The organism is Streptococcus canis (assembly GCF_900636575.1).
Classification (GTDB): Bacteria; Bacillota; Bacilli; order Lactobacillales; family Streptococcaceae; genus Streptococcus; species Streptococcus canis.
This window is the reverse complement of sequence record NZ_LR134293.1, coordinates 2,040,243-2,084,744: the sequence shown is the minus strand read 5'-3', so window position 1 is coordinate 2,084,744 and position 44,502 is coordinate 2,040,243. Positions and strand designations below refer to the sequence as shown.

Below are 44,502 nucleotides of genomic sequence, written 5' to 3'. Positions count from 1 at the left end.
AAAATGGGGCTTTTGTGGCCTTTTATGGCACAGATGCTAGTGGAAAAGCAATTACATTGTTGCAAGATGCTCGAAGATTAGAGTCACAACCGCATAATAACGAATTTAAAAATGTGATTGTTGATTATAATGGACAATCAAAGGCTATGACAGTGACATATGATGGACAAATATTCACAAAAAATATTCAAACCTATTTAGATAAAAGTAGACTAACTACTAACCAGGCTAAGGGAAGAGAAGAGTTGGGCTTTGCGATTTTTGCTTCTACTGGGTCAGGAACAAATTTACAACAATTTGATTTAACTAGGTTTGAGTATTCTTCAGGTGGTAGCTATATAAAATTATTGTATGTTGATGATTCAACTGGAAATGTTATTAAAGAAAAGCTATACTCAGGTTGACTTATCAATCTCTAGATTTGTCGGATAAATTGATGTTACCTAATTATACATTTAAGAGGACTAATGCTCCTACTGCAGTAGGATATCAGGACAGTAACACAATTAATTTCAATTCAGGTATTCAAACTATTACCTATACTTATAAAAAGGTTGAGAAGAAGAATTACAACGACTTTTAGATAATGATTCTAATTTGAAGTTAACTGATATATATGTTAATGCAGATAAAACAAAACAAACGGCTTACGATGATTCTATCAAAAAAGGTCAAGTAGTAGTAAACGATAGTTTTACAAGCCAAGATAAAGTAGATGATGCAGTTAAGATTATAACTGATAGTATAGTTGCTCTAAGAGTTTCCGCAGCTGAAGCAGCCGTGAAAGCAGCCGAAGATGCCGCCCAAGCAGGCAAAGATAAGAAAGCTGAAGTTGAAGCAGATGGTGTTGTTAATCCAGATGAGAAATCAGCCGTAGATGGCTTGAACGATGTCACAACTGAGAAGAAAGGTACAGCAACTCCGTTAGTCGATAGCTTACCAGAAGGCCCAGTCAAAGAAGCGTTGAAAGCACGTCTTGATCAAGTAACGACATCAGAAGTAACCGTCAACGATGCGGATAGCAACGGCAAACCAGATTCCCAAGATGCCGCAGAAGCCGCAGCTGAAGCAGCCGTGAAAGCAGCCGAAGATGCCGCCCAAGCAGGCAAAGATAAGAAAGCTGAAGTTGAAGCAGATGGTGTTGTTAATCCAGATGAGAAATCAGCCGTAGATGGCTTGAACGATGTCACAACTGAGAAGAAAGGTACAGCAACTCCGTTAGTCGATAGCTTACCAGAAGGCCCAGTCAAAGAAGCGTTGAAAGCACGTCTTGATCAAGTAACGACATCAGAAGTAACCGTCAACGATGCGGATAGCAACGGCAAACCAGATTCCCAAGATGCCGCAGAAGCCGCAGCTGAAGCAGCCGTGAAAGCAGCCGAAGATGCCGCCCAAGCAGGCAAAGATAAGAAAGCTGAAGTTGAAGCAGATGGTGTTGTTAATCCAGATGAGAAATCAGCCGTAGATGGCTTGAACGATGTCACAACTGAGAAGAAGGTACAGCAACTCCGTTAGTCGATAGCTTACCAGAAGGCCCAGTCAAAGAAGCGTTGAAAGCACGTCTTGATCAAGTAACGACATCAGAAGTAACCGTCAACGATGCGGATAGCAACGGCAAACCAGATTCCCAAGATGCCGCAGAAGCCGCAGCTGAAGCAGCCGTGAAAGCAGCCGAAGATGCCGCCCAAGCAGGCAAAGATAAGAAAGCTGAAGTTGAAGCAGATGGTGTTGTTAATCCAGATGAGAAATCAGCCGTAGATGGCTTGAACGATGTCACAACTGAGAAGAAAGGTACAGCAACTCCGTTAGTCGATAGCTTACCAGAAGGCCCAGTCAAAGAAGCGTTGAAAGCACGTCTTGATCAAGTAACGACATCAGAAGTAACCGTCAACGATGCGGATAGCAACGGCAAACCAGATTCCCAAGATGCCGCAGAAGCCGCAGCTGAAGCAGCCGTGAAAGCAGCCGAAGATGCCGCCCAAGCAGGCAAAGATAAGAAAGCTGAAGTTGAAGCAGATGGTGTTGTTAATCCAGATGAGAAATCAGCCGTAGATGGCTTGAACGATGTCACAACTGAGAAGAAAGGTACAGCAACTCCGTTAGTCGATAGCTTACCAGAAGGCCCAGTCAAAGAAGCGTTGAAAGCACGTCTTGATCAAGTAACGACATCAGAAGTAACCGTCAACGATGCGGATAGCAACGGCAAACCAGATTCCCAAGATGCCGCAGAAGCCGCAGCTGAAGCAGCCGTGAAAGCAGCCGAAGATGCCGCCCAAGCAGGCAAAGATAAGAAAGCTGAAGTTGAAGCAGATGGTGTTGTTAATCCAGATGAGAAATCAGCCGTAGATGGCTTGAACGATGTCACAACTGAGAAGAAAGGTACAGCAACTCCGTTAGTCGATAGCTTACCAGAAGGCCCAGTCAAAGAAGCGTTGAAAGCACGTCTTGATCAAGTAACGACATCAGAAGTAACCGTCAACGATGCGGATAGCAACGGCAAACCAGATTCCCAAGATGCCGCAGAAGCCGCAGCTGAAGCAGCCGTGAAAGCAGCCGAAGATGCCGCCCAAGCAGGCAAAGATAAGAAAGCTGAAGTTGAAGCAGATGGTGTTGTTAATCCAGATGAGAAATCAGCCGTAGATGGCTTGAACGATGTCACAACTGAGAAGAAAGGTACAGCAACTCCGTTAGTCGATAGCTTACCAGAAGGCCCAGTCAAAGAAGCGTTGAAAGCACGTCTTGATCAAGTAACGACATCAGAAGTAACCGTCAACGATGCGGATAGCAACGGCAAACCAGATTCCCAAGATGCCGCAGAAGCCGCAGCTGAAGCAGCCGTGAAAGCAGCCGAAGATGCCGCCCAAGCAGGCAAAGATAAGAAAGCTGAAGTTGAAGCAGATGGTGTTGTTAATCCAGATGAGAAATCAGCCGTAGATGGCTTGAACGATGTCACAACTGAGAAGAAAGGTACAGCAACTCCGTTAGTCGATAGCTTACCAGAAGGCCCAGTCAAAGAAGCGTTGAAAGCACGTCTTGATCAAGTAACGACATCAGAAGTAACCGTCAACGATGCGGATAGCAACGGCAAACCAGATTCCCAAGATGCCGCAGAAGCCGCAGCTGAAGCAGCCGTGAAAGCAGCCGAAGATGCCGCCCAAGCAGGCAAAGATAAGAAAGCTGAAGTTGAAGCAGATGGTGTTGTTAATCCAGATGAGAAATCAGCCGTAGATGGCTTGAACGATGTCACAACTGAGAAGAAAGGTACAGCAACTCCGTTAGTCGATAGCTTACCAGAAGGCCCAGTCAAAGAAGCGTTGAAAGCACGTCTTGATCAAGTAACGACATCAGAAGTAACCGTCAACGATGCGGATAGCAACGGCAAACCAGATTCCCAAGATGCCGCAGAAGCCGCAGCTGAAGCAGCCGTGAAAGCAGCCGAAGATGCCGCCCAAGCAGGCAAAGATAAGAAAGCTGAAGTTGAAGCAGATGGTGTTGTTAATCCAGATGAGAAATCAGCCGTAGATGGCTTGAACGATGTCACAACTGAGAAGAAAGGTACAGCAACTCCGTTAGTCGATAGCTTACCAGAAGGCCCAGTCAAAGAAGCGTTGAAAGCACGTCTTGATCAAGTAACGACATCAGAAGTAACCGTCAACGATGCGGATAGCAACGGCAAACCAGATTCCCAAGATGCCGCAGAAGCCGCAGCTGAAGCAGCCGTGAAAGCAGCCGAAGATGCCGCCCAAGCAGGCAAAGATAAGAAAGCTGAAGTTGAAGCAGATGGTGTTGTTAATCCAGATGAGAAATCAGCCGTAGATGGCTTGAACGATGTCACAACTGAGAAGAAAGGTACAGCAACTCCGTTAGTCGATAGCTTACCAGAAGGCCCAGTCAAAGAAGCGTTGAAAGCACGTCTTGATCAAGTAACGACATCAGAAGTAACCGTCAACGATGCGGATAGCAACGGCAAACCAGATTCCCAAGATGCCGCAGAAGCCGCAGCTGAAGCAGCCGTGAAAGCAGCCGAAGATGCCGCCCAAGCAGGCAAAGATAAGAAAGCTGAAGTTGAAGCAGATGGTGTTGTTAATCCAGATGAGAAATCAGCCGTAGATGGCTTGAACGATGTCACAACTGAGAAGAAAGGTACAGCAACTCCGTTAGTCGATAGCTTACCAGAAGGCCCAGTCAAAGAAGCGTTGAAAGCACGTCTTGATCAAGTAACGACATCAGAAGTAACCGTCAACGATGCGGATAGCAACGGCAAACCAGATTCCCAAGATGCCGCAGAAGCCGCAGCTGAAGCAGCCGTGAAAGCAGCCGAAGATGCCGCCCAAGCAGGCAAAGATAAGAAAGCTGAAGTTGAAGCAGATGGTGTTGTTAATCCAGATGAGAAATCAGCCGTAGATGGCTTGAACGATGTCACAACTGAGAAGAAAGGTACAGCAACTCCGTTAGTCGATAGCTTACCAGAAGGCCCAGTCAAAGAAGCGTTGAAAGCACGTCTTGATCAAGTAACGACATCAGAAGTAACCGTCAACGATGCGGATAGCAACGGCAAACCAGATTCCCAAGATGCCGCAGAAGCCGCAGCTGAAGCAGCCGTGAAAGCAGCCGAAGATGCCGCCCAAGCAGGCAAAGATAAGAAAGCTGAAGTTGAAGCAGATGGTGTTGTTAATCCAGATGAGAAATCAGCCGTAGATGGCTTGAACGATGTCACAACTGAGAAGAAAGGTACAGCAACTCCGTTAGTCGATAGCTTACCAGAAGGCCCAGTCAAAGAAGCGTTGAAAGCACGTCTTGATCAAGTAACGACATCAGAAGTAACCGTCAACGATGCGGATAGCAACGGCAAACCAGATTCCCAAGATGCCGCAGAAGCCGCAGCTGAAGCAGCCGTGAAAGCAGCCGAAGATGCCGCCCAAGCAGGCAAAGATAAGAAAGCTGAAGTTGAAGCAGATGGTGTTGTTAATCCAGATGAGAAATCAGCCGTAGATGGCTTGAACGATGTCACAACTGAGAAGAAAGGTACAGCAACTCCGTTAGTCGATAGCTTACCAGAAGGCCCAGTCAAAGAAGCGTTGAAAGCACGTCTTGATCAAGTAACGACATCAGAAGTAACCGTCAACGATGCGGATAGCAACGGCAAACCAGATTCCCAAGATGCCGCAGAAGCCGCAGCTGAAGCAGCCGTGAAAGCAGCCGAAGATGCCGCCCAAGCAGGCAAAGATAAGAAAGCTGAAGTTGAAGCAGATGGTGTTGTTAATCCAGATGAGAAATCAGCCGTAGATGGCTTGAACGATGTCACAACTGAGAAGAAAGGTACAGCAACTCCGTTAGTCGATAGCTTACCAGAAGGCCCAGTCAAAGAAGCGTTGAAAGCACGTCTTGATCAAGTAACGACATCAGAAGTAACCGTCAACGATGCGGATAGCAACGGCAAACCAGATTCCCAAGATGCCGCAGAAGCCGCAGCTGAAGCAGCCGTGAAAGCAGCCGAAGATGCCGCCCAAGCAGGCAAAGATAAGAAAGCTGAAGTTGAAGCAGATGGTGTTGTTAATCCAGATGAGAAATCAGCCGTAGATGGCTTGAACGATGTCACAACTGAGAAGAAAGGTACAGCAACTCCGTTAGTCGATAGCTTACCAGAAGGCCCAGTCAAAGAAGCGTTGAAAGCACGTCTTGATCAAGTAACGACATCAGAAGTAACCGTCAACGATGCGGATAGCAACGGCAAACCAGATTCCCAAGATGCCGCAGAAGCCGCAGCTGAAGCAGCCGTGAAAGCAGCCGAAGATGCCGCCCAAGCAGGCAAAGATAAGAAAGCTGAAGTTGAAGCAGATGGTGTTGTTAATCCAGATGAGAAATCAGCCGTAGATGGCTTGAACGATGTCACAACTGAGAAGAAAGGTACAGCAACTCCGTTAGTCGATAGCTTACCAGAAGGCCCAGTCAAAGAAGCGTTGAAAGCACGTCTTGATCAAGTAACGACATCAGAAGTAACCGTCAACGATGCGGATAGCAACGGCAAACCAGATTCCCAAGATGCCGCAGAAGCCGCAGCTGAAGCAGCCGTGAAAGCAGCCGAAGATGCCGCCCAAGCAGGCAAAGATAAGAAAGCTGAAGTTGAAGCAGATGGTGTTGTTAATCCAGATGAGAAATCAGCCGTAGATGGCTTGAACGATGTCACAACTGAGAAGAAAGGTACAGCAACTCCGTTAGTCGATAGCTTACCAGAAGGCCCAGTCAAAGAAGCGTTGAAAGCACGTCTTGATCAAGTAACGACATCAGAAGTAACCGTCAACGATGCGGATAGCAACGGCAAACCAGATTCCCAAGATGCCGCAGAAGCCGCAGCTGAAGCAGCCGTGAAAGCAGCCGAAGATGCCGCCCAAGCAGGCAAAGATAAGAAAGCTGAAGTTGAAGCAGATGGTGTTGTTAATCCAGATGAGAAATCAGCCGTAGATGGCTTGAACGATGTCACAACTGAGAAGAAAGGTACAGCAACTCCGTTAGTCGATAGCTTACCAGAAGGCCCAGTCAAAGAAGCGTTGAAAGCACGTCTTGATCAAGTAACGACATCAGAAGTAACCGTCAACGATGCGGATAGCAACGGCAAACCAGATTCCCAAGATGCCGCAGAAGCCGCAGCTGAAGCAGCCGTGAAAGCAGCCGAAGATGCCGCCCAAGCAGGCAAAGATAAGAAAGCTGAAGTTGAAGCAGATGGTGTTGTTAATCCAGATGAGAAATCAGCCGTAGATGGCTTGAACGATGTCACAACTGAGAAGAAAGGTACAGCAACTCCGTTAGTCGATAGCTTACCAGAAGGCCCAGTCAAAGAAGCGTTGAAAGCACGTCTTGATCAAGTAACGACATCAGAAGTAACCGTCAACGATGCGGATAGCAACGGCAAACCAGATTCCCAAGATGCCGCAGAAGCCGCAGCTGAAGCAGCCGTGAAAGCAGCCGAAGATGCCGCCCAAGCAGGCAAAGATAAGAAAGCTGAAGTTGAAGCAGATGGTGTTGTTAATCCAGATGAGAAATCAGCCGTAGATGGCTTGAACGATGTCACAACTGAGAAGAAAGGTACAGCAACTCCGTTAGTCGATAGCTTACCAGAAGGCCCAGTCAAAGAAGCGTTGAAAGCACGTCTTGATCAAGTAACGACATCAGAAGTAACCGTCAACGATGCGGATAGCAACGGCAAACCAGATTCCCAAGATGCCGCAGAAGCCGCAGCTGAAGCAGCCGTGAAAGCAGCCGAAGATGCCGCCCAAGCAGGCAAAGATAAGAAAGCTGAAGTTGAAGCAGATGGTGTTGTTAATCCAGATGAGAAATCAGCCGTAGATGGCTTGAACGATGTCACAACTGAGAAGAAAGGTACAGCAACTCCGTTAGTCGATAGCTTACCAGAAGGCCCAGTCAAAGAAGCGTTGAAAGCACGTCTTGATCAAGTAACGACATCAGAAGTAACCGTCAACGATGCGGATAGCAACGGCAAACCAGATTCCCAAGATGCCGCAGAAGCCGCAGCTGAAGCAGCCGTGAAAGCAGCCGAAGATGCCGCCCAAGCAGGCAAAGATAAGAAAGCTGAAGTTGAAGCAGATGGTGTTGTTAATCCAGATGAGAAATCAGCCGTAGATGGCTTGAACGATGTCACAACTGAGAAGAAAGGTACAGCAACTCCGTTAGTCGATAGCTTACCAGAAGGCCCAGTCAAAGAAGCGTTGAAAGCACGTCTTGATCAAGTAACGACATCAGAAGTAACCGTCAACGATGCGGATAGCAACGGCAAACCAGATTCCCAAGATGCCGCAGAAGCCGCAGCTGAAGCAGCCGTGAAAGCAGCCGAAGATGCCGCCCAAGCAGGCAAAGATAAGAAAGCTGAAGTTGAAGCAGATGGTGTTGTTGAACTTCCTTCTACTGGCGAGATCAATACTCATCTATCGTTGTTTGGAATAATTGTTTTGTTAATAAGCACTCTTATGTATGGTTCTAAGAAAAAAGAGGATTAAATCTTTTGACCTATGACCTGAAATGTCATTAAACTTTTCTCCGTTTTACGGTGTGAATGCTCTATGTTTAATTATCTCTCTCCAACCTAAATAGAGTATTCAATATGTTCAAGCATCATGCTTGGAAAGTCTATCTAGATGTATAATCTAGATAGACTTTTGATTTTGTAAGAGCATTTCGTTTTTGGAGTTCTTGAATTTGTTTAGCAGTCATAACGTAAGCGCCCAATAACAAGGTATATTAAAATCTTCCAAAGTTCACTGACTCTGGAAGATTTTGTTATCTACAATTTTGTTGTACCTTCTCTGCCCATGGCAAATAAGCCTCTAGAACTTCCTTTTTGGCGAATATCTCCTCATTCGGAAGATTCTCTAGTAGGTAACCTATATATTTTTCGCTATCCAAGTGATGTCGTTTAGCTGTTGCCAATAGAGACATAATGATAGCACTTGATTTAGCACCCTCAAAGCTTTGTGAAAAGAGCCAATTTTTACGTCTCATAACCAAAGACTTGATCGCACGTTCCGCCATATTATTGGATAAGACGAGACTACCATCTTTAAGTACAGTTCTAAACGTTTCTTCATACTTAAGGCTATAGTCAATGGCACGTCCCAACTTAGAGCCTGGAAGAACAGCCTGCCTGCGACACCAGTCAAAGAACTCTGCCATCAAAGGTTCTAACTCATCTTGGCGTTTCATCAGGCGATCTTGTAAAGATAAATCAGCCCATGACTCCTCTAAGGCAAACATCTTATCACAATAGCACAGCCCTTTGAACACCAGAGAACTCTTATCTGCCTTGGCAGTCTCCAATTGACGATAAGCCCCATGCATATCGCAATGAACATAACCAGCGTAATCACCTAGAAATTCTTGGGCAACTAGCCCACTACGACGCTTATCGTGATGATAAAGAGTGATTACTTCTTTCTCATCCTTACCAGATAAGAAGGTCCAATAGTAAGTTAGCTGGCTATCGCTTTCTAAAACGCGATAGCTGGTTTCATCCGCATGAAGGACGGGCTGTTCTAGTAATTTCTGGTGTAAAAGCTCATAAAGTGGTTCAAAATAATACTGACTTGCCTTAATATGCCAGTTAGCGATTTCTTTGCGTGTTATAGGCAAACCAAGTTTAGTCCAATCTTCTTCCTGACGATAATTCGGTACTTTAAGATGAAACTTCTGATGAATCGTATGAGCAATGATTGAAGCAGACCCTAGACTATGTGCTAGTGGTGCTTTAGGTACGGGAGCTTTGATAATTTTATCACTGAGAGTCTTCTCACTACAAGCCAGACATTTGTAGGCATGCTGGATATGGTCAACTCTCTTCAGCTGTGCTGGAATAAAGACCAGTTCTTGACGCTGAACGGTTGCACCAATTTCTTTGAGAGCCCCATGACAATCTGGACAAGCACATTCTGTTAGGTGATAATGTCTTTCTTCGGCTTTAAATTGGTTCAGAATGGTTTGACGTTTTCCTTTAGCCTTCTTACGCTGATAGGTAATGGTTTCAAGTTCACCTGGGTAAGTCCGCTTTTTCTTCAGTTAATTGTTCTTCTTCAAAAAGACTGAGTTGCCCATTAATTTGAATCGTTTTCTCAGATGATTTGCCATAAATTTTTTGTGTCAGATAAACGACTTGTTCACGAAGGAGAGCAATCTCATTAGACTGCTGTTTAATGATTTTAAGTAATTCTTCCATAAATGATCTCCTCCTAATGTTTTCTATATTATACCTAAAGAAAAGCCATGATTTCAATAGAAATCACGACTTTTTGTACAGTTTATGTTAGGAGTGATGAAAAATCCTTTCATTAGCCAGTTTAATTGTTCAGAAGTCAGAGCCTTAACGTCATACTCATTGTTTGGCCAAGTGAGTTTTCCTTTTTCAAAACGCTTGTAGAGGAGCCAGAATCCTTGACCATCCCAATAAAGAGCTTTAAAGCGATCCTTCCGCCCCCCACAAAAGAGGAATACCTGACCTGAGAAGGGATCTAGGTCAAATTGACTTTTAACAAGATAAGCGAGCGAATCAATGCCCTGTCTCATATCTGTTTTTCCACAAACCAGATAGACCTGGCCTAAATCACTTAAGTTAATGGTCATAGGACAATACCTTATCCAAGATAGCGATAGCTTGTTCAGATGAGATAGGGGAGTAAAAAGAGAGATCAAGCTCTCTCACTTTACAACGAAAGATAAGAGCATTCTTCGCTTTTTCTCAAATTTTCGAGAAATGGGTAGTTGTTCCAAAGGAACAATAGGTTGTTTGGTCATTCAGATATCCCCCAGTATTCTTATTTTCTACAGTATAGCAGAATTACTGGAAGAGAGGATAGGTACCTTGTTATTGGGCGCTTACAATTAATCATCATTATCTATAATTTCTACTATATCTTCAATCTTACAATCAAGTGTAATACAAATTTTCAATAAAATATCAGTAGTGATATTTTCCCCTTTTCCTAATTTTGCGATCGTGGAAGAACTAATCCCAGCTTCTTGTCTAAGCTTTGTTTTTGTCCAATCTTTATCAATGAGAAGTTTCCATAATTTATTGTAGCTAAACTTCATCTGAGTTTTCTCCTTTATTCCATGAAATACCGTAGAGTTCATTTCCGTTACTAGAGAGTCGCAATACAGTATTTTCTAATAAGAGTTGATTAGCTTCTGGAGAGTATGAGCTTGCTTTATCGAAAGCTAAAAACACCTGCTTATTTAGTGATTTTGATTGGTCATATAGCTTCAACAGAGCTTCGGTTGCTTGGTAGCTAATATTACTCAAGAGTAATGAGTCGTGTGCCAGTGCTGGCAGGTTAGTGAGATAGAGCATGGTTAGGTCAAATAAAATCATCCCTTTGAACTTAGTTCCTGTACCATCATCATCTGGGGTGTAGAAGGAGTAGCTGTTATGAGCTTTGAGATTGATTTGAGGGGCTTTGCGAATATCTGGATACAGAATATTATTGAACTCTCGCATTTTAGCATTGATTTTTCCTTCTAACTCTATTAGTATATCTTCGGTGCTACGCTTCAAGTCAGAGTCTGCTTCTGACTTTTCTTTTGATAAAGCAGACTCTTTCAGATAGGCTTCGTTTTGCTCTTTGAGTGCATTGATCGTTGCTGTTAGTTTAGAGTAGTTTTCTAAGAACTCAGTTGAAAGATTTGGGATGCTTCCTAGTTCTTGAAGTTCTTGGTTTAGAGTTACTAATTGACTCTCTAATTCGTCAATCTCACCTACTAGGGATTCACGTTCGGTTGAGAATTCGGAATCTAAAATAGTTGCCAATTTTTTGTGGTAGGTCTCAACTTCATATAATTTCTTGAGATTAGTATCAGGGAAGTATTGCTGAAGCTCTGTTAAGTCAGATTCAGTAGGATATAAACCAAATTCGATACTGATATCTAATAGCTTAAGACGTCTTTGTTTATCACGGAGAATACTTTCTAGCTCCAACTTAGTATTTCTAAGCTGGAGTTTTTGCTGATGTTTCTCAATGTCATCCGAACAAATGTTGTCTTGATAAGTATCTTGAAGGTGTGATAAGCCATATTCCAATCTTTTAATTTCTGAGACGTTGAGCTCGAATTGCTTTTTACCACCAACTAAGTTGGAGATAAATTCATATTTTCGAGCATTGCGAAACGTTGTTAACTGGTCACTCTTATCCTTAAGTCTTTCTTTGTATCGTGCAATGTTATCATACAAATTAAATAGTTGGATAAGGGTTGTAATGGATTCGGAAGATTTTTGGCTTGCATAAACTTGTAACGGGAAATCGGTATTTTGATTATTTTTCCCTGCAATTCTAAAGAAACCACTCATAGCTAATCGGAATGATAAATCGGAGGATTCCAAATGATATCGTTTCTTAAGTTTGTTAAGAAACGTTCCAAGGTCCATTATTTCACCAGTTGGAGAGTAGTTCTTGTCACACACTATAATGATATCAGGATTGGCTGTATCTCTTGAAAAATAAAACTTTTTCTCAAATTGAAAGCAGAAGTAGATAGGATGATCACCTAATTTCTTAACCGCAATTGATTTTAGATAGCTATTACCTCCGAATATGAAGTCAATTGCTAATAAAGAAGAGGATTTGCCGATAGAATTATTAGCTAAGTCCATACCCATGATAACGTTTAATCCAGGGTGAAATTGAATCGGTTCCCGAGTTTGTCCATCCTTTTTAAAGACTGGCGACCACATTTCTATAAGCATAATGTTACCTCTCCTTCATTGGTCATTTCAATGGCGTTTAATGTATATAAGCAATCCATGATGGATAAGAAATCTGTCGGATCCTCCAACTCTTCTGAGATAGTATGAAAGATATCTTTCACATTTGAGTTCCCCATTTTAATTTCATGTAGCACTCTAGGTAAATAGGCTAGGGTGCTTTTTTGATAGGAATAAAGTTTATTTGGTAATTGCATTATTCAAGTACCTCGCATTTTTGGATAAAGTAAGAGACAATCATCTGGCAGAAGTAGATGTCCTGTAGTGTAGCTTTATGGAGTTTTTCCGAAATAGTATTGAAAATCTCAAGATTACCATGCTTGGCAGCCTTTAACTTTTTGTACATCGATCGCATTTGATATTGGATATCCTCGTAATCGATTCTTCCTTGTTTATCTAAATTTATAATGATTTTTTGAATGGTTAAGTAGTTATCAATAACTTGGTTCTTAACCAATTGATAAAGCGTACGATTGTTCTCAGGTGATATCTTATCAGTCAATTGCTTCGGGTCATAGGAGATATCATATTCATCAAATTTTAGTTTATTGAGACTAGTCAAAACTGAGACAATTCCACTATCTAACTTCATATCAGAAATCGATTGTTGGCTGTTATGTGCAGAGACTAGAATCTTTTTAACATTTTTTAGAGCTGTTACAATTTTTTTGCGACTTTCTGCTTGATAGGTTAAAAAACAATCTGGGCAGAGGGCTATCAGATTCAGTGGTTCAGCGTCCTTATCTTTTTCAATGGTTGAAACCTCATAGTTTTCCGATGCTAAACCACCTCTTGTTAAAATGAGTGGTCTATCACAGCCTGGGAATGCACAACAGTTATTTGCTTCCGTCAGTAAGAATTGTCCATATTGTTTTTTGAGTTGATTCGACTGGTTAATAAATGTAGCTTTTTGAGCTGTGGTTGATATTCCCATCCCAGCTTTCTCTCTAATGAAGTCAACGAAAATTTCTGGAATTCTTTGCGAGGCATTTTCAGCAGTAATATCAGGATAATAAGTATTAAATTCATTAGCTAGTAACTGAATAGTTTCATCTGGCCTACTTTCAATAGACTCCGTCATATTAGCTGAATTGACCCGGTAGAGCAATTGATTTGCCATCTTCTTGGTGAAGCCTCTTTTGGGCTTTGTATAAGAGATAAGCGTACTATCTGCTTTGTCAGATGTAATACCAGAAGCACTAATGATATCTTCGGCGTCATCATCAGTAATCATTTCAATGAGTTCTCGAAAAAACTCTGGGATAGTCGCGCCATCTCCAAGATATTTTTTCAGTATTCTAAAATAAGTGGGAAAATCCAAGTGATTATCTCCTTTTCATTTTTGTACCAAGCTGTACCGTATTGTACTAATCTGTCCCCGAATTCAAAATCTCATTTAATACAATAGAGTCGAACAAAGTAATCGTTAATGATTAAGTTTATTATATCATGACAGGATTGCGATGTTCAAAAATATATTTGCGAACGCATAAAAAGTTTTGCGAATGTAAAATTCTTCAATTGCCGAATAGCGCTAGTAGGTAATTTGAGATGGTTGGTGCCTAATGATGATACTTTGTAAATTAGTAAATCTAATTTACCGTGACTTTAAGAGTACAAATTAGGTGTGCAGTTCAGCTTGTAAAGTCAGTTGACCATGAATTAGCAGAGGAATTGCTGATGTGGTCAGAAAATTTTGTTAAGAGTTCTTTGTATTGTCACGTTTCTCTGCTTACGACAGAAAGTGGAAAACATGACAAACAAGGACAATATTTATAACGAATGTCAAAAGCAGGAATGCTCGCTAGAAGTGGGACTTTTAGAGGGGCAGGTGCTAGCTCCTATGTTGGTTGAGAACCAACAAGTTATTGAGGATATGCGTCTCAAAAGAGATACCCTTCGGTCTTGGAGACCAGCTAAACGGTTAAATGTTTATGTATTGGTTGCTTTTATCCCAGTATATTCTGAAGAATATAATCAAACAGAGCGTATCTACAAAGATGCTGTTGAGAACTTTTTGAATGAGTTTCGTACACGTAAGTCCAAAAATATTGAAGAGATTATTTCATACGAAGAATGGATTGATACGAATGAATCTACTCTTCACAGCTCTACTGAAGAACTAGAAGAATTCATGTTCGCAGAAATGCTGCAAGATTTACTTGAGAAAGTAAAACAGGCCGATAAGGATTTGTATGATATCACTTTGGGCTTACTCGCCAAAGAGTTTGATGAGAGCATTGAGGATGTGTTTATTAAGATTGGGGTCAAACGTTCTACAGGATTTTATCGCTTGCCAAAAGCTCGTGCTCTGGTGGCGGCCTTATTGAAGGAATTAAATCCGAAATAGTGTTTATATTTGACACTAGCGATGTTTTTGGTATAATTTAAGTAGAAGTAGTCGGAGAGTAATACCGACTCTAAAAAGAAAATACTCTAAAGTTGATGTAGTCGTAAGGGTCGCGACTCTAAAAAGAAAGGCCCTTTTTTCGTATGATAGAGGTTTAGTTTATGTCAAAAATCAATAAGAATAGTCTGTATTTTCATCTATTAACTCAAGACTATTTCGATACTTACCAATATTTAGATGAGTTTCAAGAAGATAATGCGCGTGGCCATGGTGTTATGGTTCTTGATATCAATAATCAACTGATTGCAATTCCGCTTCGCTCCGGTATTCCTGAGCATCTTAGGAATGCAAGTCATTTATTTCCTTACACAACCTATAGACGTCACGATGGAAGAATGTGTCTGAAGACTTTAGATTTCAGTAAGTTGACGATTATTGAGGAAAAATATATTGACAATTCAAGAATATATCACTTTAAAAATCCAAATGAGAAGATTTTTTATCTAAGAAATTCAAATCGTATTTTCTCACGAGTTAAGAATTACGTAAATAAGTATATTGAGATTTGTTCAAAGATTGAAAAGGGAGAAACTGTCACTTTTAGAACATTGACCCCATACCGATTTAGCACTCTACGCAACTTTCATGATGAATTGGGAATAGCAATTTCCAAGGAAGATTTCATCAATCAATTAAGGAAATAGTTTTTATCACATATAAAACGGTTCACTACCTGAATTAGTAGTGAACCGTTTTTTGTGTCTAGTCTTTCTGATAGAATGAGCATTCATACCCATCAGCTCTGAGGTTAATATCAGACATCCAGTTAGGTGCTATACCCATTAGACTTGCTATATCTTCAAGGCTTTGGTCTTTCTCACACTCAATGATGACTTCATCATGAACATGACCAACAATCTTGAACTCACTAAGTTGTCTCATCGAGTAGGCAAGAATATCACGGCTGATGGCCTGGACGATATTTTCGACAAACTTTGGACCATAACTTTCAAGTCGTTCCCAGCGTTTAGCAGTTCCTGTACCTTCGTAGGTGACAGATTCTCCACTAAATTGGTTCTCGCTTATTTTAGGTTTAACGTAGGATAGTTTGCGTCCAGATGGGAGAGTTATGAATAACATCCCTTTGGTAACTTCGAATTGAATACCATGCGTCTCGGTTTGGACTTGCTCTTTGACTGCAGTTTTCACAGCCCTATCCACGTCCCACCAAAAGAGAACTATGTTGGGGTTAGCCTGTCGCCATGAATCTACAAGTGGTTGCAGCTCCTGTTCCTCAAGTCCCATATCAATAGCTCCCATTGCTTTAAGAGCACCAACTGCTCCGCCATATCCACAAGCCAACTCCGCAATTTTCCCTTTTTGACGAAGGTCTGCGTTTTGCCCATGTTTCTCGACTGGAACTCCAAACATCTGTGAAGCAGATATGCAGTAGATGTCTTTCCCTTGCTCAAAGACCTTGCTCCGCCATGCCTCTCCTGCAAGATGAGACAAAACACGCGCCTCAATAGCAGAGAAGTCACACACAATGAACTTCTTACCCTTACTTGGAACAAAAGCAGTTCGAATAAGTTGTGATAGGGTATCCTGCGTGTCGTAAAGTAGATCAGTAGCTCCTAAGTCCCCAGTTTTGAAAAGTTTTCTAGCTTCCTCAAGGTCAGGAAGATGGTTCTGAGGTAGGTTCTGGAGTTGCACTAAGCGTCCAGCCCAACGACCTGTTCGATTGGCTCCATAGAACTGGAACATGCCTCTAGCCCTGCCATCCTTACAGACGCAGTTCATCATAGCTTGGTATTTAGAGACGCTGGATTTAGCTGCCTGTTGTCTTAACTTAAGGACTTTGGCTGTCTTTTCATCGACGGTTTTGAGAAGTTCTTTAACAGCTTTTTTATCCAGTGAATCGGTGGTCACTCCGTGTTCTCGTAACCAAGCAATCATCTGAAGAACGGAGTTGGGATTTTCAAGTCCAGTAAGCTCTTTTAGTTCTTCTTGGATTTTAGTCTTACTTTCCCCGTCAATGGCAATAGCTGCTTTGACAAAGTCCACATCAATACCAATTCCACGGTCATTGATGCTCTGGTCTTGATGGTATTCGTCCCAAACAAAGTCAGGAACAGGGTGGTTACGGAGTTTGTCTTTGATGGCCAATTCCACCTCAACATCACGCTGGTTGTAATCGATAAAAGCAGACCATTTATCAGGTGAGTGACTGGGAAAGTTTCGTGTTCGTCCACCATTGACCTTGGTCGGTTTACAGGGGAGACAGAAGTAGCGGATTAAGTCTCCACCTTCTTTAAGTTTCTGTTCTTTTAGCTTGAGGACAGTTCCGACTCCTTCAAGTGAGAGTGGTAGGCCAAGATATGCTGACCAAACCATACTGCATCGCCATGAGTTTGGAGATAGGAACTCCTCAGTCAAGAAATCAGGGTGATGTTTTTTCATCCAGTTAGACAGACAAATACGCTCAAAGGAAGCATTAAAAGCCCACTTAATAATAGTGTCATCAACGAGAGCCTGAATAATCTCTTTGGGAAGTTCTTCCATGGTTAAGTCATAAACCCTCACTGGTCCATTGTCGATTGATACGGCAAGAAGAAGGATTTCAAAGGAAGGATCTTCTGCATAGCGGTAGACACCAGATTTTCGTAAATCAACTTCTGAATATGTTTCGATATCAATACTCAATTCTTTCATTTTCCATTCTTGTCCTTTCATAAAAGGTGGCAGGAGTGCTGCCACCAGAAGTATTATCTGATACGATCATCCTAGTTCAAGAAATCATCGTCATCATCGGTCGCAAAGTCGTCTTCTGCACGAGTACGTCCACCAAGTGGTTCTCCGTCACGGAGTTTTTGCAGGTTGTTAAGTCCACAAGCAATTCCCTTGTTACCGTTAGAGTTAAAGGCATAGAAGGAGATAGACGCACGACCATAGATGCCTGAGTAAAGCTCAGAAGTATCGATAATCTCTTGGCGATTACCGTCAACGATCCCAGGCTTATGTGGCGAGTTGGCATTGACGAAGTAAGCATTGCGATAAGCCTCGTCATCAGGGCGTTCTAAGTCTCCGTCACGAAGCGGTGTTTTAAGGATAGAAAGTGCTGGGACAGATTTTCCATTACCTTTGAGCTTAGATTCGCCTTCCTTGTAGGCAAGTTCAATTGCTGCTTTGATTTTATCGATGGTCTCAATATCATCCTTTGGAATGATGAGGGAGACACTGTACTTTGGTGTACTTCCATTGATGGATTTTGGTTCATTGGCATTCAAGTAGCTGAAGCGTGTGTTTTTACCAGTGATCACTTTTGTTGTTTTTGCTTTCATTGTCATAAGATTAGTCCTCTTTAAATTCATTTGTTGCTAGGTTCATCTCTTGACGACTATCATCAAGAGGAACGAGTGTCGGTTTACCGCTTGGTTTTACAATCAGACCACCAAGTAGGTCATTAAAGGTTTTCTTGCCAAGGAGTTTAGTCATGGCAGTGATAGTTAGGAGTTTCTTTTCGTAAGGGTCAAAGCCAGCTTCAATCACAGCTTGACTGACGGCAACTTCGTCTGAAAACTTACGAACGGAACGTCCTTCTACCAGTTTGTAGCCTGGAATATTGTATCCTTCAGTTGCTTCTTTCAAAGCATAGGCTTTGACATCATTTGCCCACGAAACCAGCAAGTCCAGTTTAGGTAAAATCTCTGCAATATCCTCATAGTCTAGAGTAGCAGGGTTCGCAAATTCCATCTTGGCGAGTGCCAAGTTATCCTCTGCACGTTTGCGACAGACATTCTTGAGCTTACAGAACTGACAGTGTTTACCGGAGGTCATCTCCCCTTCCCCTTTGAAGGCAAGTTCAGCTTTGGGTGAGAGTTCGTTTTCCGCCCAATCAAGCAGTTCAACCTTATCTATCTCAAAGGTGGAGATGTGGTTCTTCCGTGGTTGAAAGATGGTCATAGTGACTTTGTCAAAATCATAGAGCCCAACAAACATCTCCAGAGCTCCAAGAGCGTAGCACATCATCTGTGGGTTGTGGTCTGCATCAACTAAAACGCCAAGTCCGTGTTTGTAGTCGATAACTTGAAGCAGTCCGTCTGCTACAATCAGACAGTCGCCTGTTCCAAAGCCTTCAGGTACCCATTTAGAGAAGTCCAGTCGTTGCTCAACCAGAACTGTTGGGTCACGAGAGTAGCCTTTAGCTTTCTCAACTTGCTCCATGACGTAGTTGCGATATTCCTCGGCACAGTTTTGCATTTCTTCATTGTAGAAGGATAAGTCCTTAGTTGGATCACGCACCTTCCTACCCAATGCCTTCTCAATAAGATAAGCACATAGCTCGTGAGCGTCTGATCCTTCAAGAGCAAACTCTAAGGTCACATCTGGCATGTCTTCCGTCAATCGAACGGACGGTGGACAGTTGAGCCAACGGTGTGAGGCAGAAGCAGACAGGATGGCATGGTTAGTCATGACCAATTCCTCCAGCTTCTTCAAGAACAGCTGCGTAGTGCTCAGTGGCTAAAGCAGATAATGATTCAGCTCCATATTTATTGAGAAGAGCACGAACCTCATTCTTGTAGCCATCTTTGGCCTTAGTCGCAAGAACGGCTCGAACATCTTCCAATTTAAGTACCTTTTGTGGCTCTGGTTTTGGTTCTTCAGAAGTTGTTTCAGTTTCTTCCTCGCTAGAGAGGAGTTTCTTGAACTCATCTACCAAGCGTAGGTAGTATTTAGCTGTGCCTTCCATCTCTGTAATTAGTTCAAGTAGTTGTTTATGTTGACTCATTTAGTTTCCTCCTTTTGTAACTTACGAGCTAAGAGCCTAGCGATAACGCTGATGGCGATGAGTGTGTCTGTCAAGTCTTCTTGTTCTTGATGGTTTATGGTGTTTTCCATAGAAAGTCCTCCTTTAGGTTTGTTTGGGTTATTCTTTCCCTTACACCTACTAGGGGGACTTTTTTGCGTTTTAGTCTAAACAGATTCAAAAAAATATAAAAAATTGAGCGATGGGAAGTCGCTCAATAGTTATTTATAGAAGAAAAAATTTTTTGAAACTTTTTGGACTAAATGCCTTCATTCTTCCCCTAATAGGTAGGAAGGGAAACCTTCACAGATTATTTTTCCCAAATGGAGGCTATGATTTATGCAATTTACCTTATCTCATTCAGGACAGACGGGTATTCAAACGACAACGGTCTATCCTCATCAAGTAATGATTTCAGACAAAACAACTCTCCAAAAGGTAGCACTCTTTGACCATGTGGCTGGCTTGTTTACAAACAACACTCGCTCCAATGCCAACTTCATCACCTCAGATGTACTGGTCATGGACATTGATAATGACCATACGGACAACTCTGATGAGTGGGTAACTGAGGAATTGCTTAAAGAACTCTTTGCGGATTACAACTTTGCTTTAGTGACCAGTCGAAACCATATGGTTCAAAAAGGAGATAAGGCTGCGAGACCAAAATTCCATATCTACTTCCAAATCAATGAAGTCACGGATAAAGACACCTATGCCTTACTAAAAGAAGAACTTGTTAATCACTATGGTTTCTTTGATACCAATGCCAAGGATGCGGCCCGTTTCTTTTTTGGAAATCCCAACGCACAAGTCCTATGGCACGACTCTTGGTTGACCATTGATGAGGATTTATTCGATGCTACGACGACTTCAGATGATGAAGAGGACTTTGATGCAGATTTCTATCAGCCACCAACAGGGCCAATCACTGAAGGTAGCCGTAACTCAACCATGTCAGTTTTTGCGGCGAAGATTCTTAAGCGATTAGGTGTTACAAAGGAAGCACGAGACGGCTTTGATGAACAAGCTCTCAAATGTGTTCCCCCTCTTGAGAAGGCGGAGCTTGCCACCATTTGGGGAAGTGCTGTTCGGTTTTATAACAAAACCATCAAAAACTCCAAAGATTATAAGTCACCAGAAGAGTTTCAAAGGGAATCACTAAAACCTGATGACTATTCAGATGTTGGTGAAGCTGGGGTTCTTGCTAGAGAGTATGCCAATAAACTAGCCTACACCAATGCGACAGACTATCTTTTCTACGATGGAACACACTGGCGTGAGAATAAGCAGCTAGCATTAGGGGCGGTTGTACACTTTACCGATGCTCAACTTGCGGAAGCAAATACCTTTTTAGAAGCAACAGAGAAACAACTTCAATCTTCAGGTATTGATGACATGACCATCAAGGCAGGAGGGAAACGTCTAGAAAATGCTGTTGAGACACCTCTACAGTTGAAATATCTCAAAGCCTATCTTGTGGCTAAAGAGTTCCACAAATTTGTCATGAAACACCGTGACTATAAGAATTTAATGGCTGTTTACAATACAGCCAAGCCTATGCTTACGGTTGAATTATCAGAGTTGGATAGTGATGACATGTTGCTTAACACTCCTAAAGCTACCTATGATTTGCGAAAAGGAACAAAAGGGCAACAAGCTCACAATCCAGATGACTACATTACTAAAATGACAGCAGTCTCTCCTAGTGACAAAGGTCACGATTTGTGGCAGGAAACCTTGGCTACCTTTTTCTGTAACGACCAAGAATTGATTGACTATGTTCAAGAAATCATTGGAATGGCCGCAATCGGTAAGGTTTATCAGGAACATATGATTATTGCCTATGGTGGTGGCGCAAACGGCAAGTCTACCTTTTGGAATACCATCGCTCGTGTGCTAGGAAGCTACTCTGGGAAATTATCGGCTGATGCCTTAACCATGTCTAACAAGCGAAACGTGAGTCCTGAGCTTGCGGAGCTTAAAGGGAAGCGTCTCGTAATTGCTTCTGAGATGGCAGAAGGGATGCGACTTAATACGGCTGTTGTGAAGCAGATTACCTCAACGGATGAAATCCAAGCTGAGAAGAAGTACAAGGATCCTTTCCACTTTGTGCCATCACATACGCTAGTTCTTTACACCAATCATTTGCCTAAAGTGGGAGCGAACGATGATGGTACTTGGCGACGTTTGGTGGTTATTCCTTTTAACGCCAAAATCACTGGTCGCTCTGATATCAAGAACTTTGCGGATTATTTGTACGACCATGCAGCACCAGCTATTATGTCTTGGATTATTGAAGGGGCAGAAAAAGCCATCCAGGCAAACTTCAAGACAAGGATTCCAGCTGCCGTCTCGAATTCCGTTAAGGCCTACCGAGAAGCCAATGATTGGTTAGGGCACTTCCTTAGTGACTGTTGCGAAGTTGGTAACCAGTTGACAGAAAAATCTGGAGAACTCTACAGTCAGTACCGTGCCTACTGTGCCAAAAATATGGAGTACACGCGCAGCACGACAGATTTTTATTCTGCCCTGGATCAGACAGGATTTAGACGTAAACGTACCAGTAAAGGCAACCTCATTCTAGGTTTGAAATTGGTTGATGATGACTATGATTTCCTAGACTAGTGACCATCATTTTCCATGTCCTACCTCCACAAGGGAGATGGGGAGGGATTTTAGGTGTGCTAGTCATTGACCTGATGACAAGAATTTATGAGCTCTAATCATTAGAACAGATTAGTCAAAAGGACTAGCACGACTAACATCATTTGATTTTGTGTAGGTCTATTATGGTCTTTTCTAAAACTATCCTATAAGCAAAAATTACTATAAAAAAGCCTGTAAGAGGAGTTTTAGAAATGACTGTACTATACCTCCACACTTCAATTTGACGAAAGGATTGTTATGCGAGAAAAAGTTGTTGAGAGAAAGTTAGTGAGTGAAGTGAAAAAGCGTGGTGGAATTTGTCCCAAATGGGTGTCGCCTTCGTTTGCCGGAGTTCCAGATAGGTTGGTGTTTTTACCCAAGGGTAGTTTTGGCATGGTGGAAGTAAAAGCCCCTAGCGGAAAGCCACGCTTGTTACAAATGACAAGGCACAGGATGTTTGACCGATTGGGCTTCAAGGTTCATGTGCTTGACAGTATTGAGAAGATTGGAGAAGTGCTAGATGAAATTGAATTTACATGAGTATCAAGAAATCACCAAGGACTTCATCATAAGGACACCTTATGCGGCAGTCATCCTAGACATGGGGATGGGAAAGACTGCCACAACCTTATCAGCCATCAACGAGCTGATGTTTGACCGTTATGAGGTCTCAAAGGTCTTGGTGATTGCGCCCCTTCGTGTCGCAAACACGGTGTGGAGTGATGAGATTGAGCAGTGGAAGGAACTAAGACACCTCCGCTATGCCAAGATTGTGGGAACACCAAAACAAAGGCGAGCTGCTCTTGAAAAAGATGCGGACATCTACATTGTCAACCGTGAGAACCTCCCCTGGCTGGTGGAACAATGTAGCCCCTACTTCAAGTGGGATATGGTGGTTATTGATGAACTCTCGTCGTTCAAATCTTGGCAGTCCAAACGCTTTAAGGCCTTCATGGCCATGCGTCCTTACATGAAACGTATCGTTGGGTTGACTGGTACACCGAGTTCAAATGGACTTATGGATTTGTTCGCAGAGTTCAAGGTTATTGATGGTGGGGAACGTTTGGGACGGTTCATCGGAGAATACCGTAGTCGATACTTTGACGAGGGTCGTAGGAACGGCAATATTGTCTACGAGTATATCCCAATGGATTATGCGGAGTGTCAAATCTATGACAAGATTGACGACATCACCATTTCCATGAAAGCTATGGATTATCTGGACATGCCTGAATTGATATCGACCAAGAGGCTAGTTTATCTTACTGACAAAGAAAAATCTGATTACAAGCAGTTCAAGAAAGATTACGTACTTGCAGACCTTGCAGACGGTGAAGTGACAGCTGCCAATGCGGCAAGCCTTTCAAATAAGCTGGTGCAGATGGCAAATGGTGCCGTCTACTCAGATGACCATCAAGTGGTGAGCCTACATGACCAGAAAATCGATGCTCTGGAAGATATCATTGAAGCTGCCAACGGTGAGCCAGTTCTTGTTGTTTATTGGTTCAAACATGACCTTCAGCGTATCGAGGAACGTTTGGCAAAACTCAAGGTTAATGGTACAGTCCTTAAAACTGAGGAGGATATCTGTGAGTGGAATAAGGGGAAAATTTCTGTCGGCTTATTACATCCAGCTAGTAGCGGACATGGTCTAAACCTTCAAAAGGGCGGTCATCACTTGGTTTGGTTCGGTTTGACTTGGTCTTTGGAACTCTACCAACAAACCAACGCTCGTCTGTGGCGACAAGGGCAACAAGCAGAAACAGTGGTCATTCAACATATTGTAGCGGAAGGCACTATTGACGAGGAAATCCTCAAAGCACTGGAAAACAAAGATGCTCAACAGTCACGGCTGATTGAATCCGTCAAAGCACAAGTAGGAGGAACGGATGGATAAAGCGGAATATATCCTAACGCATTATAATGAACTCAAGGGGGACTTGGAAATGTTGAAGTATCGCTTGGAGAATTTTAAGCCTGTGACTGAGAATGAAGTGATTGGGTCACTTGTCTTCGAACGGTCGGATGAACCTAAAGTCACCTCTACTCCGACAAATCAACGTTCAGAGGTGATAGCCCTAAGTTTTCGTGACAAGATGATTCAGGAAAATGAAGAGCTCTTAGCAGATTTGATTCAACGATATATACGACTGGCAAATGACCTTGATAATTTTGAGATGGCTATTCGATTTCTTAAGGATGACCTGGCTGAGTTTGCACAAGAAATGTTAAAGCCAGAGTGTAATTGGGATAGTTTGATGAGGGAATTTCACATTAGCCGTGGAACGGTTCATAATTGGCGTAGAAAGTTATTGGAACATATTCGCCAAATCTTCGTCAAGATGGGTTGTCCCTTGTCAGTTGAACTATATATGAACTTAACTTGAACTGATGCTGAACTCATGTTGAACTAACATTGAACTATGTCTGAACTCCCTTTGTAAAAATTTGTGGTAGAATTGTAAGTGTCAAAAAAGATAAAAAATGTCCCAGTAATAACTGGATAACCTTCCGCTTGTACGGTAATATACACCTACAAAAACAAGAGGAGGTCATCAACATGACAAAACGCCAACAAGAAAAACTGGATGTGATTTTTACAAGGATTGCTCAAGAGTAACTACAAGTTGAAACCTTGGAACAACGCTGGAGCGATAACCTCGATTTCTACGATGTTTCGGTTTGGGGAATTAAAAGGGCACTCGAGCGAGCCTAGGAAGCAGGCCAACAATCAGTAAAATAAACTAAAGCCTAGCCCACAAGGGTTGGGCTTTTTGCGTGGAGGAAAACATGATTTTTACCAGTGAACAAGTATCAAGTGGACACCCAGACAAGCTCTGTGACCAAATCTCAGATGCTATTGTGACGGAATGTCTCAAGCACGATAAGAACAGCCGTGTGGCGGTTGAAACCTTAATCAAAGATAACCAAGTGGTTGTTGCAGGAGAAGTCTCAACAAAGTACTACTTTAACCTCGAAGGGATTGTCAAAAAAGTCCTGGAACCTTATGGCATGAGAGATGTCATGGTGACGAATTTGCTTGGAGTTCAAAGCCCAGACATCGCTCAAGGTGTGGATAAGGGTAGTGCAGGTGACCAAGGGATTATGTTTGGTTATGCGACCGATGAAACCCCTGAGTTCTTACCACTTCCTTATGTGCTTGCGACTCGAGTGCTTGAAAAGTTAACCAACCTTGGTCACCCTGCCTTGGGGAAAGATCCAAGCAAGGTCGACCGTTCAGCCGCCTACATGGCACGGAAGATTGCCAAGGACTTTGTCCGTGAAGGTTATGCTAAACGTTGTGAAGTACAACTGGCTTACGCCATTGGTGTGGCAGAACCAGTTGGTGTTTATGTGAACACCTTTGGGACAAGTGATTATCCTCTTGAACAACTAGTAGGAGTGGTTCGTGAACGCTACGACCTAACCCCACAAGGGATTATCAAGGAGCTGAACCTCTTGGACGTGGACTACACCAAGACCACTTGCCTTGGGCATTTCACCAAGCCTTATCTTCCTTGGGAGCAGTAAGATGCCACGTCGACCAAGCACCCCTTGTAAGCAGAACGGTTGCCCGAATCTTGTGTCCTATGGAAACAAATACTGTGATGACCACAAAAGTAACTACGTACTGGATGTCAAATCAACCAAAGCCAAGGGTTATAACGCTCGCTGGAATAAGGCACGGCTTCGTTACCTCAAGGTGCATCCACTTTGTGTCTATTGTCAAGCTAAAGGAAGGTTAACCAAGGCAATGGTGGTTGACCACATCATTCCTCACCGAGGAGACCAAGATCTTTTTTGGAATCAATCCAACTGGCAAGCTCTCTGTAAATCTTGTCACGATAGAAAGACCAAGACGACTGACCGATATCAAGTTTATAGATATTGAACCATAAGAAAAAAGCCACTCGCATAAAGTGACTTTGATGAGTTAGAATAAGTCGGAGTGAGAACCAGTTCTTGATGCTGTCAGAATAAGTTGTCCCTTATCTATGGCATAAACTAAAAGCCAGTCAGGTTCAATGTGGCACTCTCTAAATCCCATATAATTTCCAACAAGGGCATGGTCTCTGTGTTTTTCATCGAGAGTTTCTTCCTTCTGTAATGGGTCCAACACGGCTTCTAATTTCTTGAGGTTGAGTCCACGCTTTTTTGCACGCTTGACATCTTTACGGAATTGATTGGTCGTAACGAGTTGTAACATAACTTAGTCCTCATTTAGATCAGCCATTAGGTCTGATACAGAAGCATAGGATTTAGTAGTTACTTTTCCTTCCATGATTTGGCGTGCTTCTTCCATGGCAAGTTCAGTCTCTCGGTTGTAACGAGGTTGTTTAATCTGAAAAGGGAACCCGCCCTCCATGATAGAAGTATTGAGAAAAATGTTGATAGCGTCAGTAACAGAAATACCAAAGCTACCAAAGAGAGATTCAGCTTGAGCTTTTGTACTGGGTTCAATGCGTAGATTAATGTTAGCTGTTTTAGCCATTTTAGTATCCTCCTACAGTTTCTTTAATTGTATCACTAATGTTTAACATTTGCAACCAAAAAGAAGGGGGATAGAAGAGGGGTAGGGAGGATGAAATCTCTAAACTCTTGGGAAACTAAGACCGACGCCCCCTCAAACGTGCATTTTCGCAAAATTCGTTAGGGGCATACTGAAAATAGATAAAAAGTGCATTGAACCATTATGGTGTCAATCTTTCTAGCAGGGTAAGTATCGTTTGCTAGTGTCAGTTTTAGCCTGTTTTTGAAGGGGTAAATACATGAAAAATAGAGAAATCAATCATTTTTAGTTCTTGGAGGAAAAAAAATGAACGATAATCAGCGTCGAGACATTTGGAAACTTAGGCGAGATGGATTTGGCTATGGTACCATTGCTCAAATGTTAAATCTGTCTCTTGGTTCGGTCAAGCAATATTGTCGTAGACACCCAGAGTTAAAAGGAATGGGGCAGTTCGTCAAGTATCAGCTTGATGAAGGAGAACATATTTATTGTAAGACCTGCCTGAAAAAGTTACACCATGCTGTCCAAGGCAGACCTAAAAAGTTCTGCTCAAATAGCTGCCGAGCGATTTGGTGGAGAGACAATCAAAGCCAACACGATAAAACTAAAACTGCGTACGATGAATTGACTTGTCACAACTGTAACAGGTCTTTTTTATCCTATGCCAATCCAACAAGGAAGTTCTGTGGACACCCTTGTTACATTGATTATCGATTTAGAAAAGGAGTAAGGAATGATAACGCAACCCAACATGGAGATTAAGGAACTTCCCCTAAGTGACTTAAAACCTGCTTCTTATAACCCTCGAAAGAAATTGAAGAAGGGTGATAAGGAGTACGAAAAGATTAAACAAAGCCTACTCAAGTTTGGCTATGTAGACCCCATCATTGTCAACGAAGATTTGACGGTCATTGGTGGACATCAACGTTTGACGGTTCTTAAAGACCTCAAGTATGAAACGGCTAAGTGTGTCATTGTCTCTCTGTCCAAGGAAGATGAAAAGGCACTGAATATTGCCCTCAATAAAATTACTGGTCAATGGGATGACCAGCTTCTAGCAGACTTGCTTTTGGACTTGCAAGAGTCAGACTTCAACCTTGACCTGACGGGCTTTGAACCACCAGAGATTGATGATATTCTCTCCAATGTCCATGACAAGGACTTGTCTGAAGATGACTTTGATGTGGAGGAGGAGCTGAAGAAACCAACGGTCGCAAGACGTGGGGACATCTGGCAACTCGGAAAACACCGAGTCATTTGTGGTGATTCCACTAAGGTAGAAACCTACGACCAACTACTAGGTGATAAGAAAGTCAATCTTGTTGTGACAGACCCGCCGTATAATTGCGATGTTGAAAAGACGGCAGGTAAAATTCAAAATGACAATATGTCGGACGGTGATTTCTACCAGTTCCTCTATGACATGTTCACGCAAGTGGAAAGTCACATGGAAGCTGATGCTTCAATCTATGTTTTCCATGCGGATACGGAAGGGCTGAATTTCCGTAAGGCCTTTAAGGACGCTGGTTTCTATCTGAGCGGTTGTTGCATTTGGAAAAAGAACTCACTGGTTCTAGGACGCAGTCCCTACCAATGGCAACATGAACCCTGCCTCTTTGGTTGGCGACAAAAGGGAAGACACCAATGGTTCAGTGACCGTAAGCAGACAACTATCTGGGAATATGACCGTCCCAAGTCTAGTAAAGACCACCCAACCATGAAGCCGATTCAGCTTATGGCATATCCTATCCAAAACTCATCCATGCGAGGGACACTTGTCCTTGATCCCTTTCTTGGTTCAGGGTCAACCCTCATGGCAGCAGATCAGACTGGTCGAGTCTGTTATGGCATTGAGCTTGATGAAAAGTTTGTGGATGTCATTGTCAAACGCTACATGGAGTCGACTGGTGAAGCTAACGTAACTGTAATTCGAGAGGGAGAAACGATTAGTTTTGATGAAGCATTGTTACAGAAGGGGGCATCCTGATGTCTAATGTTCAATATTCATTTATAGGCTCTGTTGGTACAGGAACTTTAAAAGATGGAACACAGTTTATTTTTGATAAGGAAAACTTTTCAAAGATTGCAGATGTAAACTTTTATCGAAATAAAAATAACGATGAAGATTCTAAATCGTACATTATTTGTACAAGAGGCAATTATCTTCATCGTTATTTATTTGGACATAGGGAAGGTTTAGAAGTAGACCATATCAACCTTGATACATTGGATAATCGCTCTGAAAATATTAGGTTTTGTACTCATCAGCAAAATCAAATTAATCAAGGACTGCAAGTAAATAACACGTCTGGAGTTACGGGGGTTAGCTTTTATCGACCGAGAAATAAATATCGTGCAAGAATAAAAATATCTCAGCAGGAGGTCCATCTTGGTTATTACGATACATTTTTAGAGGCTACACAAGCTAGAAATGTCGGTATGGAACTACTCTTTGGTGAATATGGTCGATATAATGATGTCCCTCAAGCACCAATGTGGCTTCGACATAAAGTTGAATCAATTTGCGTGAAGTATCAAGCGTATTCTTTAGTGAATAAAAGTGAGGTGATTGCATGACCTTAACCTTTCTTGATTTCTTTTCAGGAGTGGGTGGCTTTCGTCGTGGGTTGGAGTTGGCAGGTATGACCTGCCTTGGTTACTGTGAAAAGGATAAGTTTGCACGGAAATCCTATGAAGCAATGTACGATACAGAAGGAGAATGGTTTCATGACGACATCACAAGCATTGACCCCACACAACTTCCAAAAGCAGATTTATGGACTGCGGGAAGCCCTTGTCAAAATGTGTCTATCGCAGGAAAGCGAGCCGGCCTATACGGTGATCGAAGTGGACTCTTTTTTACATTTGTTGAGCTCATCAAAAGCCAAAAAGAAGAAGATAAACCCGAATGGGTTCTCCTTGAAAATGTTAAGGGACTTCTATCAAGTGGCGGGGGACGAGATTATCTCGATTATCTCTCTATCTTGGATGAAGCAGGGTACGACCTTGAATGGCAAGTGTTCAACTCAAAAGACTACGGTGTTCCCCAAAACCGAGAACGCATCTACACTCTCGGACATCTTAGAAGTCGAGGTCGACGACAAGTATTACCTCTCAGTGGAGAAGGCGGTAGCTATCTTAAGCAACTTGTAGGTGGTATGCAAAGCTACCGTGTCTACGACCCTAGTGGCATTGCCACAACCCTTGTTGGTGAGGGTGGGGGACTAGGAGCTAAGACAGGTCTTTATCTGATTGACCAGTCACTAACAGAGCCTAAGTTAACTGATGAAGCAAGGTACATCACGGCACGCTATACATCAGGAGCTACAAAACGGACTGCAATGAACTCAGGTGTCCTTGAGGTTCAACCAATTTTGACACCAGATAGAGTCATCAAACGTCAAAATGGACGACGACTCAAGGAACAGGATGAGCCAATGTTTACTCTGACTTCTCAAGACCGCCATGGTGTTCTTGAAGGTATCAAGGTCAGAAATGGGACAAAGCAGGGCTACCAAGTCGCAGAGGTTGGTGACTCCGTTGACCTGTCCTACCCAGCATCACCTACTAGGCGAGCAAGGGTAGGAAAAGGCATCGCTCATAACCTTTCCTGTGGTGGACAGATGGGAGCGGTTGTCTGGAACGGTCGAGTGGTTAAAATCAGAAGGCTCACCCCACGAGAATGTTTCAGGCTCCAAGGCTTTTCAGATGACTTGTTTGAAAAAGCTGAAGCAGTTAACTCAGATGCCTAGCTCTACAAACAAGCTGGAAATGGGGTGACCGTTACTGTTGTTTATGCCATTGGCAGAGCTATTTTAGAAGCCCAAAAAGTTCCGAAATAATTTGTAAAAATAAGCAGAATTAACTGGATATCAGTCTCCTTTAGAGGTAATATGTAACCAACAAAAGAAGAGGAGAACAAAACCATGACAACCGCAACACTTGAAAGACTTCACGGCTACTACCAAGCAACCGCAAGTATCATTCCTTACAAGGATTGGGTGATTGTTGCCTACACAGGTTACAAAGGCGTTAGTGTAGATATTTACGAAACAACAGACAGCCTTGACCACTTCAGCCATTTTGAAAGAAAATTTGACCGCATTTACCAAGAAGAAGGAAACTTCCAAGACCAAGGTAACGCAGTCAAATGGGCATTTGAAACAATAGGAGCATAAAATGAACGACAAACTTTTGAAACGAATCAAATTGTCCTATCCAAATGGAACAAGGGTAAGACTTGTTCATATGGACGACCCTCGCCCAGTTCCAGTAGGGACGCTTGGCACGGTACTTGATGTGGATGATATTGGTTCACTCATTGTCTCTTGGGACAATGGGCAGAGCTTGAATGTTTTATATGGGATTGATTATGTAGTCAAGGTTGAGATTGACCGTGAAGGCTTTATTCAAGGCCTCTACAACTATCTGAGACAGGGGTACAATGGGTACGTTTTTGATAGTGATGAGAAAGCCGTCCCCTTATCACACGATGAGGTTTTGAGCTTAATGACTAGTCCTACTGCAAAAACGGACATTGATATTTTTGAAGATGAACGTCATTACCATAACTTAGAACCTAGTGTTAAGTTATCTCGTGAAGAGATTGAAAGTGTTGTTAAGAACTAAAAGGTTTCTGTTGAAGCCTTTTTCTTGTGAAAAAAGGAGGTGAGACCGTGGCAGTTAGAGGGCGAAAACCAAAGCCTACCAATTTGAAAATACTTGAAGGAAATCCTGGAAAGCGGCCTCTACCATCAAATGAGGTTAAACCCAAACAGAAAGCCCCACGTTGCCCACAGTGGCTCGAAGACGATGCCAAGAAGGAATGGAAACGGATGGGTAAAATTCTAGAACAGATGGGTCTATTAACGGAGATGGACATGACGGCCTTTGCCGGGTATTGCCAAGCCTATGCTCGTTGGAAGGAAGCAGAAGAATTTTTATCCAAGCATGGTTCGATTATCAAAACTCCCAATGGTTACCTCCAACAAGTTCCACAAGTATCCATTAGTCAAACGAACCTAAAAATTATGTTAAAGTTCTGTGAACAGTTCGGTCTGACCCCCTCAGCCCGTAACCGTTTGGCGACTATGGATGCAGAGGTTGGTAATGGTGATGAGATGGAAGTTTTGCTAGGAGGTATTCTCTGACCTATCATTATGAACCAAGTCCTATTATGCTTCCGACTTCTCATTACGACAAGTCAAAGGCAGATAGGGCAGTGACTTTTATCAATAACCTTGCCCACACCAAGGGCAAGTGGGCAGGTAAGAAGTTTGATTTGTTGCCGTGGCAAGAGCAGATTGTTCGTGACCTCTTTGGGATAGTGAAGGAAGATGGTAACCGTCAGTTTCTAACAGCCTATATCGAGATACCAAAGAAAAATGGCAAGTCTGAACTCGCCGCGGCAATTGCTCTTTATCTACTTTACGCTGATAATGAGGCCAGTGCGGAAGTTTATGGTGCTGCTTGTGACCGCAACCAAGCCTCTATTGTATTTGACGTTGCTAAACAGATGGTTCTCATGAGCCGACCACTTGAAAAACGCTCCAAGATTATGGGAGCAACCAAGCGGATAGTCAACTATTCAAACGCTGGTTTCTATCAAGTCCTCTCAGCTGAGACAGGAACCAAACACGGACTCAACGTGTCTGGACTAGTCTTTGACGAAATCCATGCCCAACCCAATCGCCATCTCTATGATGTCTTGACCAAAGGTTCAGGTGACGCTAGGGAACAACCCCTCTTTTTCATCATCACAACAGCTGGAACAGATAAAAACTCCATCTGTTATGAACTCCATACCAAGGCACTTGACATTCTTAAAGGTCGAAAGAAGGACACGTCCTTTTATCCAGTCGTGTATGGATTATCTGATGAAGATGATTGGAATGACGAAGCCAACTGGCTGAAAGCTAACCCCTCACTTGGTCACACGATTGGGATTGACCGTGTTCGTGAAGCCTACCAACAGGCACTTGATAACCCAGCAGAGGAGAACGTCTTTAAGCAGCTCCGTCTCAATATGTGGACGAGTTCCAGTGTGGCTTGGATACCTGAACATGTCTATGCAAAAGGTAACGTCCCAATAGATTATGAGGCTCTTAGGGGGCGAGATTGCTACGCAGGGCTTGACTTATCGAGCACATCTGACATTACAGCCTTTGTCTTGGTTTTCCCACCACGACATAGTGAGGAGAACTATATTATATTGCCCTTCTTTTGGTTGCCAGAGGATACTTTGGAGTTGAGATGTCGCCGTGACCACGTCTTATATGATGTTTGGGAAAAGCAGGGCTACATCAAGACAACCGAAGGAAACGTTGTTCACTATGGTTTCATCGAAGCCTTTATTGAACACCTCTCTGAAACCTACCACATCAAGGAGATTGCCTATGACCGCTGGAATGCGACCCAGATGGTTCAGAATCTTGAGGGAATGGGCTTAACCATGGTGCCTTTTGGACAAGGCTATAAGGATATGAGTCCACCATCCAAGGAACTTTACAAGCTCATGATGGAAGGGAAAATCCAACACGGAGGTCATCCAGTTCTCAAATGGATGGGACAAAACGTGGTTATGCGACAAGACCCTGCTGGCAATATCAAGCCAGACAAGGAAAAATCCGTTGAGAAGATTGACGGTATTGTGGCTCTTATCATGGGGCTTGACCGTTGTATTCGCCACCAAGGTGATGAAGGTAGTGTCTATGATGAGAGAGGCATCCTAAGTTTTTAGTTGACGTATAAAGAGAAGTTTGATAAAGTGTAAATACAAATCATCTTTACAAAAGAGGTCTTTATTATGGCAAATACTCAACCAGTCAATTTTAGAGCAGATTCTGCCTTTTACCAACAAACCAAAGCAATTCTAGCAGATGAAAAGCTAACTCTTTCTGATGTTTTCAATGCGGCTCTCCGCAAAATTGCGACAGGGGCAGTTGATGCAAAAGAATTCGTTTCTAGTGATCTAACAGAATCTCAGTATCAAATCGCCTTTGAAGATTTGAAAAAGGAGATTTTACTTGGACATCAAGATATCCTAGAGGGCAATGTAACTGCACTCTCTGATGTCAGAAAGGAATTTGGTCTTGACTAATCACAAACGTTATCAGGTTCTTCTTGCCGACCAAGCAAAGCAAGACTTAAGGGATATCCATGACTATATCTTGGTGAACTTTTATAGCCAACAATCTGCAGATGGGAAGATTGATTTAATATTATCTGCTCTTGAAACCTTAGAAACTTTTCCTGAGGCTTGTCCTTTGGTATCAAGTCGTGGTTATGGTCAATTGACTGACGATAGTAAAATCTATCGCTATATGCCTATCGAAAACTATATTGCTTTTTATTTTATAGAGCAACACACTGTCAACGTTGCTCGTATTATGAATTCAAAGCAAAATTGGGCTAAATTATTTAATAAATAGCCATTGATTTTTTGACCGAAAGTTAGAATTTAGAGTTAAAATAGAACTATAATAGAACTATTAAGAAGCGAGGTTTTAATATGACGATTCAAGAAATTCAAGAGAAAATCGTAGCTGAGTTAAGTGGTAAAGTTTCTGCAGGGGAATTTTCAGAGAATGATGCTGTGGCCTATTGGTCAGACGAGACTGGTGTTTATGCTTATTCACTTGAAGAAAAAGATATCGAACATCACTCTTCGGTGACGTCCATTCGAGATTTGATTGAGACTATTCTGGAAAGCTAAAAAGAATATAGCATGAGGCATCTCCAAATGCGGAGGTGCTTTTTTCATACCCAAAAATAAGGAGGAATTATGGGACTACTTGATTTACTTGGAAGAAAAAGGACCAGAGATAAGCCCCAAAACAGTTATGAAGGTCAGGACTTTTCCTACCTCTTTGGTCGCACGACTAGTGGAGAGAATGTGGATGAGTTTAAGGCTATGCAGACGACGGCGGTCTATGCTTGTGTGCGAATCCTTGCAGAAGCAGTTGCCTCTTTACCAATTCATGTTTATGAGTTGACGAGTAATGGAAAAGAGAAAAAGATCGATCATCCGTTATACTTTCTCCTTCATGATGAACCCAATCCAGAGATGTCCTCCTTTATCTTTCGAGAGACAATTATGAGTCATTTGCTGATATGGGGAAATGCTTATATTCAGATTATCAGGGATAAAGCTGGACGAGTGATTAGTCTATATCCGCTATTACCTGATAAGATGTCCGTTCATCGTGATGATTCTGGAAAACTCTACTACAAATACCAGCGACAGACTGAAGAGAACCCTAACTTCAAAGATAAAGGAACAGTTCTATTGAAACAGGAGGATATTCTTCATGTGCCTGGACTTGGCTTTGATGGCTTGATTGGCTACTCACCGATTGCTATGGCAAAAAATGCGATTGGGATGACGCTAGCAACCGAGAATTACGGAGCCGCATTCTTTAAAAATGGTGCTAACCCAGGCGGTGTCTTAGAACACCCAGGGATTTTGAAAGACCCTAAACGAGTCCGTGACTCATGGAATGCTGTCTATAATGGAGCGACGAATGCTCATAAGGTAGCTGTCCTTGAAGAGGGCATGAAGTACACCCAAGTTGGTATCCCACCAGAAGAAGCTCAGTTTCTCCAAACACGGAAGTTTCAGATTAACGAAATTGCACGACTTTACCGTATCCCACCACACATGGTTGGGGATTTGGAAAAGTCGTCTTTTTCAAATATCGAACAACAGTCACTTGAATTTGTGAAATATACCTTAGACCCTTGGGTAGTTCGTTTAGAACAAGCCTTCAAGAGGTCTCTTTTTTTACCTGAAGAAAAGAAACGCTACCTGATCAAGTTCAACGTAGACGGTTTACTTCGTGGAGACTACCAAAGTCGTATGAATGGCTATGCCATCGCACGTCAAAATGGCTGGCTCTCTACAAACGACATTCGTGAGTTGGAAGACTTGAATTTGCTTCCTGATGAAGAAGGCGGGAACCTCTACTTGATTAACGGCAACATGACCAAATTAAAAGATGCTGGTGGTTTCATGAAGCAACCGACAGAAATGGAACCAGCTGAAGACACACCAGAGGAGGAAGAAAATGCGACAATTTTGGAATTTTACCGAAGAGGGAGATGTCCGCACTCTTCGGATTGAAGGACAGATTGCGGACGAAACTTGGTTTGGGGATGAAGTTACCCCACAGCTCTTTAAGAATGATTTGTTAGCAGGAAAAGGCGATATCACCCTCTGGATCAATAGTCCAGGGGGTGATGTGTTTGCGGCTGCCCAAATCTATAACATGCTGATGGATTATAAGGGAAATGTCAATGTGATTATTGATGGCCTAGCCGCAAGTGCTGCCAGCGTGATTGCCATGGCAGGGACAACTGTTACCATGAGCCCTGTAGCTATGCTGATGATTCATAATCCTTGGACAGTAGCACAAGGTGAAGCTAGGGATATGGCAAGAGTCATTGAGATGCTTGGGGAAATCAAGGAGTCCATTATCAATGCCTATGAGTTACGTACTGGTCTATCAAGAACGAAGATTTCACATCTGATGGATAGTGAAACTTGGTTCAATGCTAAAAAGGCTGTTGAGCTAGGTTTTGCGGATACAATTCTCTTTGATGAGGGAAAATCTAGTGAAACTAACGTTCTTGACAGCTATACCTTTAGTCGAGTGACTACTGAGAAAGACCTTGTTGTGACTATGCAAGCTAAACTTGAGCCACCAAAACCCAAGTTAAGTATTCCGCTTAACCAATTGGAAAAAAGATTACAGTTAATAAAATAAAAGGAGTGTATTGTATGTCTAAATTACTTGAATTAAAAGAACAGCGTAACAAGGCTTGGCAGGATGCTAAAGCCTTTTTAAATGCCTGTGAAACATCTGATGGTATGGTGTCTGAAGAAGATGCTAAGCGCTATGATGAGATGGAAACTAAAGTTACTAATCTGACAAAGCAAATCGAACGTTTGGAACGTCAAGAAAAGTTGGATACAGAATTGTCGCAACCGACTTCACAAGCATTGACCTCGCAACCTACAGTAGATGTTAGTAAGGAAAAAGGAGATGAGAAGAAAGGTATTGCTTCGGATGTTTATTCTCAAACCTTCTGGACCAATGTCCGTAAACGTCACTTTTTTGATGTGAAAGATGTTCTTCGTGTTGGTGAAGATACAGAGGGTGGTCATCTTGTTCCAGATGAATACGAGAAGAAACTGGTGCAAGGTCTTCAAGAAGAAAATTTTTTTAGAAGTCTTGCGACTGTTATTAAAACATCGAGTGGTGAGCGTAAGATTCCAGTTGTCACCGGTCACGGTTCTGCCTCTTGGATGGACGAGAATGGGCTCTATCCAGAGACAGATGAGACTTTTGGTCAAGTGACTCTTGATTCACATAAGATTGGGACAGCAATCCGTATCTCAGAGGAATTGCTCAATGATTCTGTCTTTGATCTTGAGTCCTATATGACTTCTGAATTTGCTCGTCGTATTGGCACAGAAGAAGAAAAATCTTTCTTGGTGGGTGATGGTTCTAAAAAGCCAACAGGTATCTTTACGCAAGCAGATGTAGAAGGACCAACGACCGCAACCAAAGACATCACCTTTGATGACATGATTGAGCTTTACCACTCACTGCCAGCTCCTTACCGTAAGAATGCGGTCTGGATTTTACATGACACTACGGTAAAAGCTATCCGCAAGCTTAAGGACAATAATGGTAATTACATCTGGCAACCATCTACACAGGCTGGTCAACCTGATTTGATTCTCAACCGTCCTTACTACACGTCGACCTTTGCGCCACTTCCAGAAGCAGGAAACAAAGCTATTGCCTTTGGTGATTTCTCTTACTACTGGATTGCGGACCGTCAGGGTCGTACCTTCAAACGTCTCAATGAGCTTTATGCCAACAATGGCCAGATTGGTTTTCTTGCCGGCCAACGTGTGGATGGAAAACTTGTTCTACCAGAAGCTGTTAAGGTTTTGACTGTCAAAGGTAAAACGGCATGATGACGTTAGAAGAAGTCAAGCTTTATCTGAAAGTGGAAAATGGTGAGGAGGACTACCTTATCGAGCAGTTGATGGCAACTAGTCGCCAGCTCTGTGAAGATATTCTTCGTGAGACCTCAACTTCTGAAGTTCTAAAGACAGCAATCCTCTACGGGGTTGCCTATCTTTATGAACACCGTGAAGAAGCCAATCACAAGGAGTTAAAGGAAACTCTCTATCATTTGCTTTTAGCTGACAGAAAGGATGTGTTCTGATGAAGATTGCCCCTCTAAGAGAACAGCTAGTCTTTCAAGAAAAGCGAATCAGACAGGATGACATCGGAAATGAGTCAACCATTTGGGATGACCTCTTTATGCGTTGGTGCTCTTGTCGCCCTCTGGCTTTAACTGAAAGTGATGGGAGTGTGACAAAACTGATTCATAACAAGGTGCAGTTTACCTTGCGTTACGATAAGGCTGTTCTTACTCTTAACTCTTTAACGACTCGGATTTACTTTCGTGACCAGTATTACGCTATTGAGTCCCTTGATAGCGATACTGTGCCACGGAGCTTGATTTATATCGTTGCGACTAAGGAGGAAGCTCATGACTAGAATTGGACTTGATGATTTAGCTTCAGTTATTGAAAAGGAGTTAACGACTTATGCCAAAGACACCACGGATACCATGCGTGAGGTGGTTGAGGAAGTGACAGACGATGCCGTTGAAACCTTAAAGGTTACTTCCCCAAAACGACGTGGGAAATATGCTAAAGGGTGGACGAGTAAGGCAACGACTGACACCAATACCGCTCTGACTAAAACCATTCATAACCGAACGCCTGGGCTAACTCATTTGCTTGAAGATGGGCATGCTAAACAAAATGGTGGTCGGGTTGAAGGGCGAAAGCACATCGCTCCTGTCGAGAAAAAGGCGATTCAGTCGTTTGAGGACAAATTGAGACAGAAACTGTGAGGTGGCTTATGCGATTTGAAGAGCTTTTCCGTGTCTTGAAAGCAACCAAACTCCCAGTAGCCTATCACCATTTTGAGGAAGGGCACAGCCCCAGTCCGCCCTTTATGGTTTATTTGGTCATTGATTCAGATAACCTTGGAGCCGATAACTGGGCTTATCACAAAGCTCTAAACGTACAGATTGAGCTTTACACGACTAAGAAAGATTTAGCAACAGAAACAACGGTGGAATCCCTTCTTGATGCCCACCGTCTTTATTTTGACAAGGTAGAGACTTACATCACTAGTGAGAAACTCTACCAAACCATTTATTCCATCACACTATTAGGAGGATAACCATGGCAGAAAAAAACAAGGTCACCTTTGGCCTACAAGATGTCCACTGGGCAGAAGTCACTAGTGAAGGAGCTGACGGGGCTTTAACCTATGGCACTGTCGAGCGCCTTCGTGGTGCCGCAGAACTAACGCTTGAACCTACTGGAGACAAAGGGTCTTACAAGGCAGACAACATCAACTTTTACACGACTGAATCTAATGACGGCTATGAGGGAACACTGAAAGTTGCTCTCTTGTCGCAAGAGTTTCTGACTCGTGTTTTGGGCGAGCAGCTTGATGCGACCACCAATACCATTTCAGAAATTGCCAGTAGCAAGAAAAAGAACTTCGCTCTCATGTTCCGATTTGAAGGGGACAAGAAAGAGACGCTTCATGTGCTTTATTACTGTTACGCTTCACGCCCAACTGTAGGCTCTAAAACCAAGTCTGGGTCTGATATCAATGAGGTAGAGTTGACCTTTACGGCAAGTCCACGCCCACTTGATAAGATTGTTCGCCGCAGAACGACTGAAGAAACCAGTGATGAGATTCGTGAGAACTGGTTTAAATCTGTCTTTGAACCAGCTGCTTAAAGGAGGAGAACATGCGACAAAAAATCACCATTGCTGGGAAAACCTATCCTTTGGCTACGAATGCCTATACACCGATTGCTTATAAGGAACAATTTGGAAAGGATTATTTCCAGGATCTCTTTAACATGTTAAGTGCGGAATCCATCATGACTCAGCTTGAGCAATTGGAAGAGGGGGAAGAGTTAAAGGCTAGTCAGATTGACTTGTCTATTTTATCTGATTTCGACATGACCTTTTTTCACCGTCTCTTTTGGGTCTTTGCCAAGTCAGCCAACCCTCGAATCAAACCATTCGAGGATTTCTTTATGTCGATGGAGGAATTTCCCCTTCAGGAAGTTGGGCCAGTCTTGATGTCCATGCTTAACCAAGGGATGACAACCAGAAAAAAGCAGAAACTTCCGAAACAGCGAGCGAGGAAATCTTCACGGTAGAGAGTTACCTCTCTTGTTGTAAGGAGACTGGCCTTTCCATTGATGACTTAAAGCACATCTCAATTGGCATGGCACTGGATTATCAGACGGATTATGTGGAGCTAAGAAGCCGAGATGAGAGTGGTGTTCGTAAAGCTACCCAAGCAGACTTTGACAATTTCTAGTAGGGAGGAGGAGTGACGATGGCAGGAAATATCAAAGGTATCACCATTGAAATTGGCGGTGATACCCAGCCCTTACAAAATGCCTTAAAGGGTGTGAACAAACAGGCTTCTGAAGCCACTAAGGAACTGCGTCAGATTGACAAGGCACTCAAGTTTGATACTGGCAATGTCACTCTTTTGACCCAGAAGCAGGAAGTCTTAGCCAAACAAGTTGAAACAACTAAAGAAAAACTCGCCACACTTCGTCAAGCTCAAGCCCAAGTCGAGGCTCAGTTCAAGGCCGGTAACATCGGTGCAGACCAATACCGTGCCTTCCAACGTGAGGTGGAGAGCACTCAAACGATCTTAAAGGGCTATGAATCAAAACTAGAAAGTGTTAACAAGGCTCTCTCTGAAAACGGAGCACAGGTTGAAACCAATCAATCGAAGCTCAATCGTCTCCAAAATGAGCAGGCACAGTTGGTGTCAGAAAGCGAAAAACTCAATAGTTCCTTTAAGCTACAAGAATCAGCATTAGCAACTACCGCAAGTGAGACTGATAAGTTAGCACTTGCTCAACAAAAGGTTGCTTCTCATTCAGAGATCCTTGAGAAACAGATACATAATCTGGAACAACAACTCTCTTTGACAAAGAGCGAGTATGGGGAGAATTCGATTGAAGCTAACAAGCTTGAGAAAACTCTTAATGAGACAAAGACCGCTTACAACAATCTCCAAAATGAGATGGAGGAGTTGGCCTCTAGCTCTGCGAGTTCCAAGGCTTCTTTGGAAGAGACAAATAGTCTCTTAAAGGCTGACCTTCTCATGGAGTTTGGCGACCAACTGGGAGAGTTGTCACAGAAGTTGATTGACTTTGGTCAACAATCGCTTGACGCATTTCTTGAAGTTGATGAGGGTATGGATATCATTGTCACAAAAACTGGAGCGACTGGTTCTGCCCTTGAAGAGATGACTGACATCGCCAAAACCCTAGCCACTGAACTGCCAACGGATTTTAATACGGCAGGAAGTGCCGTAGGGGAGTTGAATACGCAATTTGGGTTAACAGGAGATGCCCTTAAATCAGCCTCTACCCAGTTGATTCAGTTCTCAGAGATCAATGGGAGTGATGTGACGAGCTCTGCCATTTCAGCCAAACAAGCGATTGAAGCCTATGGACTTGAAGCGACTGATTTATCAAGTGTTTTAGACACGGTTACTTATACCAGCCAAGCGACAGGTGTTGGTGTCCAAGAGTTAATGGACAAGGCAGTAGCGGGAGCACCACAAATCAAAGCCTTTGGCCTTTCCTTTGATGAGGGTGTCACCTTGATGGGACAGTTTGAAAAAGCAGGGGTTGATTCTTCTGCAGCACTTTCGTCACTCTCAAAGGCAGCTGTTAAGTATGCGGGCGATGGGATTACGCTTCAAGAAGGACTTGCTGGAACCATTGAGCAAATCAAAACCTCAACCAGTGAAACAGAGGCTCTTTCTCTTGCCTCAGAAATTTTCGGAAGTAAAGCAGCTCCACGTATGGTTGATGCCATCAAGCGTGGGGCTTTATCTTTTGAAGATTTAGCAGGAACAGCTGATAAGGCAGCTGGGATTGTAACACAGACCTATGAGGGGACGCTTGATCCTATTGATAAGTTTACAACTGCTCAAAACACGGCGAAGTTAGCGATGGCTGAAATGGGAGACGCTATTGCCGCAACCCTAGCTCCCATCTTGGAAATATTAGCGAGTTTACTTCAAGCTGTTGCCACTTGGTTTTCTGGTCTATCAGAACCAGTGAAACAATTTATTGTTATTGTCGGAAGTTTGGTCGCAGCCCTTGGATTAGTCTTACCGATTTTTATTGCTCTGCAAGCAGCTGCGATGGCTATGGGATCCACCATCATGGGGATGATAACAGTGGCAGCACCAATAGTAGGGATTATTCTTGGTGTCATTGCCGTTGTTGCCTTACTGGTTGTTGGGATTCAACAACTTTGGCAACATCACGAAGGCTTTCGGACAGCTGTGACAGAAATCTGGAATGCCATCTATGCCTTTTTATCTGTCATTATCCAACAGATATCAAGCTTTGTTATGTCGATATGGGGAACCTTGACTACTTGGTGGACAGAGAACCAACAGCTAATCCTTAATGCCGCAAATACCGTATGGACAGCCATTTCAACAGTTATTCAGACCATTATGACTATTCTTGGACCTTACCTTCAAGCCAGTTGGGAGAATATCAAACTGATTATCACGACAGCTTGGGACATCATTAAAGTGGTCGTTGAAACAGCCATCAATGTTGTCTTAGGTATTATCGAAGCAGTCATGCAGATTATCACGGGTGATTGGTCAGGTGCCTGGGAAACCATCAAGCAGGTCGTCTCTACAGTTTGGGAAGCCATCAAGTCACTGATTTCGATTGTTCTAAGTGCCATTGCTCAGTTCATTTCCAATTCCTGGAATGGCATTAAAGGCATCATGACAAACTTACTCAATAGCATCAAATCTGTCGTTAGTAATGTCTGGAATAGCATTAAGTCCACGATTAGTTCCATTCTATCGAGTATTGGCGCAACGGTATCTTCCGTTTGGAACGGAATGAAGGCTACTATCTCAGGTGTCCTAAGTGGTATTTCAAACACAGTGTCCTCTGTCTGGAATGGGGTCAAATCGACCATTACAAATGCTATCAATGGGGCAAAAAATGCAGTCTCTTCAGCCATCAATGCCATTAAGAATCTCTTTAACTTCAAGATTAAGTGGCCGCATATTCCTCTTCCGCACTTTAGTGTGTCAGGTTCTGCGAATCCCCTTGATTGGTTAAAAGGTAGCTTACCTAAGATTTCCATTCAGTGGTACGCCAAGGGTGGGATTCTGACTAAGCCAACGGCATTTGGTATGACAGGGAATAGCTTGATGGTTGGAGGAGAAGCAGGACGTGAAGCAGTTCTACCTCTTAATAACCAAACTCTTGGAAGTATCGGACGCAGCATCGCAGCCACCATGCCTAACAAAGGAACAACCATAACGGTCAATATCACAGATGTTGTGATTCGTGAAGAAGCGGATATGAAAAAACTAGCCGATTATGTGGCTGGTCGATTAGCTGATGAAATGGCACGACAAGCCTTACTGAGAGGAGGAACAGTGTGATTAAACATAATGAATTGGTACTGAATGGAAAAGGCACCTCGTCTTTTCCTTTTAAAGTGCTTGTGGAAGATAGACCGAGTATTCAAGTGCCACGGTCTAAAACGCAACTCTTAGACCATCGTGGGTTGAGTGGGGCGATTGTTCAAACCAATAAGCATCGTGATGTGATTGAGAAACCTTACCGCTTGTATCTTATTGGTGCGAGTGAGAAAGAAGTCAATGAGTTCTCGGCCTTTCTGATGCAGGAAGGGTTTTGGTTAGAAAGTGAACGGCTTAAGCTTACTCGATTTTGGTGTTACCGTACGGATAGCTTTGACATCAAGCAGGATGACCATGATGTGTATGTGATTGATGTGACCTTTATCTGCCACCCCACTCGCTTTTTTAAGAGTGTGGATAGGCAAGTTTTGAGTGCCAATGGTGTGTTAAAAACACAAGGCTCTGCTCTTGCCTTTCCTACCATCACCATCACCGGTCAATCGGTGTCAGAAACCTCATTCACAGTAGGTGACCAAGTGATCCGTATTGAGAAATTTACAGAACCTCTCCTTATGGTTAATCATCCAGACCGTCCTAGTTTTAAGACCCTATCAGGGAAAGCTGTTAAGTGGTCTGGGGACTTTATCACGATTGATGTCAGTCATCCAACACAATCTGTCGGAGTGATTTTAGGCAGTGGGATATTATCGCTTACCTTTGAGACGAATTGGGGGTGGGTGTGATGCTTTACCTTCTTGATGGTCAAACAAAGACACCGAAGTGGAATGGCCAACCATTATTTGAAACGGTGAGTGCAACGGTAGAAGAGGAGTTGAATGGCACTTTTCAGCTCCGTTTAACTTATCCGATTACGGATTCAGGTGTCCATGAAACCCTTAGAGCAGATGAATTGATTTTGTGTCCAACTCCTGATTTGGGAAAGCAGCTCTTTCGTGTTAAGCAGGTAAATATTCAAGACGATATGATAGAGCTTGAGTGCTATCACATTTCTGATGATGTGATGAAGCGTCAGATTAAGCCCTTTTTTGCGACTAACACGACTTGTCAATCAGCCCTGATGAGGCTGGTTGAAGCTTGTCCATCTGATTTAGGACTTTTTAGCTTTGACAGTGATGTGACGGAGCGTCATACCTATGTGTCTGACGAAGACTTGACACTTTACCAAGCTCTAATGGATGGTAAACATTCCATCCTTGGAACCTGGGAAGGTGAGCTCGTTCGTGCTAACTTTCAGCTGACGATTAAGAAACACCGTGGCAACGATAAGGAAGTTATTCTCACAAGTCATCACAATCTGAAAGCTTTTGAGGATAAGGATAATTCTGAGAAGGTCATTACGCGCATCTA

Annotated in this window: 46 protein-coding genes and 2 pseudogenes (1 of these 48 cut by a window edge); 35 read left to right on the top strand and 13 right to left on the bottom strand. The window is 42.8% G+C overall.

Annotated features, from left to right (window positions below; translation table 11 throughout):
• Positions 1-14: 14 nt before the first annotated feature.
• The 3 genes from EL097_RS11085 to EL097_RS11000 all read left to right on the top strand — a co-directional run bounded on the left by EL097_RS11085 (position 15) and on the right by EL097_RS11000 (position 8,012).
• A complete protein-coding gene (locus EL097_RS11085; RefSeq protein ID WP_164993783.1) occupies positions 15-404 on the top strand; it encodes a lectin-like domain-containing protein in 390 nt (129 codons plus the stop codon).
• Positions 405-597: 193 nt separating this feature from the next.
• Positions 598-1,515: a GA-like domain-containing protein gene (locus EL097_RS11080; protein WP_269471205.1), complete on the top strand. Its 918-nt coding sequence runs from the start codon at positions 598-600 to the stop codon at positions 1,513-1,515.
• A 35-nt stretch (positions 1,516-1,550) separates the two neighbouring features.
• The gene (locus tag EL097_RS11000; RefSeq protein WP_232013340.1) at positions 1,551-8,012 is read left to right on the top strand and encodes an LPXTG cell wall anchor domain-containing protein; all 6,462 of its coding nucleotides are present in this window, start codon (positions 1,551-1,553) and stop codon (positions 8,010-8,012) included.
• A gap of 280 nt (positions 8,013-8,292) precedes the next feature.
• Here the strand turns inward: EL097_RS11000 and tnpC are convergent, their stop codons facing one another.
• The 7 genes from tnpC to EL097_RS10435 all read right to left on the bottom strand — a co-directional run bounded on the left by tnpC (position 8,293) and on the right by EL097_RS10435 (position 13,580).
• Positions 8,293-9,564 (bottom strand): IS66 family transposase, encoded by a 1,272-nt coding sequence (gene tnpC / locus EL097_RS10470; protein ID WP_071659975.1) that lies wholly within the window; start codon positions 9,562-9,564, stop codon positions 8,293-8,295.
• Positions 9,536-9,721, bottom strand: a complete 186-nt coding sequence (locus tag EL097_RS10465; protein ID WP_000391861.1) for an IS66 family transposase — start codon at positions 9,719-9,721, stop codon at positions 9,536-9,538. Before EL097_RS10465 ends, tnpC begins: the two co-directional genes overlap by 29 nt.
• Before the next feature lie 53 nt (positions 9,722-9,774).
• Entirely contained in the window at positions 9,775-10,125 is a 351-nt protein-coding gene (gene tnpB / locus EL097_RS10460) for an IS66 family insertion sequence element accessory protein TnpB (protein ID WP_000154547.1), read from the bottom strand.
• 258 nt (positions 10,126-10,383) lie between these two features.
• Positions 10,384-10,593: a helix-turn-helix domain-containing protein gene (locus EL097_RS10450; protein ID WP_000673009.1), complete on the bottom strand. Its 210-nt coding sequence runs from the start codon at positions 10,591-10,593 to the stop codon at positions 10,384-10,386.
• On the bottom strand, positions 10,583-12,241 hold the full coding sequence (locus tag EL097_RS10640; RefSeq protein ID WP_000904398.1) for a DUF2326 domain-containing protein: 1,659 nt from the start codon (positions 12,239-12,241) through the stop codon (positions 10,583-10,585). Before EL097_RS10640 ends, EL097_RS10450 begins: the two co-directional genes overlap by 11 nt.
• Positions 12,232-12,456 carry an ABC-three component system middle component 7 gene (locus EL097_RS10440; RefSeq protein WP_001176802.1) on the bottom strand — a complete coding sequence of 75 codons (225 nt, stop codon included), beginning with the start codon at positions 12,454-12,456 and terminating at the stop codon, positions 12,232-12,234. The genes EL097_RS10640 and EL097_RS10440 overlap by 10 nt, the downstream gene beginning before the upstream one ends.
• Entirely contained in the window at positions 12,456-13,580 is a 1,125-nt protein-coding gene (locus EL097_RS10435; protein WP_003047226.1) for an ABC-three component system protein, read from the bottom strand. Before EL097_RS10435 ends, EL097_RS10440 begins: the two co-directional genes overlap by 1 nt.
• Before the next feature lie 432 nt (positions 13,581-14,012).
• On the opposite strand from EL097_RS10435, the gene EL097_RS10430 reads away from it, so the two are divergent.
• Together EL097_RS10430 and EL097_RS10425 are read left to right on the top strand one after the other, a co-directional pair.
• The gene (locus EL097_RS10430) at positions 14,013-14,609 is read left to right on the top strand and encodes a hypothetical protein (protein WP_000182251.1); all 597 of its coding nucleotides are present in this window, start codon (positions 14,013-14,015) and stop codon (positions 14,607-14,609) included.
• A 161-nt stretch (positions 14,610-14,770) separates the two neighbouring features.
• Complete coding sequence (locus EL097_RS10425) at positions 14,771-15,313, top strand: hypothetical protein (protein ID WP_003047227.1); 543 nt, start codon at positions 14,771-14,773, stop codon at positions 15,311-15,313.
• Positions 15,314-15,371: 58 nt separating this feature from the next.
• Here the strand turns inward: EL097_RS10425 and EL097_RS10420 are convergent, their stop codons facing one another.
• From EL097_RS10420 to EL097_RS10405, 4 genes are read right to left on the bottom strand one after another with little or no spacing between them, the layout of a single operon-like run.
• Positions 15,372-17,342: a DNA polymerase gene (locus EL097_RS10420; RefSeq protein WP_003047228.1), complete on the bottom strand. Its 1,971-nt coding sequence runs from the start codon at positions 17,340-17,342 to the stop codon at positions 15,372-15,374.
• Positions 17,343-17,392: 50 nt separating this feature from the next.
• The gene (locus tag EL097_RS10415; protein WP_003047229.1) at positions 17,393-17,956 is read right to left on the bottom strand and encodes a DUF2815 family protein; all 564 of its coding nucleotides are present in this window, start codon (positions 17,954-17,956) and stop codon (positions 17,393-17,395) included.
• Positions 17,957-17,960: 4 nt separating this feature from the next.
• Positions 17,961-19,082, bottom strand: coding sequence for a DUF2800 domain-containing protein (locus EL097_RS10410; protein ID WP_003047230.1), 1,122 nt, complete (start codon positions 19,080-19,082; stop codon positions 17,961-17,963).
• Positions 19,075-19,398, bottom strand: a complete 324-nt coding sequence (locus EL097_RS10405) for a hypothetical protein (RefSeq protein WP_000077670.1) — start codon at positions 19,396-19,398, stop codon at positions 19,075-19,077. The genes EL097_RS10410 and EL097_RS10405 overlap by 8 nt, the downstream gene beginning before the upstream one ends.
• Positions 19,399-19,755: 357 nt before the next feature.
• On the opposite strand from EL097_RS10405, the gene EL097_RS10400 reads away from it, so the two are divergent.
• From EL097_RS10400 to EL097_RS10375, 7 genes and pseudogenes are all read left to right on the top strand, one after another.
• Entirely contained in the window at positions 19,756-22,044 is a 2,289-nt protein-coding gene (locus EL097_RS10400) for a phage/plasmid primase, P4 family (protein WP_003047231.1), read from the top strand.
• A gap of 279 nt (positions 22,045-22,323) precedes the next feature.
• Positions 22,324-22,605, top strand: coding sequence for a VRR-NUC domain-containing protein (locus tag EL097_RS10395; protein ID WP_001208489.1), 282 nt, complete (start codon positions 22,324-22,326; stop codon positions 22,603-22,605).
• Positions 22,586-23,962 carry a DEAD/DEAH box helicase gene (locus EL097_RS10390; protein ID WP_000773770.1) on the top strand — a complete coding sequence of 459 codons (1,377 nt, stop codon included), beginning with the start codon at positions 22,586-22,588 and terminating at the stop codon, positions 23,960-23,962. Before EL097_RS10395 ends, EL097_RS10390 begins: the two co-directional genes overlap by 20 nt.
• Complete coding sequence (locus EL097_RS10385) at positions 23,955-24,452, top strand: hypothetical protein (RefSeq protein WP_006738435.1); 498 nt, start codon at positions 23,955-23,957, stop codon at positions 24,450-24,452. Before EL097_RS10390 ends, EL097_RS10385 begins: the two co-directional genes overlap by 8 nt.
• 173 nt (positions 24,453-24,625) lie before the next feature.
• Positions 24,626-24,781 (top strand): annotated as a pseudogene (locus EL097_RS11275) (DUF6900 domain-containing protein).
• Between the two features lie 74 nt (positions 24,782-24,855).
• Positions 24,856-25,596 carry a methionine adenosyltransferase domain-containing protein gene (locus tag EL097_RS10380; protein ID WP_003047233.1) on the top strand — a complete coding sequence of 247 codons (741 nt, stop codon included), beginning with the start codon at positions 24,856-24,858 and terminating at the stop codon, positions 25,594-25,596.
• A 1-nt stretch (position 25,597) separates the two neighbouring features.
• The gene (locus tag EL097_RS10375) at positions 25,598-25,957 is read left to right on the top strand and encodes an HNH endonuclease (protein WP_001138026.1); all 360 of its coding nucleotides are present in this window, start codon (positions 25,598-25,600) and stop codon (positions 25,955-25,957) included.
• 42 nt (positions 25,958-25,999) lie between these two features.
• Here the strand turns inward: EL097_RS10375 and EL097_RS10370 are convergent, their stop codons facing one another.
• Complete coding sequence (locus tag EL097_RS10370; protein ID WP_003047235.1) at positions 26,000-26,272, bottom strand: type II toxin-antitoxin system YafQ family toxin; 273 nt, start codon at positions 26,270-26,272, stop codon at positions 26,000-26,002.
• Positions 26,273-26,275: 3 nt separating this feature from the next.
• Complete coding sequence (locus EL097_RS10365) at positions 26,276-26,557, bottom strand: type II toxin-antitoxin system RelB/DinJ family antitoxin (protein WP_001140275.1); 282 nt, start codon at positions 26,555-26,557, stop codon at positions 26,276-26,278.
• 324 nt (positions 26,558-26,881) lie between these two features.
• Here EL097_RS10365 and EL097_RS10360 point away from each other — a divergent pair, with 324 nt between their 5' ends.
• The 23 genes and pseudogenes from EL097_RS10360 to EL097_RS10250 form a co-directional block, all read left to right on the top strand.
• Positions 26,882-27,337, top strand: coding sequence for a hypothetical protein (locus EL097_RS10360; protein ID WP_000999415.1), 456 nt, complete (start codon positions 26,882-26,884; stop codon positions 27,335-27,337).
• Positions 27,309-28,562: a site-specific DNA-methyltransferase gene (locus tag EL097_RS10355; protein ID WP_006740451.1), complete on the top strand. Its 1,254-nt coding sequence runs from the start codon at positions 27,309-27,311 to the stop codon at positions 28,560-28,562. Before EL097_RS10360 ends, EL097_RS10355 begins: the two co-directional genes overlap by 29 nt.
• A complete protein-coding gene (locus EL097_RS10350; RefSeq protein ID WP_000073292.1) occupies positions 28,562-29,152 on the top strand; it encodes an HNH endonuclease in 591 nt (196 codons plus the stop codon). Before EL097_RS10355 ends, EL097_RS10350 begins: the two co-directional genes overlap by 1 nt.
• A pseudogene (locus EL097_RS10345) lies at positions 29,149-30,417 on the top strand (DNA cytosine methyltransferase). The gene EL097_RS10350 and the pseudogene EL097_RS10345 overlap by 4 nt, the downstream one beginning before the upstream one ends.
• Positions 30,418-30,501: 84 nt before the next feature.
• Positions 30,502-30,753, top strand: coding sequence for an Nmad4 family putative nucleotide modification protein (locus EL097_RS10340; RefSeq protein ID WP_003047241.1), 252 nt, complete (start codon positions 30,502-30,504; stop codon positions 30,751-30,753).
• Between the two features lies 1 nt (position 30,754).
• A complete protein-coding gene (locus tag EL097_RS10335) occupies positions 30,755-31,204 on the top strand; it encodes a DUF4314 domain-containing protein (protein WP_003047243.1) in 450 nt (149 codons plus the stop codon).
• 47 nt (positions 31,205-31,251) lie between these two features.
• Positions 31,252-31,725, top strand: a complete 474-nt coding sequence (locus tag EL097_RS10330) for a phage terminase small subunit P27 family (RefSeq protein WP_003047244.1) — start codon at positions 31,252-31,254, stop codon at positions 31,723-31,725.
• Positions 31,722-33,314, top strand: coding sequence for a terminase large subunit (locus EL097_RS10325; RefSeq protein ID WP_025195231.1), 1,593 nt, complete (start codon positions 31,722-31,724; stop codon positions 33,312-33,314). Before EL097_RS10330 ends, EL097_RS10325 begins: the two co-directional genes overlap by 4 nt.
• A gap of 66 nt (positions 33,315-33,380) precedes the next feature.
• On the top strand, positions 33,381-33,674 hold the full coding sequence (gene relB / locus EL097_RS10320; protein WP_000024185.1) for a type II toxin-antitoxin system RelB/ParD family antitoxin: 294 nt from the start codon (positions 33,381-33,383) through the stop codon (positions 33,672-33,674).
• Positions 33,667-34,005, top strand: a complete 339-nt coding sequence (locus EL097_RS10315) for a type II toxin-antitoxin system RelE/ParE family toxin (protein ID WP_000181406.1) — start codon at positions 33,667-33,669, stop codon at positions 34,003-34,005. Before relB ends, EL097_RS10315 begins: the two co-directional genes overlap by 8 nt.
• An 80-nt stretch (positions 34,006-34,085) precedes the next feature.
• Complete coding sequence (locus EL097_RS10310; protein WP_000155124.1) at positions 34,086-34,289, top strand: hypothetical protein; 204 nt, start codon at positions 34,086-34,088, stop codon at positions 34,287-34,289.
• 69 nt (positions 34,290-34,358) lie between these two features.
• Positions 34,359-35,696 carry a phage portal protein gene (locus EL097_RS10305; RefSeq protein WP_000523689.1) on the top strand — a complete coding sequence of 446 codons (1,338 nt, stop codon included), beginning with the start codon at positions 34,359-34,361 and terminating at the stop codon, positions 35,694-35,696.
• On the top strand, positions 35,641-36,339 hold the full coding sequence (locus EL097_RS10300; protein WP_001248759.1) for a head maturation protease, ClpP-related: 699 nt from the start codon (positions 35,641-35,643) through the stop codon (positions 36,337-36,339). The genes EL097_RS10305 and EL097_RS10300 overlap by 56 nt, the downstream gene beginning before the upstream one ends.
• Before the next feature lie 14 nt (positions 36,340-36,353).
• Complete coding sequence (locus EL097_RS10295; RefSeq protein ID WP_000040506.1) at positions 36,354-37,562, top strand: phage major capsid protein; 1,209 nt, start codon at positions 36,354-36,356, stop codon at positions 37,560-37,562.
• Positions 37,559-37,816, top strand: a complete 258-nt coding sequence (locus EL097_RS10290; RefSeq protein ID WP_000988606.1) for a head-tail connector protein — start codon at positions 37,559-37,561, stop codon at positions 37,814-37,816. Before EL097_RS10295 ends, EL097_RS10290 begins: the two co-directional genes overlap by 4 nt.
• A complete protein-coding gene (locus EL097_RS10285; protein WP_000684957.1) occupies positions 37,816-38,154 on the top strand; it encodes a head-tail adaptor protein in 339 nt (112 codons plus the stop codon). Before EL097_RS10290 ends, EL097_RS10285 begins: the two co-directional genes overlap by 1 nt.
• On the top strand, positions 38,147-38,515 hold the full coding sequence (locus tag EL097_RS10280) for an HK97 gp10 family phage protein (RefSeq protein WP_003047252.1): 369 nt from the start codon (positions 38,147-38,149) through the stop codon (positions 38,513-38,515). The genes EL097_RS10285 and EL097_RS10280 overlap by 8 nt, the downstream gene beginning before the upstream one ends.
• Positions 38,516-38,523: 8 nt before the next feature.
• Positions 38,524-38,850, top strand: a complete 327-nt coding sequence (locus EL097_RS10275; RefSeq protein ID WP_001209975.1) for a hypothetical protein — start codon at positions 38,524-38,526, stop codon at positions 38,848-38,850.
• Between the two features lie 2 nt (positions 38,851-38,852).
• Positions 38,853-39,422: a major tail protein gene (locus tag EL097_RS10270; protein ID WP_000818570.1), complete on the top strand. Its 570-nt coding sequence runs from the start codon at positions 38,853-38,855 to the stop codon at positions 39,420-39,422.
• An 11-nt stretch (positions 39,423-39,433) separates the two neighbouring features.
• Positions 39,434-39,853: a hypothetical protein gene (locus EL097_RS10265; RefSeq protein WP_003047255.1), complete on the top strand. Its 420-nt coding sequence runs from the start codon at positions 39,434-39,436 to the stop codon at positions 39,851-39,853.
• Positions 39,854-40,035: 182 nt separating this feature from the next.
• Positions 40,036-43,155: a phage tail tape measure protein gene (locus EL097_RS10260; RefSeq protein ID WP_003047259.1), complete on the top strand. Its 3,120-nt coding sequence runs from the start codon at positions 40,036-40,038 to the stop codon at positions 43,153-43,155.
• The gene (locus EL097_RS10255) at positions 43,152-43,877 is read left to right on the top strand and encodes a hypothetical protein (protein ID WP_003047260.1); all 726 of its coding nucleotides are present in this window, start codon (positions 43,152-43,154) and stop codon (positions 43,875-43,877) included. Before EL097_RS10260 ends, EL097_RS10255 begins: the two co-directional genes overlap by 4 nt.
• Positions 43,877-44,502: the 5' portion of a phage tail spike protein gene (locus EL097_RS10250; RefSeq protein WP_006738705.1), read on the top strand. Its footprint extends 2,290 nt past the window's final position; the window shows 626 of its 2,916 coding nt (coding positions 1-626); its start codon is at positions 43,877-43,879; the stop codon falls past the right edge of the window. The genes EL097_RS10255 and EL097_RS10250 overlap by 1 nt, the downstream gene beginning before the upstream one ends.

What these genes read in the sequence shown, in the direction of transcription:
- EL097_RS10370 (WP_003047235.1), bottom strand. Translation starts at nt 26,272, where the DNA reads ATGTTACAACTCGTTACGACCAATCAATTCCGTAAAGATGTCAAGCGT.
- EL097_RS10400 (WP_003047231.1), top strand. Translation starts at nt 19,756, where the DNA reads ATGCAATTTACCTTATCTCATTCAGGACAGACGGGTATTCAAACGACA.
- EL097_RS10430 (WP_000182251.1), top strand. Translation starts at nt 14,013, where the DNA reads ATGACAAACAAGGACAATATTTATAACGAATGTCAAAAGCAGGAATGC.
- EL097_RS10375 (WP_001138026.1), top strand. Translation starts at nt 25,598, where the DNA reads ATGCCACGTCGACCAAGCACCCCTTGTAAGCAGAACGGTTGCCCGAAT.
- EL097_RS10305 (WP_000523689.1), top strand. Translation starts at nt 34,359, where the DNA reads ATGGGACTACTTGATTTACTTGGAAGAAAAAGGACCAGAGATAAGCCC.
- tnpB (WP_000154547.1), bottom strand. Translation starts at nt 10,125, where the DNA reads ATGACCATTAACTTAAGTGATTTAGGCCAGGTCTATCTGGTTTGTGGA.
- EL097_RS10395 (WP_001208489.1), top strand. Translation starts at nt 22,324, where the DNA reads ATGCGAGAAAAAGTTGTTGAGAGAAAGTTAGTGAGTGAAGTGAAAAAG.
- EL097_RS10270 (WP_000818570.1), top strand. Translation starts at nt 38,853, where the DNA reads ATGGCAGAAAAAAACAAGGTCACCTTTGGCCTACAAGATGTCCACTGG.
- EL097_RS10390 (WP_000773770.1), top strand. Translation starts at nt 22,586, where the DNA reads ATGAAATTGAATTTACATGAGTATCAAGAAATCACCAAGGACTTCATC.
- EL097_RS10340 (WP_003047241.1), top strand. Translation starts at nt 30,502, where the DNA reads ATGACAACCGCAACACTTGAAAGACTTCACGGCTACTACCAAGCAACC.
- EL097_RS10640 (WP_000904398.1), bottom strand. Translation starts at nt 12,241, where the DNA reads ATGCTTATAGAAATGTGGTCGCCAGTCTTTAAAAAGGATGGACAAACT.
- EL097_RS10280 (WP_003047252.1), top strand. Translation starts at nt 38,147, where the DNA reads ATGACTAGAATTGGACTTGATGATTTAGCTTCAGTTATTGAAAAGGAG.
- EL097_RS10265 (WP_003047255.1), top strand. Translation starts at nt 39,434, where the DNA reads ATGCGACAAAAAATCACCATTGCTGGGAAAACCTATCCTTTGGCTACG.
- EL097_RS10410 (WP_003047230.1), bottom strand. Translation starts at nt 19,082, where the DNA reads ATGACTAACCATGCCATCCTGTCTGCTTCTGCCTCACACCGTTGGCTC.
- EL097_RS10335 (WP_003047243.1), top strand. Translation starts at nt 30,755, where the DNA reads ATGAACGACAAACTTTTGAAACGAATCAAATTGTCCTATCCAAATGGA.
- EL097_RS10450 (WP_000673009.1), bottom strand. Translation starts at nt 10,593, where the DNA reads ATGAAGTTTAGCTACAATAAATTATGGAAACTTCTCATTGATAAAGAT.
- EL097_RS10420 (WP_003047228.1), bottom strand. Translation starts at nt 17,342, where the DNA reads ATGAAAGGACAAGAATGGAAAATGAAAGAATTGAGTATTGATATCGAA.
- EL097_RS10295 (WP_000040506.1), top strand. Translation starts at nt 36,354, where the DNA reads ATGTCTAAATTACTTGAATTAAAAGAACAGCGTAACAAGGCTTGGCAG.
- EL097_RS10440 (WP_001176802.1), bottom strand. Translation starts at nt 12,456, where the DNA reads ATGCAATTACCAAATAAACTTTATTCCTATCAAAAAAGCACCCTAGCC.
- EL097_RS10425 (WP_003047227.1), top strand. Translation starts at nt 14,771, where the DNA reads ATGTCAAAAATCAATAAGAATAGTCTGTATTTTCATCTATTAACTCAA.
- EL097_RS10360 (WP_000999415.1), top strand. Translation starts at nt 26,882, where the DNA reads ATGAACGATAATCAGCGTCGAGACATTTGGAAACTTAGGCGAGATGGA.
- EL097_RS10385 (WP_006738435.1), top strand. Translation starts at nt 23,955, where the DNA reads ATGGATAAAGCGGAATATATCCTAACGCATTATAATGAACTCAAGGGG.
- EL097_RS10300 (WP_001248759.1), top strand. Translation starts at nt 35,641, where the DNA reads ATGCGACAATTTTGGAATTTTACCGAAGAGGGAGATGTCCGCACTCTT.
- relB (WP_000024185.1), top strand. Translation starts at nt 33,381, where the DNA reads ATGGCAAATACTCAACCAGTCAATTTTAGAGCAGATTCTGCCTTTTAC.
- EL097_RS10285 (WP_000684957.1), top strand. Translation starts at nt 37,816, where the DNA reads ATGAAGATTGCCCCTCTAAGAGAACAGCTAGTCTTTCAAGAAAAGCGA.
- EL097_RS10405 (WP_000077670.1), bottom strand. Translation starts at nt 19,398, where the DNA reads ATGAGTCAACATAAACAACTACTTGAACTAATTACAGAGATGGAAGGC.
- EL097_RS10310 (WP_000155124.1), top strand. Translation starts at nt 34,086, where the DNA reads ATGACGATTCAAGAAATTCAAGAGAAAATCGTAGCTGAGTTAAGTGGT.
- EL097_RS10380 (WP_003047233.1), top strand. Translation starts at nt 24,856, where the DNA reads ATGATTTTTACCAGTGAACAAGTATCAAGTGGACACCCAGACAAGCTC.
- EL097_RS10415 (WP_003047229.1), bottom strand. Translation starts at nt 17,956, where the DNA reads ATGACAATGAAAGCAAAAACAACAAAAGTGATCACTGGTAAAAACACA.
- EL097_RS10355 (WP_006740451.1), top strand. Translation starts at nt 27,309, where the DNA reads ATGATAACGCAACCCAACATGGAGATTAAGGAACTTCCCCTAAGTGAC.
- EL097_RS10465 (WP_000391861.1), bottom strand. Translation starts at nt 9,721, where the DNA reads ATGGAAGAATTACTTAAAATCATTAAACAGCAGTCTAATGAGATTGCT.
- EL097_RS10365 (WP_001140275.1), bottom strand. Translation starts at nt 26,557, where the DNA reads ATGGCTAAAACAGCTAACATTAATCTACGCATTGAACCCAGTACAAAA.
- EL097_RS10290 (WP_000988606.1), top strand. Translation starts at nt 37,559, where the DNA reads ATGATGACGTTAGAAGAAGTCAAGCTTTATCTGAAAGTGGAAAATGGT.
- EL097_RS10350 (WP_000073292.1), top strand. Translation starts at nt 28,562, where the DNA reads ATGTCTAATGTTCAATATTCATTTATAGGCTCTGTTGGTACAGGAACT.
- EL097_RS10260 (WP_003047259.1), top strand. Translation starts at nt 40,036, where the DNA reads ATGGCAGGAAATATCAAAGGTATCACCATTGAAATTGGCGGTGATACC.
- EL097_RS10275 (WP_001209975.1), top strand. Translation starts at nt 38,524, where the DNA reads ATGCGATTTGAAGAGCTTTTCCGTGTCTTGAAAGCAACCAAACTCCCA.